The following is a 57,671-nucleotide window of genomic DNA, read 5'->3' as shown; positions in this document are numbered from 1 at the left end:
CAAGGGCATCACCTGGGGCGGATCGCAGGTTCGCACCGAGGCCACCGGCTACGGCGTCGCGTACTTCGTCGCCGAAATGCTCAAGGCGAAGGGCGAAGGCCTCGAAGGCAAGAACGTCGTGATCTCCGGATCCGGCAATGTCGCCATCTACGCCATCCAGAAGATCCACCAGCTCGGCGGCGTCGCAATCGCCTGCTCGGATTCCTCGGGATACATCGTGGACAAGAAGGGCATCGATCTCGACCTCCTCAAGGAGATCAAGGAAGTACGCCGCGGCCGCATCAGCGAGTACGCAGACGCCGTTCCGCACGCCGAGTTCATCGCCGACGGGTCCATCTGGGACGTGCCGTGCGACGTCGCACTCCCCTGCGCGACTCAGAACGAACTCGACGAAGATGCCGCAAAGACCTTGATCGCCAACGGCGTTCAGGCCGTTGCCGAAGGCGCGAACATGCCCACCACCCCCGGCGGCATCCAACTCTTCCGTGACGCGAACGTGGCCTTCGCCCCCGGCAAGGCAGCCAACGCCGGTGGCGTTGCAACCTCTGCTCTCGAAATGCAGCAGAACGCTTCGCGTGATTCCTGGAGCTTCGAGTACACCGACGAGCGCCTTGCCGGAATCATGCGCGGTATCCACAAGCGCACCATCAACACCGCTGCCGAGTACGGCAAGCCGGGCGACTATGTTCACGGCGCCAATATCGCCGGCTTCGTGAAGGTCGCCGACGCCATGATTTCGCTGGGCGTCATCTAGAGATTTCGCAACACAGACGGCAGCACAGAAAAGGGTGCCTCCACCCTGAACCGGTCCCCCTACGTTGGACTGGTCGAATCAACACCTAGGCCTCGAGGGCCCTGGGTCCGCGACAGCGTCGGACCCAGGGCCCTCGACCATGATCTGAGCAAATCGCCCGCGACGTACCCCGCAGGCGACGGCAATGATCCCAGATGGAACTGGTGGTGTCCGCCGAATCCGTTTCCGCTCTGACGTCGGAAAACATCGTAAATGGACGATTGTTTAGTTCGGCGCCGCGTGGGGCATATGGACTTATCTTCACATTTGTCCATTTCACAGTTGGACATTCGTTCATGTGGTAGAAATCACAACGCCTGGCGCAATTCGATCCGCAGATTTCAGCGACGAGTATGCCCCCGAACAAGGCCTCAGCGTGTACCCCGCTTCGTAACGCGCCGAGCCTCCGGGTGCCTGTGCCGCGCGACGCATCTGTCTAGAGGAGGCCACCCATGTCCCCAGCGCTGCTGAACAACCCGGGACCGCTCATGCTGGGAGGCAAGCCCGCCTCCACAGCGGTCAATGACGTCATCCCACTGGCAAGCGATCTCGTAGATCACTTGTCCCGCGCCAACCCGACGTTGACTTCCCTCCAAACGGAGGCAGTACGTCGGGAGTTGATCGCGGTAATCGTGCAGGGGCTTCAAGTAGGGATCCAGCTATTGGATCACCGCAAACTCCCCACCGACCAAGACCTGGACGGCATTCACACCATGACCGTCCAACAAGCACTGAAAGGCGTGCCACTCAGCGCAATTCTCAGCCTGACGAACGAGGGCATCAGCACTTTTCGCACCCTCATCCTCAGTCGAGCCGACGCCGGGGACTCCGCTAATCTCGGCGATCTCAACGAGTTCTTGTTTGCACTGGCGCAGCGGCTTCACTCGTTCATCTCGATCAGCTATCTCGCGGCTCTTCCGGCCGGTTCCCAACTCGGCGAATACTCCGCCGGCGCCCTCGTGAAAGCCATGCTGGACGGCGACGATCCCACCCAACTCGCGCTCCAGATGGGCATTGAACTCGCACCCCGCTATCTCGTCCTACGACTGATGGTGAACCTGCCGCCCACGCGAACAGGAGCCCGCAACGGCACGCATCAGCGCATACAGGCCTATCGCGATCTCACGGTGGTTCAGGCAAAGATCGCGGCCCACTTCGTCTCGGCACTGCTCGAAGCGCCTGCACCGCAACGTGGTCTGGTCCTGATCGAGGGCACACCCGACTGGAAATCGGTGTGCGAGATCATCCAAAGTGCACGTGCAACGGTCGGCGTGGAGATCACGGCCATCGGCGAGAGTGCCGCCGTCGGAGACATCGCCGCCGCCCAGGCAACAACACATGAATTGGCGCAACTCGTGCGGCGCCTGAGACTGCCGGCGCGGTCATACCGGATGGAGGACCTCGCGCTCGAGTACCAACTGACGCGGAGCGGCGCGGGCCGCGACAGCTTGATCAACCTACTCAAGCCACTCCACGGCAATCCGGAACTGTTGCAGACACTGTCCATACATCTCGCGAACGGCCAGCACCGCCAGCGCACCGCGTCGGCACTGGGCCTGCACACGAACACCGTCGACAACCGGATCAAGCGCATCGCCGCCCTGACCGGATTGGATCCGGCTCTACCCTCTGAGCTGCTCAAACTGCGCGCTGCGATGATCTCGCTTTCTTTCGCCAGCACTGATGTGGACAACCGTCCAGCGAAAGTGTGAACACTCACACCCTCGCTATTAGCTCTCCACGAATGCTGGCCTCGACCCCACTTTTCCGCACCGAGCCGGGCTATAAAAGTGTGGTGCGAATCACCGCGCAAACCAGTAACAATTAAGGGGAACCACATGATCAACGGCCAGGACAACGCTCTCCTCGGTGCCTTCTTCGACACCATCCTGCAGCTCTTCAACGCGGGCAGCACCGGCACGGGCTCGACGGATGGCGGCGGCGTCTCCTAGGACGAATCGCGGGCCCTGTGCGAGATTTCTCGCGCGGGGCCCGCTCCAAGCCGCCTGACACTGTGAGGGCGGTGACCACGGTGACCACCATGTCGCCACCGCTGAAACCAGGAGCCAGCACATGATCGCCGCACCAACAACAGGCGCTTTGGCCGTCGTCTTGAACACGGTCCTTCAGATGTTCAACGCGGGCAGCAGCTTCCTCTACACCGACAACTCTCCGATCGGCGGCGGCGGAGAAACTCCCACGACGCCTGCTCCCTGATCGACTTACCCGCTCGCACCACAAACGTCGCGGCGCAGACAGGAATCACCGTGATAAACCCGCACACCCAGGGCAGCCTGGTTATCGACTTCGGCTCACTCTCCCGGGCACTCGGCTTCGGCAACGGCTCGATCGTGTCGCTCGGCAGCACCGGAAGTGCCTGAAAAAGCCGTCCTGATTACGTCGACGATCCCGTCGCCGCTCACATTCTCACCACATCTCGAAACAGAAAGCAGGTCTCCCTGTGCCTACAATCCCGCTCACCGGCGACCCCATCGTCATCAACATCATCGTCCAGCTACTGAGCGCGGGCAGCAGCAACGCGCTCGCTTTGGGCGGGGTCGGCAGCAGCGGTCTCGGTAGCACCGGGCTCGGCAGCTTCGACTCGGCGAGTCTCGGGAGCGCTGCTTAGCATCTCCCGCTGATCGGTGGCTGATTCACCGCCATTGGTCTTCACTGCCATTGGTCGACATGCAGTCCATGAACACGACGTTGCCCTCCGCCACAAAGGACGGAGGGCAACGTCGTCGGTCATGCCGAGCGGGTACGGCGCAGTCGGATCAACGCCAGTCTTCAGGCGGATCGGCGTCGCCGTGTTCGATAGTCACGGATTCCGAATGATCGTCAGCTGCAGCCTTTTTCGCCGCTTCACGCATCTCGATGCCGTCGGATACCCAGTCACCGATCTCGCGCGTCACGTCTCGAACTGCCCCGGCGATGATCATCGCGATGGAGCCGACGTGGTTGGCTGCACTTTCCGTCAACTCCTGGACGGTGTCCTTGCGGCGTTCGAATTTCCCGACCATCAAAGTGTGCCTCTCAGGCTGCTGTTCGCTGGCGCTCGACGATAACACCGGGAGGGGTCTTCGACTTGACCAAACCGGGCGGCAGAGCGAGCTTGAAGATCTTGCCCCACACCGAACCGATCTGCTTGAAGAACCCACCGGTGTTGTACGGCAAACCGTACTTCACACACAATTCTTTCACCTGGGGAGCCAGTTCCGGATAACGATGCGCAGGCAAGTCCGGGAACAGGTGGTGCTCGATCTGGTGCGAGAGGTTGCCCGACATGATGTGGAAGAGCGGGCTTCCCTCGATATTGGCACTGCCGAGCATCTGCCGCACATACCACTGACCGCGAGTCTCGTCAGCCGTCTCGTCCTCCGTGAAGCTCTGGACGCCGGTGGGGAAATGGCCACAGAAGATGATCGAGTAGGTCCACACGTTTCGCACCAGGTTGGCGGTGACGTTCCCCGCCAGCGTGGTCACGAACAGCGGTCCCGTGAGAACCGGGAAGATCACGTAGTCCTTGAGGACCTGCTTGCCGGCCTTGTTCCACCAACCCTTGAGTAGCGGCTTCACGTCGTGCCACTTGCGTTTACCTTGGATGACGTTCTCGATCTCGAGGTCGTGCATCATCACGCCCCACTCGAACAACATCATCAACGCGAAAGCCCAGACCGGATTACCGAGGTAATAGGGGTTCCACTTCTGCGCGTCGTCGATACGCAGGATGCCGTATCCGATGTCGCGGTCTTTGCCGAGAATGTTGGTGTACGTGTGGTGCATGTAGTTGTGCGAGTGGCGCCACTGGTCGGCCGGGCACACCGTGTCCCATTCGAAGACTTCGGAATTGAGCCCGGGCTCACGCATCCAGTCGTATTGACCGTGCATGACGTTATGGCCGATCTCCATGTTGTCGAGAATCTTCGACACACTCAGTGCACCGACGGCGGCGAGCCATACCGGGGGGAGGAAGCCGAGGTACATCAAGCCGCGACCCGCGACCTCGAAACCACGCTGCGCCTTGATGATTTTGTAGATGTACTCCCGATCCTCAGCACCGAGTGAGGCGACAGTGCGATCACGCAGTGCGTCCAACTCGCGGCCGATCTCCTCGACCTGCTCGTACGTCAGGACAACAGGAGCGTCGTTCTTTGCATCGGAACCGTTGCCGAGGAAAGGGAGGGTGGGAAGTGAAAGTCCAAACATGTCGGTCTCCAGACAGTCGTGAGGAAATGGGACTTCAGATGTCGACGGTGACGTCGCCGACGGGAGCGCTGACGCACAGCTGGATCTTCTTGTCCGGCTCGTCGTCGGTCTCACCGGTGCGCACGTTGCGGGTACGACCCGCCCTCTTGACGGAGGTGCAGGAGAAGCAGATTCCCATCCGGCATCCGTATTCGGGATTGAGGCCCGCAGCTTCTGCTTGCTCGAGCAGTGTTTCGCCGGAGTTCTCGGCCGCCACTCCACTTTTCGTGAATGACACCTCGCCGCCGGCCTCACCTGGCTCGGCCACTGCAGGTGCAAACTCTTCGGTATTGAGCAAGTGCTCGACGTCGACCTCACGGAACACCTCGCGCACTCCCCGCATCAGTCCGGGAGGCCCACAGAGATAAGCCTGGGCGTCGACGGTGTCCGGATCGGCGATCCACGGTGCCACGGCGTCGAGGTGCCCACGGTCGAAGAAACCTTCGAGGTCACCTCCACCGCTTTCGGTGTACACGAGTACCAGTTTCACGTTCGAGTTCTGCTCGGCGATCGTTTTCAGGGCGCGCGTGTATGCCACGTCGGCATCGGTGTTCGCGTAGTGCACGAACACGATCTCGCCCGAATGCTCCTCGTCCACGAGCGTCCGCAGCATCGACATCACCGGGGTGATTCCACTGCCACCACTGATCAGCAACACCCGACGCGGGCGGTCGACCGGGAGGGAGAACACCCCGTCTGCCTGCGAAAGACTGACTACAAGTCCCGACACAGCGTTGGCGTACAGATACTGCGACACCAATCCACCCGGATGAGCCTTCACGGTGAGTTCGATCAACCCGTTTCGCGTGGACGCGGCCCCGGCCGGCGAGTAGCACCGGGTGTGACGAATACCGTCGATCACCACGCCCAACTGCACGAACTGGCCCGCCTGAAATCCGCGCCACTGGCGAGTAGGACGCAGCGTCAGGGTGACGGAGTCAGCGGTCGGATAGTCGACGGCAACAACCTGGGCGCGAATGTCACGAACGGTCGCCATCGGGTTTATCAGCTCGAGGTAGCGATCGATCTGATGTGGAGCGGCCATGGCTTCGATCAGTCCCACCAAGGACAGTCCGCGCCGAGATGTGGGCTTCGGTGTCGTGTTCTCAGGAGCAGATGCGATTGTCATGACCCTCCTCGTGTTTCGATTGCCGGGTAAATCGTTTGACGGGCTAACTTCCCCCGACTGCGTGAATTCAGTGTACAAATGTTCACCGAAGATAGTGTGACAGGTGCACACAAGTACATGTCAACAAGAATGTGACCCGAGTTACACGAGTTGCCGAAAGGAGCCGGGATGCCTGTACCTACACTCGACGTCGTGACGAAGGCCGGACCGGTGAACCCAGAGAACAGGGAACCCGACAACAGGGAACCGGAAAGCCGTGCCGCCAAAAAGGAGCGCACGCGCCAATCCCTCTTGGACACGGCAATGGATCTCTCGGCCGACCGAGGCTTCGCCGGAATCAGCTTGCGAGAGGTTGCCAGAGAAGCCGGGATCGTTCCGACGGCGTTCTATCGCCACTTCGCTTCGCTGGAAGACCTCGGCGTTGTCCTCGTCGAGGAAAGCATGCGCATGTTGCGTCAGATGCTTCGCGACGCCAGGCGCAATCCCAGCACGAAGGACGCCACTACGTCACTGGGTATCCTTGTGCGACAGGTGCATACACACGAACGACAGTTTCGATTCCTCTGCCGTGAACGCTACAGCGGCGTCAGCGAGGTGCGACGCGCGATAGCCACCGAAATGCGGTTGTTCGTCAGCGAATTGACCCTCGATCTGTCCAGAATTCCCGGACTCGAAAGCTGGTCGTCGGACGATCTGGAAATGGCCGCCGATCTGATCGTCTCGACGATGTTCGGTGCCGTCGTCGAACTCCTGGACGCGGGGACTGCCGGATACCGCGACGAAACCGCCGTCATCACACGAGCAGAGAAGCAACTGCGGATCATCATGCTCGGAATGGCCACCTGGAATCCACCTCGAAACTGACCTCGGGTTCACCTTTTCGACGTACGGTGAGAGCCATGTCTTCCACGAGTACATTCGAAATCCCCGTTGGCGACCTCACCTTCGACGTACTGATCTCGGGCCCGGACGACGGTATTCCGCTGGTAGCGCTGCACGGATTCCCGGAGAGCGCCGCATCCTGGGGCAAGGTCACACCACTACTCACTGCAGCGGGATACCGCGTGATCGCACCGAATCAGCGCGGATACTCCGCCGGCGCACGCCCGGAAGGTGTGGATGCCTACCGCATTGAGCACCTGGTAGCCGACGTCGTCGGATTGCTCGACGCACTCGGTCTGCCAGACGCACATCTTGTCGGCCACGACTGGGGTTCGGCGGTCGCCTGGCAGGTCGCCGGTCGCCATCCGAACCGGATCCGCAGCCTGACCGCGATCTCGGTCCCCCACCCCACAGCTTTCGGCTGGGCACTACGCGAGGACGAGGACCAGAAGCAACGCTCGTCGTACATCGGACTTCTCCGGCAGGAGGGAAAAGCCGAGGAAGTGTTGTCGGAGGACAACTTCCGCCGGCTGCGCGCCATGTTCGACGGCCAGATCGATCCTGAATTCGCCGACGAGCACATTCGTGTCCTGAGCGGGGCGGGCGCGCTGACCGGCGCCTTGAACTGGTACCGCGCGATGACGCGCGACTTCGGCGACATCGATCGCACCACGGTGCCGACCACGTACGTCTGGAGCACCGGCGACTCGGCGCTCGGCCGGGCAGGCGCAGAACGCTGCGGCGAATTCGTCGACGCGCCCTACGAGTTCGTCGTCCTCGAAGGCGGGAGTCACTGGGTCCCGGAAGAGCGAGCCGAAGAGTTGGCCGAGGCCATCCTCGCACGTGCGGGATCCTGACCGAAGCGAAGAATTCGGCTCTATGTATGTTGTCATACATAGAGCCGAATTGATACCACCACCAGGAGTTCTGCGATGTCCGAGACCGTTGCACCACCCCACCCTTTTGACGCTGCTGTCGGCTTGACGTCGCTCACCGCCGGTTTGTCGACCGGCGAAACCAATGCGGCGTACAACAACATGGTCGGACCTTTCGGCGGCGTCACCGCTGCCACGTTGCTCGAATCGGTATTGAAGCACCCCGAGCGGCTGGGCGATCCGCTGTCGTTGACCGTCAACTTTGCCGGTCCGATCACCGAGGGTGCTTTCGAGATCTCTGCCCGCCCGGTGCGCACCAACCGCTCGACCCAACACTGGTCGATCGAACTTTCGCAGGACGGAACCGTCGCCACCACCGCGACGGCAGTGTTCGGCACGAGGCGTGAGACGTGGTCGTCGACCGAGATCACGATGCCGGAGGTTCCGGCGGCCGAAGACGTTGCACTGCTGCCGTTCCCCGAGTTCATCGCCTGGGCACAGAACTACGAGATGCGGTTTGTCGAAGGTGCGATCCCCGACCTGGAGTCGGGCGAGCACCCCGACTCGACTACGACGCTCTGGGTGCGCGATCAGCCGGCACGCGCTCTCGACTACACGTCGTTGACCGCACTGTGCGATGTCTTCTTCCCACGAGTTTTCCTGCGCCGAGGCAAGATGGCACCGGCCGGAACGGTCTCGATGACCATCTACTTCCACGCCGACACTCAGGCGCTGACCGAACAGGCTGACAATTCAGTCCTGGGCACCGCGCGGACTCAGCGGTTCGGAAACGGGTACTTCGATCAGTCGGCCGAAATCTGGGGCAGTGACGGCGCATTGCTCGCTACGACACACCAGTTGGTCTACTTCAAGGATTGACAACCACCGCACTGTCGCCTTCCGGCGCCTTGACCATCGACAGGGCGGCGAGGCCGACACCGAGCACTACCAGCAGTCCGATGATGCCGGCGCGGTCGGCGCCGAAGAGCCAGGCGAACAGGCCGAACAGTGTCGGCGCAAGGAACGACACCGCTCGGCCTGTTGTCGCATACAGGCCGAACATCTGACCTTCACGCCCGGGCGGGGTGATGCGCGCCAAGAATGTTCGTGCCGACGACTGAGCAGGTCCGACGAACAGGCAGAGGGCGAGTCCGAAGATCCAGAACATCACCGGCCCTGACACCGCGATCAAGATCGCGCCGACCACGATCATCGACGCGAGCGAGACGGTGATGACCTGCTTGGGCCCGATCCGATCGTCGAAGCGTCCGGCCACCAAGGCGCCGATTGCGGAAATCACGTTGGCGGCAACACCGAACAGCAGGACGTCTGCTGCGCTGATTCCGTAGACGTTGACGGCCAGCACGGCTCCGAAGGTGAACACACCCGCGAGTCCGTCGCGGAAGAGTGCGCTCGCGATCAGGTACCAGATCGTGCGCCTGTCGACGTTCCAGAGTTCACGCAGATCGCGCCACAACACCCGATAGGAGTCGAAGAATCCGGCCTTCGATGCGCCCGGATCGACCGCGGGGCTGGGTAACTCGGGAACCTTGAAGAACACCGGGATCGCAAAAATCGCGAACCATACTGCGGCCAGCAGTGCCACCATCCGGATGTTCATGCCGCCGTCGGTGGTCAATCCGAGGAATCCCCGAGTGTCGCCGTCGCCGACGATGAATCCGAAGTAACACAGCAACAGCAGCACGATTCCGCCGAAATATCCCATGGCCCAGCCGAAGCCGGAGACTCTACCCAGATTCTCCGGTGTCGACACCTGCCGCATCATGGCGTTGTAGGGCACTCCGGCGAGCTCGAAGATCACCGAACCGATTGCGAGCAGAACCAATCCGAGCCACAGATAGCGATAGTTGTCTTCGACGAAGTAGAGGCCCGCCATCGAGAGCACGGTGACGCCGGTAAGTATCGCGAGCGAGAGTTTACGTTTGCCCGACGCGTCGAAGCGCTGTCCGGTGATCGGGGCGAGTATCGCGATGAAGAAGCCGGCAATCCCGAGAGCCCAACTGAGCCACGTGGTTGCCGAAATCGTGCCGGGCAGGTCGTCGCCGACCGCGTCGGTGAGATAGACCGAGAAGACGAACGTGAGGATCACGGCGTTGAATGCGGCCGATCCCCAATCCCACAGCCCCCACGCGAACACTTGACTCTTCGTGGCCGCACCACCGATGCCTGCGGGTGGCTCGGCCTGGGTACTCGTGGACTCGGCGCTCATACGGCGAAGCCTAACTGTGCGCAGGCGACTCGGCGCCTCTCTCCGAGGTGGACATACAGGACGTTCTATGCACCCGAGTTAGTACGCACTTAGTTGCATACGCACCTGAGTGCATAGATACTTTTTACATGGCACTCGAACATGCGTTGCTCGTCTCCCTTTCCGAACAGGATGCGTCGGGATACGACCTCACACGCCGGTTCGACAAGTCGATCGGCTTCTTCCACAGCGCGACCCACCAGCAGATCTACCGAGTCCTCAAGCGAATGGACGAGGCCGGCTGGGTGGAGGTGCAGGCCATTGCGCAGGACGGCCGCCCGGACAAGAAGATGTACCGCGTCAGCGACGCCGGCCGCGCCGAACTGACCCGATGGATCGCCGAGCCGTCCGAACCGAACCACCTGCGCAACGAGTTGGCCATCAAGATCAGGGCCGCAGCGCACGCCGATCTTCCCGCTCTACGACGCGAAGTCGCTCGCCACCGCGACGGCCACGCCGCCCGCCTCGACGTCTACCGACTCATCGAGAAGCGTGACTTCCCCAATCCAGCAGCACTTTCCGGCTCTTCGCTGCATCAGTACCTCGTACTTCGCGGCGGCATCCGCGTCGAAGAAGGTTTCACCGACTGGTGCCAAGAAGTTCTGGACGCATTGCCCACTGGCGAGCCCGCCACCGAAGCCACTGGCGAGAACGCCACGGAAGGAAATTTCCAGCCATGACGGATACACAGTTCCCCCGCCTGCTCGAACCGCTCGACCTCGGATTCACGACGCTGAAGAACCGCGTCGTCATGGGATCGATCCACACCGGCCTCGAGGATCGCGCGAAGGACACCGACCGCTTGGCCGAGTACTTCGCCGAACGCGCACGTGGCGGTGTCGGTCTGATCATCACCGGCGGCTACGCACCGAACCGCACCGGTTGGCTGTTGCCGTTCGGCGCCAAGCTGACCAACCGCGTCGAAGCGCGCCGTCACCGCCGGATCACCAAGGCGGTTCACGACGCGGGCGGGAAGATCGCTATGCAGATCCTGCACGCGGGCCGATACAGCTATCAGCCGTTCAGTGTGTCCGCGTCGTCGATCAAGGCGCCCATCAACCCGTTCCGTCCGCGCAAGCTGACCGGCCGCGGGGTGCGTTGGCAGATTCGCAACTACATTCGCTGCGCGCGCCTGGCCAAGTCCGCGGGTTACGACGGCGTCGAAATCATGGGCGGTGAGGGCTACTTCATCAACCAGTTCCTCTGCGAGCGCACGAACAAGCGCACCGACCAGTGGGGCGGCAGTTCCGAGAACCGTCGACGCCTTGCTGTCGAAATCGTGCGACGCACACGCAAGGCCGTCGGCCCGAACTTCATCATCGTGTTCCGGTTGTCCATGGCAGACCTGGTAGAGGGTGGTCAGACTTGGGATGAAATCGTCTCATTGGCAAAGGAAGTCGAAGCTGCCGGCGCCACGATCATCAACACCGACATCGGGTGGCACGAGTCACGGGTGCCGACCATCGTCACCTCGGTTCCCCGAGCAGCCTTCGTGGACATCACGGGCAAGCTCGAGAAGCACGTCGACATTCCGGTAGCGGCCTCGAACCGGATCAACATGCCTGAGACCGCCGAGGAAATCCTCAATCGCGGGGACGCACAATTGATTTCCATGGCCCGACCGATGCTCGCCGATCCCGACTGGGTCAACAAGGCCGAGCGCGGAGCGTCCGACGAGATCAACACGTGCATCGCCTGCAACCAGGCCTGCCTCGACCACGCATTTGTGCACAAGCAGGTCTCCTGCCTGCTCAACCCGCGCGCGGGCCGCGAGACCACACTGATCCTCTCCCCCACTCGGCGGACCAAGAACCTCGCCGTCGTCGGTGCCGGCCCCGCCGGGCTTTCCGCGGCACTCAATCTTGCTCAGCGTGGTCATTCGGTCACGTTGTTCGAGGCTTCGGACAAGATCGGCGGACAGTTCGGGATCGCACAACTCATTCCCGGTAAAGAAGAGTTCGCCGAAACCATTCGCTACTACACGCGCATGCTGGACGTGGCCGGAGTGACCGTCAAGCTCGAAACCCGCGTCGCACCAGCAGATCTCATCGGATCCTTCGACGAAGTGGTGGTTGCCACCGGAGTGACACCGCGCGTTCCCAAGATCCCCGGCATCGAGAACCCAAAGGTGCTGACCTACGCCGAGGTCGTCCGAGAGGGCAAGCCGGTCGGTAAGTCCGTCGCCGTCATCGGTGCCGGCGGCATCGGCGTCGACGTCAGTGAATTCCTCACCCACCCGACCTCCCCCACCCTTCACCTGAAGGAATGGAAGCAGGAATGGGGCGTCACCGAACCCGAGATGGCGCCGGGCGCGCTCACCACACCGGTACCGGAGCTCTCCGAACGTGAGGTCTACCTCCTCCAGCGCAAGCCCGGACGCATCGGTGCCGGACTCGCGAAGACAACCGGCTGGGTCCACCGGGCAGCCCTCAAGAACAAGGGCGTGCACGAACTCTCGGGCGTCAACTACGAGCGCATCGACGACGCCGGTCTGCACATCACGTTCGGTGAGAAGCACGAGAAGCCCCGGCTCCTCGAGGTCGACACCATCGTCATCTGCGCCGGGCAGGAATCGGTTCGCGACCTCGTGGACGAACTGACCGTCGCGGGTGTGGTGACCCACATCATCGGCGGCGCCGACGTGGCAGGAGAACTGGACGCCAAGCGTGCCATCGAACAGGGCACACGACTGGCCGCGAAGATCTGACCGGCTACGCTGACTGATCGTGAGCCTGCCGACACCCACAACCACAGCCCGCGCCGTCGTGACCGGCGCCTCCTCCGGCATCGGAGAGGCACTGGCCGCTGATCTGGCATCACGCGGACACTCCCTGATCCTCGTCGCCCGTCGCGGCGAGGTCATGGAGGTCCTCGCCGAGAAGCTTCGCGCCGCGCACGGCGTCGAGGTGGAAGTCCGTGCATCGGACCTCTCCGACAGCGGGGCGCGTGCCGTTCTCGTCGAGGAACTCGGTGGCCGCGACATCAGCATCCTGTGCAACAACGCCGGGATCGCCACCTTCGGCCCGATCGCCGAACTGGACCCGGCGTACGAGCGTGACCAGGTCGAGCTCAACGCCGTCGCGGTTCACGACCTCACCCTGGCCGTGCTGCCCGGCATGCTCGCCCGCAAGTCCGGAGCGATCCTGATGGTCGGGTCCGCGGCCGGCAACATGCCGATCCCCAACAACGCGACATACGCCGCCACGAAGGCGTTCGTGAACACGTTCGCGGAATCGTTGCGTGGTGAACTCAAGGGCACCGGGGTGAACGTCACCCTCCTCGCTCCGGGCCCCGTACGCACCGAAACTCCGGACCCGGCCGAAGCGTCCATCGTCGACAAGCTCGTTCCGGACTTCTTCTGGATCTCGAGCGAGTACACCGCCAAGGTCTCGCTCGACGGCCTGGCCGAGAACAAGATGCGCGTCGTACCGGGCATCTTGAGCAAGGCGATGTCCGTCGCGGGCGGTTACAGCCCGCGTGCGGTCGTTGCGCCGATCGTGGGCACGTTCTACAAGAAGCTCGGCGGCTGATTCACTCAAACTTCTCAGAGCAGGCCATAGCAGACCATATAGTCGGTTAATGGCGATGCGAAGAACACTGGCAGTCGGGGCAATCCTTCTTTTGACCGGAGGGTTGCCCTTACTGTTGCCCACGGCAGCGAATGCATGTTCGTGCGCATCATCGGCTACCCCGGAAGAAGCCGTGAGCGTCTCCAGCACCGTTTTCCTCGGGACTCCGACGAAGAAAACTTCGGACGGGTTCGAGGACACCTACCTGTTCGATGTCAGCCGGGTCTACAAAGGCGATCTGGCATCGGTGACGTCGGTGGGGACACTCGCGAACGGGAACGGTTGTGGCACAAGCTACGTGCTCGGCACCGAGCAGCTGATGTTCGTTTCTGCGCCGTACGACGTCGACGCCGAGCACGAGGGGCACAGCTGCGGGCCGGCTACCGAAACCGGGTTGGACATCCAAGCGGCGCTCGAGTCCGTGTACGGCGCCGGTTACGCCCCGCGCGCCGGCGGAGTTTCGTCCGTTGGTGTGTCCGTCGACAGATCGGCGGTGATCGGCGGGACCGTGGCGGTGGCATTACTCGCGATGCTCGGCTGGTTCGGATGGAAGCGGCGAGGGAAACAGTGAGTCGAGGCCGTCAGAGCCGCGTCAACCTCGTTCGACGGCGCGTCAAGTAAGCGTCAAAAGCCGCCCCATCGGTGATCTTCGGGAGTAGATCTGAAAGTAGCCCGCAACACGGCGGGTCACCTTCAGGAGATCGACGTGACGCTACTCGAAATCTTCCCCTCCCTACGCGGCGCAATGACACCTCGTATGGATCCTGCGTTGTGGCCCATCAGCACTCGCCACGATCAAAGCGGGCGTGTCTGCATCGGCGACGTCTCCCTCGAAGAGATCGCGGACCAGTACGGCACACCGACGTACGTTGTCGACGAGGCGGACGTGCGGCACCGCTGCCGCACGTATCGAGAGATCTTCCCCGACTCGGAGATCGTGTACGCCGGCAAGGCACTGATGATCCGTGCGATGGCCAGCTGGGTCTCCGACGAGGGACTCGGGGTGGACGTCTGTTCTGCCGGTGAACTTGCCATTGCTCTGGCCGCGGGCGTGGACCCGAAGCGAATCATCCTGCACGGCAACGCCAAATCGGTTGCCGAACTGAGAGCAGCGGTCAACGCCGGTGTCGGCCGGATCGTCCTCGACTCCCCTAGCGAAGCAGTTCGACTGGCGTCGGTGTGCTCCCGCCCGCAGAAGGTGCTGATCAGAGTCACACCCGGCGTCGACATACACGGACACAAGGCGGTGTCCACCGGCATCTTGGACCAAAAGTTCGGTTTACCAGCATTTTCCGAAGAACTGGAACGTACGGTGTCCGTCGTCGCCACCGCGACGCACCTGCAACTCATCGGCCTACATTGCCATCTCGGCTCCCAGATCACCGATCCCGAACACTTCCGCCCCGCGATCGAGACGATGATCGCGCAGATGGACGACATTCGACGCACACACCGAATCATCCTCACCGAACTCGATCTCGGCGGGGGGCACGGGATCGCGTACCTACCGGGAGATGCCCAACTGGATTTGACTCGCCTCGCTCACGTCATCGACGACAGTCTCGACGACGCCTGCACCCGAAACCGCTTCCCTCGCCCCGAAATCGTGCTCGAACCTGGCCGGGCGATCGCTGCGCGCGCCGGAGTCACGCTCTATCGCGTACAGAACATCAAGTCGATCAGCGGCGGACGGACCTTCGTTTCCGTCGACGGCGGGATGAGCGACAATCCGCGGGTGTCGTTGTACGACAGCCGTTACGACGTCGAACTGGTCAACCGACATTCGAGCGCACCGCTCCAGGAGGTCACGGTCGCCGGGCGGCACTGCGAATCGGGCGACGAAATCGTCGTTGGCGCCAGGCTTCCCGCCGACCTACACGAAGGCGACCTGCTGGCAGTGCCGTGTACGGGTGCCTATCACCACAGCATGGCGTCCACCTACAACAGCGTCGGCCGGCCACCGGTCGTCGCTGTGCTCGGCGGTATTGCGCGGCCGTTGATCAGGCGCGAATCGATCAACGACCTGTTGGCCCGCGAGGTCGGTATCTGACCTCGCGGGCGTCGAACCCTCAGCGCTTGCGGCGGCTACCGGTCCCGAAAATGTTTCTCGAAATCTCCCGTCCCGCAGCCGAAGCCGCGGAGCGCAGGAAACTCTTGACGGCCGAGTTGCCCAAGATCTGCTCGGCGATATTGGGGCCCTCCGGTTCGGCCGGCGGCGGTGGCGGCAGGTCGGGTAGCGACGGCAGATCCAGGGACTGATCCGCCGTCGGAGCACCGGCCACCTTCGCCGTCAACTTCTCGTACGCCGATTCGCGGTCGATCGTCTGGCCGTACTTCTGATTGAGGGGACTCGACGACGCAGCCGCCTTGATCGCGTCGTTGCCGATGGTGTCCATCAGCGACCTCGGAGGACGAATCTTGGTCCAGGCCACCGGCGTCGGCGCACCCTTCTCCGAGAGCACGGTCACGATGGCTTCACCGATGCCGAGTGAAGTCAGCGCCTTCTCCAAGTCGTAGTGCTCGGTCTTCGGGTAGGTGCGGACAGTCTTGTTGAGTGCCTTCTGGTCGTCGGGCGTGAACGCACGAAGAGCGTGCTGGACGCGCGCACCCAACTGCGACAGAACCGAATTGGGAATATCGGTCGGAAGCTGCGTGCAGAAGAACACGCCGACGCCCTTCGAGCGAATCAGTTTGACCGTCTGTTCCACCTGCTGCAGGAAGGCCTTCGACGCGTCCGCGAACAGAAGGTGCGCCTCGTCGAAGATGAACACCAGCTTCGGCTTGTCCAGATCTCCCTCTTCGGGCAGTGTCTGGAACAGATCCGCGAGCACCCACATCAGGAAGGTGGAGAACATCGCCGGGCGAGCCGCCTGGGCACCGAGTTCGAACAGCGTGATCACACCGGCACCGCCGACGACCCGCAGCAGATCCTCGGTTTCGAGTTCCGGTTCGCCGAAGAAGGTGTCACCGCCATCTGCTTCGAGGTTGACCAACGCGCGCAGAATCACTCCCGCCGTCGCCGAGGAAACTCCGCCGATACCCTTCAGATCCGCCTTGCCCTCAGTACTCGTCAGGTGGGCGATGACCGAACGCAGATCCTTGAGGTCCAGCAGTGCGAGGCCCTGAGTGTCGGCCCAGTGGAAGATCAGTCCGAGAGTCGATTCCTGTGTCTCGTTGAGGCCCAACACTTTACTGAGTAGGATCGGCCCGAAGCTGGTGATCGTCGCGCGCACCGGGATACCGATTCCGTCAGTACCCAACGACAAGAACTCGACCGGCATCCCTGCGGGAGTCCACGAATCGTCGCCCGTCTCGACTGCGCGAGCCTTCATCTTTTCGCTTGGTTCCCCCGCCTTCGACAGCCCCGAGAGGTCGCCCTTGACGTCGGCCATCACGACCGGCACACCCGCGGCGGACAGCTGCTCGGCGATCCCCTGCAGCGTCTTGGTCTTGCCGGTACCCGTCGCACCGGCAATCAGGCCGTGACGGTTGATCGTCGCCAACGGAATCCGCACCCGCGCGGAGGGATCTGCCACTCCGTCGATCACCACCGAGCCGAGCTCGAGTGCCCGCCCCTCGGATGAGTAGCCCGCCGCGATTTCAGCTGAAGCACCCGACGGCGCCTGAGCAGCGGGGGTGTCGGGGGTGGCTCCTGCGGATGCTTCGGCCTCAGCGGCAGCGGCTTCCTTCTCCGCTTCCTCAGCAGCGGCGGCAGCTTCAGCGGCAATCCGAGCGGCTTCGGCAGCGGCGGCCTTTGCAGCTTTCGCCTTCTCCGCCGGCGTCAGCGGCGCGGCTCCGTCCTTCGGATCCACGGTCATCGAAAGCCCTCCTCGTTGCAATGCGGCGAAGTTCTTGTCATCACCCGAGCGCAGTCCTGCACGCACCCGAGTTTCCACCGCAGACCTTATCCCGCGCCCACGCGCACTACTGTGTTCCTGGTGCAGGACAAATTGGTATGGATCGATTGTGAAATGACCGGGCTGCGACTCGAGTCCGACAAACTCATCGAGATTGCGGCTCTGGTGACCGACAGCGACTTGAACATCTTGGGCGAAGGTGTGGACATCGTCATCCACGCCGACGACGACGCGTTGGCTGCCATGCCCGACGTCGTGAAGAAGATGCATGCAAAGTCGGGACTGACCGAAGAGGTCCGAAAGTCGACGGTCACCCTCGCCGAGGCGGAGAAAGAAGTGCTCGCGTACATCCGCAAACACGTTCCCGTCGCCGGTACGGCGCCCTTGGCAGGTAATTCCATCGCCACCGACCGCGGGTTCATCTCACGCGACATGACGGCGCTGGACACCTACCTGCACTACCGGATGATCGACGTCAGCTCCATCAAGGAACTCTCCCGCCGCTGGTACCCGCGAATCTACTTCGGTCAGCCCGAAAAAGGTCTCGCCCACCGAGCGCTCGCCGACATCAAGGAATCCATCCGCGAACTCAAGTACTACCGCGGCACTGCATTTGTCGCGGCGCCCGGACCGTCGAGCGCGGAAATCGCAGCCGTCGTAGAGGGCTTGGGTCCCGCCTGACCTGCCGATTGGCATCCTGACCGACTTTCGCGCTAGTATCTCTTTCGTCAAAGCAGCCGGGTCAAACCGGTGGCCGAGGCAATGGTGGGCGTAGTTCAGTTGGTAGAGCACCAGGTTGTGATCCTGGCTGTCGCGGGTTCGAGTCCCGTCGCTCACCCAAGCGGAACCCCCGAGAATGTCGAAAGACATTTTCGGGGGTTCTTTTGGTTTGTACCCCATCCCCAATCTTCCCCTCCACAGCCGGGTGAACGTATCGCTCCCCTTTTCTGACAGGGGCAGCGATACGTTCACCGAAGTGGGTGGGGTGGCGACCGCGACAAATCGCGCGCACCCGAGCAACCCGTGCCCGGGCAGAGCGAACGTACCTCTCAGCGCCTCAGATAGACCGAGAGGCACTTTCGCTCGCAAAAGGCGTGCAGATGCAGAATGCCCCCAACCGGACGGTCGGGGGCATTCTGACGTTCAGCGCTTCAGCGGCGCGCTCAGACGTCCGCGTTGCCGGTCTTCCAGACGCTCCACGGGATGTTCCAGTCGCCGAGGCCGTCGGTGCCGGAGAGCGTGCCGCCGACGGTGTTCTTGACCACGACAATGTCTCCGCGCTTGGTGTTGTCGTAGACCCACTTGGCGTTGGACGGGCTCAGGTTGAGGCAGCCATGACTGGTGTTGGAGTAGCCCTGCTGCCCGACCGACCACGGTGCCGAGTGGAAGAAGATGCCGCTGTAGGACATTCGGGTCGCCCAGTCGACGGGAGTCTTGTAGCCCTGAGCGGAGGTGACCGGGACGCCGTACGTGGACGAGTCCATGATCATGTTCGCGAAGCGGTCGCCGATGATGTAGACGCCGTTGTCGGTGGGAGTGCTGTCCTTGCCCATGGAGGTGGGCATGGTCATGACGGTTTCGCCGTTGACCTGGAAAGTGACCTGCTTGGTGTTGTCGTCCGCCGTGGCGATGACGGCGTCACCGATAGTGAAGGAACTCTTCGCGTCTTCCTGCCCGAAGACTCCCTTTCCGAGATTGCGTCCGTACACGTTGACGTTCACGTCGACCTTGGTGCCCGGTGCCCAGTAGTTCTCCGGACGCCAGCGGACCTCACGATTGTTGACCCAGTAGAACGCACCTTCGACGGCCGGAGTCGTGGTGACGGTGATCGCCGCCTCGGCAGCCTTGCGATCGGGGATGTTCTCGTCGAACTGCACGGCGATGGGCTGACCGATGCCGACAACGTCGCCCTCGTTCGGCAGGACGTACGGCTTGGTGACGTTGCCGGGCGCGCTGGTGGTGAAGGATGTGACCGTCGTACTGGCGCCGCCCAACCCGTAGGCGCGGGCTTCGATCTTGTACTTGCGGTTGTATCCGAGCGGCTCGGTGGTCGTCCACGACGCACCGTCTGCGGTGATAGCGCCGGCAACTGCCTTGCCGTCCTGATTGACCATCGTCACGTCGGACAGGGCACCGTCGGCGACGTTGATCTTGACCGGGTCACCCGGCGAGAAGCCGACAGCCCCGTCGGCGGCGGTCGAGGTGAGCTTCGGCTTGATGAGTTCGGTGAGCGGATTGGAATCGATCGGCGCCGATCCCTCGGTACTGACATCCTTGCCACCCGACGTGCACGCGGTCATCAGAACGAGCGCACCCAGTGACACCGCGATCATCGCCGCGCCCTTCGACGCTCGACCGTTCCCCCCGCGCACGGACAGACCCCACCTTTGACGACTCATCGTTCGACTCCGCTTCACAATTTCTCCGACTAACTTCCGCGTCACATGCGAATCCCACTTACCGGAAGGCAAGTGGGACTTACGGTATGACTGCGCTGCACCAATGATGCCAGGCGCGCTCGTTACCAATGGTCATGAAGGGCCACGCCGTCAGTAACGTTCAAGTATCAATCGCTCCGAACCGTCCGTTTTGTTACCGCTCGAGGCGGATTTCCTCCGATCGGACTACGGCAGTGAACCTGCTACCTGGCGATTTGCTCCCGAACCGGCGATTCGGCTAATGTTCTGTCTCGCAAGAGCGAGCGCCTATAGCTCAGTTGGTAGAGCAAGTGACTCTTAATCACTGGGTCCGGGGTTCGAGTCCCTGTGGGCGCACTTGCAAAGGTCCCCACCTTCTTCGGAAGGTGGGGATTTTTCGTTGTGTCGTGGTGAACAGGTCGTGGTGAACAGGTTGTGGTGAATAGACTTCACAGTTACCGGAACCACGGCCTGGAGGATTGATGACCGAGCGCGAGACCACACCGGGCAGCGAGCCGGCATTTGCCGGGGTGGCGGGTCAGGCCGCTCTGATCCGGTCCGGCGAATTGTCCGCCCGCGAGCTCACCGAGAACACACTTCGCCGTATCGAACGCCTCGATTCGACGCTCAATGCTTTCGTGCGAGTTCTCGCAGACGAAGCGCTCGACGAGGCGGCACGGCTCGATCAGCGCCAGGCCAACGGCCTCAGCCTGGGCCCACTGCACGGAGTCCCGATCGCGATCAAAGACGAGAACGACGTCGCCGGAACGCCCACGACTTACGGCGGTGCGGCAGCAACTCGCATCGCCTCCGCTGACTCGGAGGTCGTGCGCCGTTTGCGCGAGGCCGGCGCGGTGATCATCGGCAAGACGACGATGCCCGAGTTCGGCATCTGGCCCTTCACCGAGACCGCCGCAAACGGCTACACCAGAAACCCTTGGGACACTGGCGTATCCACCGGCGGATCGAGCGGAGGATCTGCGTCGGCCGTCGCCTCGGGAATGGTCGCGGCGGCGATAGGCGGCGACGGCGGCGGTTCCATTCGATTGCCTTCGGCTTTCTGCGGCCTGTTCGGACTGAAAGCGCAGCGTGGCCGGGTAAGTACCGCGCCGAACCGAAACCTCTGGCGCGGACTCGGCACGCTCGGCCCTCTCACTCGTTCCGTGGAGGACAGCGCACTCGTGTACGACGCGATCACCGGCACCACCGGGACCGACGACTACACAGCCGAAACGCTCGGCACCAGCTTTGCCGAGTCGGCCGCGTCGGCTCCCGGGCCGCTTCGCATCGCGGTGTCCACCCGGAGTCCGGTCCGGGGAGTCCGCCCGTCACCGGAGGTTATTGCCGCGGTGCACTCGATCGCAGAGATGTTGAGCGCGTTGGGACATCACGTCGAAGAACACGACCCCGAGTACCCGGATGCAACAGCGGCATTTCTCCCCCAGGTGCTCGGCGGCGTCCGCGACGAGGCACTGCGCGTCGATCATCCGGCGCTCCTCGAGAAGCGCACGCGCGCACTCGCAACCATCGGCCGGATTGCCGCCCCCGAGCGCGTCGGGAAATTCGCGTACCGCAAAGGTGAGCGAATTGCAGCGACGGTCAACCAGGTCTTCGACACCTTCGACCTGGTCCTGATGCCGACGACGCCCGCCTTGCCGCGCCCGATCGGACAGCTCGAAGGAACAGGCCTTCTGTCCGCAGTCCGTAAGGCGTTGCCGATCGCCGCCTATTGTTCGATCTGGAATGTCTGCGGCAATCCGGCGGCCGCCGTACCCGCCGGCTTCTCCGCACGCGGGCTCCCCCTGAGCGTTCAACTGGTTGCGCGCAGCGGTGGTGAACCGACGATTCTCGCCGTCGCACAGCAGTTGGAAAGCACCGTCCGCTGGCCGCATTCGCGCCCGCCACACTCGTGAATTGCAGAGGCTATGTAACCATCGTCACCACGATGAACACGCGTTTTGCAAACTCCTGAGCCTGTCGGCTAGTGTTCTGTCTCGCAAGAGCGAGCGCCTATAGCTCAGTTGGTAGAGCAAGTGACTCTTAATCACTGGGTCCGGGGTTCGAGTCCCTGTGGGCGCACTTGCAAGAAGGCCCCCACCTCACGAGGTGGGGGCCTTCTTCATGTTCTGTCTTCGACAACTCGGGTCAGCGAATGATCTTCCGGACCACGAGTAGTCCCACCACTGAACCGACTGCGATCAGCGCGTACTTCACTGCCGGCTCGTTGAGCTTGGCGAGCACCGTCTTCTTGGTGTTCTCGACGAGCCGCTTCGGGTTGGTGCGGACCGTCAGTTCGTCGAGTGTGCTCGCGAGCTGGTTACGCGCCTTCTCGATCTCGCGTTCGATGCTCTCGGTGTCCCTGGGCACGTGTCCTCCAACTTGTCTGTGTTCTGCTGCTCTGTGTGCGGGTCTGCTGTGCGGACGCAGCGCGCCGACACTTCGCTCTACCGTAGAGGAGCAGAATGCCCTCGCGCCCACCTGCCGCGCAATTTGTCGACTAACCTCGATTCCCGTGACCGAGAACAGTAGATTGTCCGCCGGCGACGTCGCGCCGGATTTCACGCTCCCCGACGCCGACGGCAACGAGGTTTCGCTTCACGATTACCGCGGCCGCAAGGTCATCGTGTACTTCTACCCCGCGGCCAGCACCCCAGGGTGTACCAAGCAGGCCTGCGACTTCCGTGACAGCCTCGCCGAACTCAACGGCGCCGGCCTCGAAGTCATCGGAATCTCACCGGACAAGCCCGCCAAACTCGCGAAGTTCCGCGATACCGAAGAGCTGACCTTCCCGCTTCTCTCCGATCCCGAGAAGGCGACGCTCGAAGCCTGGGGCGCGTTCGGTGAGAAGAAGATGTACGGCAAGACGGTCCAGGGCGTCATCCGCTCGACGTTCCTCGTCGACGAGGAAGGCAAGATCGAGGTGGCCCAGTACAACGTCCGGGCCACCGGCCACGTCGCCAAGCTACGACGCGATCTGTCGGTCTAACTCCCGTACCGGCTCAAGAACAGCGCTTCCGCGAAAGCGAGATTCTCGATCTCCGACGGGTCGACGCTTTCGTCAGGTGCATGAATGCGGCACTGCGGTTCCTCGACGCCGATCAATGCGATCTCCGCGTCGGGGAACTGCTCGGCCAGTGCACTGCACAGCGGTATCGATCCCCCTTGTCCGGCAAATCCCACTTCGCGGCCGTAGGCATCGGTGAGCGCGGACTTCAGCTGCGCGAAACCTGACCCCTCCGTCGAGGACGAGAACGGCGATCCCGTCGATTCCGGTACGACCTCGATGTGGACGCCCCACGGCGCCGCTGCCAGGAGGTGGTCGGTCAACAACTCCTGTGCCTGCGCCGGATCCGTGCCGGGCGGGACGCGAAGATTCAGGCGTGCGGACGCGCGTGGCGTGATCGCCGCCGCCGAGCCCACGACCGGCGGGCAGTCGATACCCAGAATGGTCAATGCCGGACGAGCCCACACCTGCTCGGCGACCGAACCGGAACCCGTCAGCTGCACACCGTCGAGTACTCCCGCATCGGAGCGGAACTGATCGTCGTCGTAGCCGACCCCGGCCCATTCTTGGTCGTTGGTCAAGCCTTCGACGGTGGTGTTTCCGGCACTGTCGTGCAACGTCGACAGAATCTGCACCAGCGCGCTGATCGCATCGGGCGCCGGCCCACCGAAGACACCGGAGTGAATCTCACCCTCGAGCGTCGACACGTGGACCACCACGTTGGCGATCCCGCGTAGTGACGTCGTGATCGTCGGCTCCCCAACTTCAGTGTTGCCGGTATCGGCGATCAGGATCATGTCTGCCGCGAAGAGTTCCGGCCGCTCGCGCACCAGATCCTCGAGACCGCCGGTCCCCATCTCCTCCGAACCTTCGGCGACGATCGTCAGATGCGCGCTCGGATCCACACCGGCAGCGGCAAGCGCTCGCAGCGCCGTCAAATGCATGACGACGTTGCCCTTGCAGTCGGAAGCACCGCGTCCGTACCACCGTCCGTCGCGCTCCGTGAGCGTGAAAGGCGGCGAGCCCCAGAGCTCTTCGTTTCCGGGCGGCTGAACGTCGTAGTGGCAGTACAGCAGAACGGTCGGGGCACCGGCCGGGCCTGGTCTACGCCCGACGACCGCGGCCGAACCGTCGGAGGTCTCGATCGCCTCGATATCGGCGAAACCCTGATCACGGAATGCCTCCAGCACCCAATGTGCCGCGGCTGCGCATTCTTCCGGCGGGTACTGCCGTGCATCGGCGACGGACTTCATCGCCACAAGTGCACTCAGATCTTCACGGGCGCGCGCCATGAGTTCGCGTACCGCGGTTCGCAGTTCTTCCGTCATCATCTCCCTCTCCTCGGCATCGAATCTCGGTGTGCCCGAAGAATCTCAGTCTGCCCGAATCAGACGAACGGAGTCGGCAGGATCGCCGCTGCGCCACACCGCGCAGCAACCTCTTCGGCTACTGGACAGGTGGTCACCTAGTATCGAGGTGTGGCAACAGCATCGGGACTCGTGTGCGCGCACCTGCGCGGTGCGTTTCGACCGATCACGACCGCCGAAGTAGGTGGCCGATGACACCGGATAACGCACAAGTCCCAAATTCGACAGAAAACACCGATAGCCTGGAAGACGTGCAGCCCACGACTCGTCACCGCGCGCGGCGGCGAGTCGACCCTGCACTGGAGAATCCCCAAAGCCTCGAAGAACCGCAGGAACTGCTGCCGCGCAAGCGTCCGACGCAAGAACGCAGCCAGCGTAAATTCGACGCCCTCCTGGCGGCGTCACGTGAACTCCTCACCGATGTCGGATTCGAATCGTTCACCTGTGAAGAAGTCGCGGCACGTGCTGACGTCCCGATTGGGACGCTCTACCAGTTCTTCGCGAACAAATACGTCATCGTCTGTGAATTGAACCGCCAGGACCTCGTCGGCGTCCAGCACGAGCTTGCCCAGTTCGGCGGCGAAGTGCCCTCGCTCGACTGGCTGCGGTTCCTGAACAGTTTCGTCGATCACATGGCCGGGCTGTGGACATCTGATCCGTCGCGCCGCGAGGTCTGGCTGGCGATGCAGTCGACACCGTCCACGCGGGCCACCGGCGTCATTCACGAGAAGCAGTTCGCCGAGACGGTCGCGAAAATGTTGGGCCCGTTGACGCCGCGAACGCGGCGAGATCGTCGCCTGATGATGGCGGAAGTCCTTGTCCACGTAGTGTATTCGATGCTCAATTTCTCGGTTCAGGACGGTCAGTCACATGCCGACGCGGTCGCCGAACTGAAGAGGCTCATGATCGCGTATCTCCTTGTTGCCGAGAAGGAATCGCGCACGAAGGACTAGTCGAACGGCAAAGAGCCGGTCTCCCTTTGGGAGACCGGCTCTTTCGCGTCCGGTGGTGTTACCCAGGTTCGGATTCGATGACTGCGAAGGCGCCGGCCATGTCTCCGTCGTGAGTGAGTGAGATGTGGATCTTCACTCCGGTGAGGTGTTTGGCCACGTCACCGCGAAGCCGGATGCCGGGGCGACCCCAGGCGTCCGAGACGACTTCGATCTGATTGTGGATCATCTCCCCCAGCACCGGCGGGCTGGCGAAGAGAGCCGTCGACCAAGCCTTGATCACTGCTTCCTTCGCTGCCCACCGCGCCGCGAAGTGTCGTGCCGGTTCGGAGCTCCGGGTAGCGGCGTCTCGACGCTCGCCCGGTGTGAAGTTGTCGAGCATTGCCGTTCCCGGCCTGTTCAATTGCTCGGCGAACTCCGACACCGTCACGAGGTCGAAGCCGATACCCAGAACTCCCATACCGTGATTATTACTTGCAGCCGGGCAGATTCGAGCGGTACACCTGATCTGCGCCGAGTCGTGCGTCCTCGCTCAGCAGCATGTCCGCTTCGAGCTGACGCGACGCCTTGGCCGGCGTTCCGTCGGCGCCGAGGCGACGATCCGCCGGACGCTCGTAGAGGCTGTCGCCGCCGCACATCGCCTTGGTGAGGCGACGCTGACCGTCGATCGTCCGCTGTTGCGCCGCCGCAACATAGTCCGCGCGCTTGTCGGCCGGAACCGACTCGACGAATGCCTGCGGGTGCACGACTGCGATCAGTCCGGAAACGTGACCGAAGCCCAGGCTGGTCAGCAGGCCGGCACGCAGCGGAAGCTGCTCACCGAACTTGAGCGGCTGACGCGCCCACACGAGGTGCTCGAACTCGGCCATCTTGTCGTCGACACAGTCGAGGCTGCGGTTCGGCGGGACGATGCCCTGGCTCAGTACCTGGCAGAGTCCGATCAGCTGGAAGGCTGCAGCTCCACCCTTGGCGTGACCGGTCAGGCTCTTCTGCGAGACCACGAACATCGGCGCGCCTTCACTGCGTCCCAATGCCCCGGCGAGGCGCTCGTGCAGCTCTGCCTCGTTGGGATCGTTGGCGGCAGTGGAGGTGTCGTGCTTGGAGATCACGGCGATGTCGTCGGCGCTCACTCCGAGAGCGTTGAGCGAGAGTGCGAGCTGTGAATCCGCTCCCCCACGTCCGGCGCCCAGTGCTCCGAGTCCCGGTGCCGGGATCGAGGTGTGGACACCGTCGGCGAACGATCCGGCCCAGGCGACCACACCGAGGACGGGCAGACCCATCTCGAGTGCCAGGTCACCGCGAGCGAGCAGAATCGTTCCGCCACCGGCCGACTCGACGAATCCGCCGCGGCGACGATCGTTTGCACGCGAGAAGCGGCGATCTTCGATGCCCTTGGCGTGCATGTCCTCGGTCTTCGCAGTGGCCGACATGTCACCGAAGCCGATGATGCCTTCCGTGCTCAGATCGTCGAACCCGCCGGCAACAACCAACTGTGCCTTGCCGAGTCGAATCTTGTCGACGCCTTCTTCGACGGATACCGCTGCCGTGGCGCAGGCGGCGACGGGGTGAACCATCGCGCCGTAGCCGCCGACGTACGACTGAACGACGTGCGCGGCAATGACGTTCGGCAGCGCTTCCTGCAGGATGTCGTTCGGGCGGTTCTCGCCGAGCAGCGTGTCGATGTACAGGCTCCTCATGGAGGTCATGCCGCCCATGCCGGTGCCCTGCGTGTTGGCAACCAGGCTCGGGTGTACCCAACGGAGCAGTTCGCTCGGGGTGAAGCCGCCCGTGAGGAAGGCGTCCACCGTTGCGACGATGTTCCAGAGACCGACGCGGTCGACCGAATCTGCCATGTCCGCGGGGATGCCCCACTTGGTGACGTCGAAGTTGGTCGGGATCTGGCCGCCGACGCTACGAGTCAGCTTCATCTTGCGCGGGACGCGGATCTCGGTGCCTGCGCGGCGGGTGACCGTCCAGTCTCCGGACTCGGCGGAAACCGTCGCCGTCGTGTTCTCCGGATCGGATTCGACGAAGGCCTGAGCCTCGGCCTCACTGCCGACCACGAAGCTCAGATCCTTGTCCAGGAACACGGAGGTGAGCAGCGGAGCGGTGTTGTCGATCATCGCGCCCTCGTCGACGTAGCGACGGATGCCGCAACGCTCGACAACTGCGTCGTGGTACTTGTCGGCGATTTCCGCCTCGGGTACCAGGTCACCGGATTCGACGTCGTACCAACCCGGCTTGGGGTCGTTCTCCCAGACGATGAGTCCGGTGTTCCACGCCAATTCGAGAACGCCTGCGGCAGAGAGCTGCTCGTCGACCTCCATCTCGAAGCGGGTACGCGAGGAACCGTAGGGTCCGAGCTCTCCGGCACCCACGATGACCACGAGGTCCGCGGGGGTGACGTCCAGTTCGGGCCAGCTCGGAGCCTTGACCGAGTCGTCGATGCGAGCCGGCGCAGGCAATGCCAGGATGCTGGACTCGTCCACTGCCTCGTCGACAGCTTCGGCGATCTCGGCAACCTCGGCAGCTTCCTTGGCCAAAGCACCCAGATCCAGGTTGGCCTCGGACAGTCCGCCGGTCAGGTCGACCTCGAGCGGAGCCTCTGCAGCAGCGCGACGCGACTCACGCGTTGCCGTCTTCAGCAGTTGGGTCGCCATCTCCTGGGTGGACCAGGTGCGGACGCCCGCTGCTTCGACAGCGTCGACGATCGGATCGTTGTGCCCCATGAGTCCGGTTCCGCGAACCCAACCGATGACGGCGTGTGCCAACGTGACCCGCTCGGCCCAGTTGCGCTCGGCCTTCCAACGGTTCACCACGGCGATCAGCGAAGCCTTGGCCTCACCGTAAGCACCGTCGCCACCGAATGTTCCGCGGTTCGGCGAACCTGGCAGCACCACGTGCAGGTGCGTGTCGACGTCGCTGTCGTAACCGATCTTCGACAGACCGCCGATGAGGCGCTCCACCGACCAGAGCAACACGCGCATTTCCATTTCGGCGCGAGCGCCGGCGTCGGAAAGTTCACCGCCGACACGGGGAGCTGCGAACGGGAAGAGCATCGTCGGCGTCATGGCCGGCTTGATGAGCTTCTTTGCGCCGCCTGCGTTCTCGGTGGCCTCGTTGCCGATCCAGTCGATCAGTGCGTCGACGTCGGTGTACGACGCCATGTTCGCGGGAACCACCCAGAGGGCGGCACCGGCGCGAGCGTTCTCGCGGTACAGGTCGCGGTAGAAGCCGAGACGCTGACCGTCCAGTCGCGAGGTGGTCACGAATACCGTTGCGCCACCGGCAAGGAGCTTGCCTGTGACCGCTGCCGCGATGGAGCCCTTGCTGGCGCCGGTCACGACTGCGACCTCGCCTGCCCATTCGGGTGCGTCGGATTCTGCCGCCGTAGCCGCATCAGCGATGCGGGTGTAGACCTCGGCGAGCGCCGTGCGGCCCTCGTCGGTTGCACGGGCAGCCCACCACTTCGCCTGGGCGGCAACGGTGTTACCGGCTCCAATGAAGTTCTCGACCGAGAGGGTCTCACTGCCCAGCCAGATACGCGCAAGATCCTCACGCGCACTTGCCCAGCGGTCGTCGAGCAGCACAGCCTTCTGCGCGTCGAATGCCGGAGCAACCAAACGCGGCCAGTCGGAGCCGAGTTCAGCCGAGACCAGGTCGACCAGTTCGGTGTCCTCGACCGTCGCGACTGCTGTTTCTTCGTTCAGTCCGAGCTGCTCGAGCACCAGGCGTGCGGCCGAGGCCAGAACGCCGTTGCGACCGGTGATGTTCTCGGTGAACTCACCCAGAGCGGCTGCGTCGACGGTTCCGCCGCTTCCGCCGCCGGTAGCCGGCAACGAGACGCTGACTCCGCGAGCAGACCCGACCGAGGCAACTGCGCTGTCGATGACTGCGTCCACTGCTACAGCGTCGGCCAGTGCGCCGGAGCTCAGGCCACCGAGGTCGCCGCCGCGGATGCTGGCGCCGTCACGGGTACCGAGAGCCACTGCTGCGGTGACGTGGTGTGCCCAGCCGTCGCCCAGTTCCCAGACCTTCTTGACGCGGTCGGCGATGTAGCCGGGGCGCTTGCCCGAGGGGCCGAAGACCTTGCGCAAGTGATCGTTGATCGAATCGGAGAGCACCGGTCCGAACGGCTTGTACGTGCGGGCGAGCTTGTCGACGGTTGCTCCCAAGGAGCCCATGTCGGCGTCTGCGGCACCGTCGATGGCGCCGAGAGACAGCTCGGAGCCGAGGTCGACCAAGAGCTGGTTACGACGCGAGGAGACGCCGTCGCAGAGTGCTTCGATCGTGTCGGCGGGGCCGACCTGATCGGGACGGAGCTTGGTCCACAGGCTGATCAGGACCTTCGTGGCGTCGGGCGCCTTGAAGGTGAGGTCGTCCGGACGCGGTCCGCCCGAAGGTGCAGCGGGAGCAGCAGCGACCGGAGCGGCAGCTGCGGCAACCGGAGCAGCCTGCGCGGCAGGGGCTTCGATCTCGTCGTCGTCATCGACGGCCGGATCGACGTCGGTGCCGTAGACGATCGCAGCTTCACGCTCGACGTTGAGAACCTCGACCGGGTAGCCGAAGCGGCCCGGCAGCTTGAGGGTCTGCGACGCCAGGTTCGCGACGGTCGGGGCAGCGCCGAGACCGATCTCGACGAAGCGCTCGACCCCGAGTCCACCTTCGGACTCGTCGCCGAACAGCAGGTCCTGCGTCTCGATCCAGCGAACCGGGCTGGCGAACTGCCACGCCAGTAACTCGATCAGGATGATGCGGGACAACTCGTGAGTGCGCGTTGCGTAGCGCTCGAAGTCTGCGAGGACTTCCTGCAGCGGCTCGGACGGCACCAAGTCGGCGATTTCCTGAACGAAGTCACGACGCAGCGAGAACGGCTTCGGAACCAGGTTCGGGATGTAGCGGCCGATCAGGATGTCCGGGTCGATGTCGTGCGGGAGCAAGTCCTGCAGGCATACGCGGAAGTCCGCGACGCCGCCGCGAAGCACGGTGGAGTGGAACGGAACGTCGATGCCGGGGACCTGGATGTATGCCCGCTTGCCACCGAATTCTGCGCGGCGACGGTCGATTTCGATCTCGAGTGCGTCGAGACCGGCTACCGAACCGGCGATGGCGTACTGGCTGCCACGCAGGTTCAGGTTGACGATTTCGAGGAACTCACCGGAAGCCTCGGCGACACCGACAACGAAGCCCTGCACGTCGTCGTCGGAAACACCGATCTGCGACGGGCGAATAGCGGCCATGCGGTAGTCGGAGCGTCCGGCTTCGTCACGGGGAACGAGCTGGTGCATCGCAGAGCCACGCTGGAAGACGACCTCGAGAAGTGCTTCGAGCGGGAAGACCTCGGCAACAGCGGCGAGTGCGTTGTACTCACCGACCGAGTGACCGGCCAGAAGCGAATCCTCGATGAAGGTTCCGGACTCGCGCAGCTCGGCAACCTGAGCAACACCGAGAACGGCCATGGCCACCTGGGTGAACTGCGTCAGGTGAAGGACGCCGTCGGGATGCTTGTGCTCGACACCGCGCGCCTTGACGGTCACCGGGTTGTCGCGCACGACAGCGAGGATCGAGAATCCGAGTGCCTTGCGGGTGTGCTTGTCGGCACGCTCCCAGACGTCGCGCGCGGCCTTGGAGCGGGCGCGGGCGTCGAGGCCCATGCCCGGGCGCTGGATGCCCTGGCCGGGGAAGGCGTAGACGGTCTTGGGTGCGGCGGTGCGACCGGTGGCGACCATGACCAGTTCGCCGTCGATGCGGCAGCCTACCTCGACGATTTCAGCGCCCTGGTCGATACCGACACGGTCGACGCGGACGTCGATCTCGGCACCGGGGCGAACCATCCCGAGGAAGCGGGCGGTCCAGGCGGTCAGGCGGCGCGGCGGAACGCGGGTCTCGGCCGGGTCGACTGCGGTGACAACCTGCTGCGCTGCGGCGGAGAGCCACATGCCGTGCACGATCGGGGTTCCGAGTCCGGCCAGCAGAGCGGCGTTGTCGGAGGTGTGAATCGGGTTGTGGTCACCGGAAACCTGAGCGAAGGCGCCCATGCTGACCGGCGCGAGGATCTTCGCGTCACGGCGACGACGACGTGAGGTGTCGACAGCCGCATCGCTGATCGATCCACCGGCGCGAGCCGGGTCGGCGAGTTCTCCGGCACCGGTGCGGCCGCGGATCGCGAAACGCTCGGTCATGGTGACGACTGCGGGGGCGTCGAGGCCCTCGCCGAGCATGGCACCGACCTCGACCTTGACCTCGACGACGCGACCGAGGTCGGTGTCGAGAACCGAGGCGACCTCGGCGTTGACGACGAGAATGCTTGTCTCGGAGGGAAGCTCACCGACGAAGTCGACGGTGTGGTCGAGGTGGACCAGGTCGAGCATGCCTTCGATGACGGAAAGACTGTCGAGCTTGGCTGCGCCGAGGACGGCGAAGACCGCGGGCCAGCATGCTCCGACGACGACGTCCGGAACAGCCTTGCCGCTGACACTGAGCGTGGCGGGCAGGCCGGAACCGGTGACACCGGCGTGATCGGCGATGCGATCGGGAACCCACGCGACGTTGAGTCGGGCCTTGCCGTTCTTGACTGTCGGAAGTTCCTGTCCGGCAGCAACTGCCAGCAGCGCGGACATCGCACCTTCGGCGTCTGCCTCGGTGACAACCGGAGCGCCGCCGTCGATCACGGACTCGGGGATGGTGATCGTGATGTCGACGGACTTGTCCGCCACCAACGGAACCGAGAGCAGCACGTGCGAGGAATCGACGACGGTCAGGCTGGACCCGGTGGTGCCGTGTACTGCCTTGTCGGCAGACTCCGCACTCCACTCCTCGAGGTCGCCGAGACGACGGACGGGGTTCTGGGTCAGGCGGCCGGCCCACTGGAGGTCAGGAGCCGAGAGGACGGCGTCGAGAAGTCCGGGTGCGGAATCCTGGTGGCGACGGCTCGCAAGTGCAACCGGAGTGGTTCCGGCAGCAACCAATTCGTCGTAGGTGGCCTTCTCGAAACGATCGAGCAGGTCGCCGACCGGCTCGTCGACACGGGTGATGCCGGCGACGGCAACGGTGCCGGGGATGACGCAAACCTGATCGGCGGTGTAGCGGGGATCGTGTGCCTGCCACAGGGAGTCGCTGCGCCACCAGCGACGCACGTCACCGTCGACAACGGGAACGAAGTTGACCGGCTTGCCCGGTGTCTTGCAGAGCGAGATGAAGAACGAGACGTCTGCGGGATGCAGAACGGTCGTCGAGTAGTCCGGGTACGACGCCTGCAGTGCGCAGATCGCAGCCTCGGGACGCTCGAGGGTCTCGGCATCGCCGAACAGTGTGGGGATGGGACCGCGGTCGACCGGGTGCAGTCGCGCCTCGGCGCGCTGGAGCATCTCGCCGAAGCGAGCACGCCAGGTGATGTCGAGCCACGGGCTCGAGGTCGCCTCGACGATGGCGTCCTGAATATCTGCGCCGCAGTCGAATTCCTTGGCGGCGTCGATCCCGACGGTCAGCTCGAGGTAACGACGCAGCCACTGGGCGTACGTCATGGTCTCGACGTCGCCGAAGTACGGCTTGGCGGTGACGTCGAGGGCGGCGATGATCTCGTCGCGGCGCTCGGCCACTGCCTCGGAATCGCCGGCAACCTCGTCGAGGAGGCGTCCGGTACGCGAAGCCGCGTTGTCGATCTCGTGGATGTCGGCACCGAGCTGGCTACGGCCAGAGGCCATTCCGCCTTCGGCAGTACCGGCACCGACCCAGTCCGGCGTACCGGGTGTGTCGACGAGAAGCTGCTTGACCTCGGGAGAGGTGGTGGCCTCGAGAGTCGCCATGGCTGCAGTGCCGACCAGGATGCCGTCGACGGGCATGGCCGGGAAACCGGCTGCGGCAGACCAGCGTCCGGTCAGGTAATCGGCTGCGCGCTCGGGTGTTCCGATGCCGCCGCCGACGCAGATGACCAGGTTCGGACGCGTGCGCAGTTCGGCGTACGTGTCGAGGAGCAGGTCGTCGAGGTCTTCCCACGAGTGGTGTCCGCCGGCGCGGCCGCCTTCGATGTGGACGATGACCGGGAAGTTCGGAACCTCGTTGGCAATGCGGATCACGGAGCGGATCTGCGCCACGGTGCCGGGCTTGAACGCGATGTTGGTGATGCCGATCTCGGACAGCTCGTCGATGAGGGCAACAGCCTCTTCGAGTTCCGGGATACCGGCGGTCACGATGACGCCGTCGATGGGAGCACCGGCAGTACGGGCACGCTGCACGAGGCGCTTGCCACCGAGCTGCAGCTTCCACAGGTACGGGTCGAGGAACAGGGAGTTGAACTGGACCGCGCGGCCCGGCTCGAGCAGCATCTTCAGTTCTGCGACACGGTCTTCGAAGATCTCTTCGGTGACCTGTCCGCCACCGGCGAGCTCGGCCCAGTGACCGGCATTGGCTGCCGCGGCAACGATCTTGGCGTCGACCGTCGTCGGCGTCATGCCTGCGAGCAGGATCGGCGAACGACCGGTGAGCTTCGTGAACGCGGTCTCGACGCCGATGCGGCCGCCGGGGAGCGCAACGGGCTTCGGCGCGAATTCGGACCACGAACGTGAGACCTCAGGCGCAGCACCGGGAGTGAGCAGATTGCGGTGTCCACCGCGGGTGGCTGCGGCGATGATGCCGACGCCCTGTCCACGAAGCGAGGAGGACGTCATGCGGGTCAGCTGATCGCTGGGTCCGAGATCGAGAATCCACTTGGCGCCGGCGGAAATTGCACCGTCGACAGCCTCGACCCAGTCGACCGGATCGACGAGGACACCCTGCGCGAGTTCGCGCGCACGGTCCGCGTCGAGACCGCAACGTGTTGCCCAGCTGCCGACCAGTTCGACGGCCTCGGCCAACGCGGGGTGATGGAAGCCGATTTCGGTGTCGAGCGGATCGAAGGACGGAGCGAAGACGGAACCGCCGCGCTTCTTGCCCTCACGCTCGCGGGCTTCTTCGGCTTCGATCTGCTCGCAGCGCTCTTGCACACGTGCCAACTGAGCGGGCGGTCCGGCAAGGACGACACGGCGACGGCCGTTGCGGATGGCGAGAACAGCTGCACGCTCGGGCGCAACACCCTCGGCAAGCTCGGCGACGATGGCAGCGAGACGCTCGGGATCGACACCCGAGACCGCAACCATCGGTTTCGCGGACGCGCCGGCGATGACGCCGCGGCGACGGCCGACCAAGCTGGCAGCAGCACCGACGAGTTGTGCGACGGCGAGGAGCTCACCGTCGTCGTTGCCCTGGGCGGCTACGGCAGCCGTGGCAAGAAGGCCCTGCGAGTGGCCGATGACAGCAGCAGGCGGGTTGCCGGCCACATCCAAACCCTGAGCGGAGAGGGCACGCAACGCCGCAAGCTGCGTGAGGAAGACACCGGGGAGCGACACCGGAGCTGCGGTGAGCGCTGCAGCGGAAGGTCCCGCCGACTTCTCACCTTCTTCTTCGTCGACGATCTCGGCTTCGAGCATCCACGCGATCGGATCGAATCCGACCGGGCGAACCACGAGGAGATCCTGTGCGACGGGTGCAAGGCGTGCGGCTGCATCATTGACCAGATCGGTCAGAACGGGTTCCAGGCCGTTGTCACGGCTGAGCTCCTCGAGCGAGGTGAGCCAGGGAGCGCCCTGTCCACCGAAAGCGATTGCGTAGGAAACGCCGTTGTTCAGCGAATCGACGAGGGCACCTTTGCTGGTCGTGCGGGACTGTCCCCCATCGACGCCGAAACGGCGTCCACCCTTCGAGTCGCGTCCGTTTCCTGTAGGTGTCGTGTCATCGATCGTCACGCGTACGTCCTCTCCTGGTCACCTCTGCGGCGAGGTGGGATTTGCGGTGTGCCGCCCGGCTGAAGTGCTCGCGAATTCGTCGAGAGAATCGACGGAGTCAGGGCGTTCGTGCAAGACAAGGTTTACACAGAATCATGAGGATTTCCTCACGTTTGTCGACGCCCTCGAAATCTGGACTTTCAGGGCCGTGATCTTCCTCACGAGAGTTCGAGAAAGTGACTCGCGAGTAGGTCGCGAACGCCCTGCCTGGGACTGTTACCGGGATTTTCAGAAACCTGAGGAACCCCTCATATTTATTGTTACCAATTCGTGACCTCCTTGACGGACGGTCGATCCCGTGCGTTTGCGGCCACAATCTGTCGGACCCCCTCGCTACGTTCAGCGCGTCCACACAGGACAACTTCTCGGGGGGGGAGAAATCATGGAAGACACAGACATAGTCAGAGCCGTCGAATTCATCGGCGCCGAACTGCCGCGCGAGGCGTGGCCGCACTGGAATCAAGGCTGGCCGCTCGAGTCCGAAGCGGCCCTTCTCGACGCGATCTTCTCGTCACGCGCCGCGTACGGAACGCCGAAGACCGGAGTCCGCGCTGTCGTCGACCGTTGGCGCACGCACCGGTCGGTGGAGGCCGGCGAACATCTCGACAACTTGTCCGCTCTCGCCGCCTTCACCGACCGTGGCGACGAACTCGCAACGGTTCTCGGCAATCGCCAGCGCGTGCCCGGCAACTACTCCACCAAGGCCGAAGGTGTAGCTCGCGCAGCCAAGGCGCTCGTCGACGCCGGTTGCCGGTCCAGTGCCGACGTCGAGGACACCGAAATCCTCCGCTCGGCAGTCATCTCCGTTCCGGGTCTCGGCCCGAGGACCTTCGAGACGCTGGTGTTCCTGTCCGGGAAGTTGACGGCAACCTCGTTAGACCTGCTTGCGCGGTTCGCCACCGAGGCGAGCAGCAGCGAGGAATTGTTGTCGAGCACCGACGCAGCCGAATTGCTTGTTGCGGTGTCGGAACACCTCGACGTCGATGTTCGGACACTCACCCACGCTGCGTGGCGGTATCAACGCACGGCCGAGCAACCGCGCCGGTCGAAGAAAACCACCACCCCGCCGGCAGCGGATCCGCTCGCCGAATCGGCCTGAGAGCAGGCGGGCGCATCCCGACCAGGGTGGTGTTCCCGCGAGCGATTCCACTCGCGTATCCTTTGAATTCCGCGCGCGAGTGGCGGAATTGGCAGACGCGCTGGATTTAGGTTCCAGTGTCTCAGGACGTGGGGGTTCAAGTCCCCCCTCGCGCACAACGAAGCGCCCCGCCGGATCTGATCCGGCGGGGCCTTTCCAGTTCTCACCGCTTTCGATCCTTGTCCGGTGGAGTCATGTACGTCGTCCGACTAGGCGTCAGCCCCAGACGGACCGAGCTCTCCAACCACGTGATCGCCGCTGCCGTCGGATCCACCACCGGAACATGAATCCCCTTGCCATGCAGCTTGTCTCGGACCGCGCCGGTAACACCGAGCATGCCGGTGCAACCGAGAACGACGGAGTCGGCCTCGCCGTTCTCCACTGCTGCAGACGCCTGATCGGCCAGTCGATCGATCAGCACCTCGCGATCGGTTAGTCCGAGCACCGGCATGTCCACTACTCGAATACTGCCCAGCCGATTGTCCAGTCCGTACCGCCGAGTGAGCGATCGGAGCATCGGCACGACGTTCGGCAAGATGGTCACGACACCGACCCGATCGCCCAGACTCATCGCTGTCAGAAATGACGGCTCGAAGCCGCCGACCACCGGTGCGTCGATGATCTCGCGGGCGGCATGCACTCCGGGATCGGCGAAACATGTGATGAACACGCCGTCCACGCCGTCGACTGCCGCTTCTTCGACCCTCTGCACGATCCCGGGACCGGCAAGGGCCTCGTCGTACTCACTCTCGATGCTCGCCGTACCGGAGCGCAGCGAAACGACGTCGACCGTCGTACCGGGCGCTGCCCAGTGCTCGACCTCGGCTGTCACAGCAGGCGTGAGTGTGGTGTCGATGACCGGACGAATCACTCTGATGTGCATGAACACTCCCCTGTTGTCGGATATGCCCGAGGTTATCGATTCAGTACGGCTGGGAGAATGTGGTCAGTGCCTGGCGTCGCGGGTGAGGATGGGCACAGCGCACATGCTGCTTCCGCGACACGCCGTGGCACGGCTCCTACGACACGCCGTGGCACGGCTCCTACGACACGCCGTGGCACGGCTTCTACGACACCGTGTCGGAGATCGCAGGGCGAGGCACTATAGCTCTCAGGTACCGTCTTAGTGTGTCCAAGAACGCTACTAAACGCCGACCTGCGCTGATTCTGCTGGTCATCGTGTCAGCTGCCGGCTGCCTCGCGCTCGGCTGGTGGCAGTGGGAGCGCTTCGAAGCCGTCGGAGGCTCGGGACAGAATCTCGGGTACGCGTTCCAGTGGCCGCTGTTCGCGGCGTTTGTGGTGTACGCGTATCGCAAGTTCGTTCAGCTCGAAGACGTGGACCCCGAAGAGGCCGAAGCCGAGGAAGCCGCCGCGGAGCCGCGTGAGATTCCCGCCGACCTCTTGCCGCAACGCCCGCAGGCCGAGTTCGACGATGTGAACCTCGACGTCGACGATCCCGAAGCCCGCCAAATGCTCGAATACAACGACTACCTTGCGCAGCTCGCCGCTCGCGAGTCCGATAGGAGCACGACGTGAGTACCGGTTCGGAAGCGAGCATCGCTACCCCCGCAGTCAACGCAGAAAAGCAGAAGAAGGTTGCGTCGGCGCTCGTCCGATACCGCGTTCTCGCCTGGATCACCGGTCTGTGGCTGCTGTTCCTGACCGGTGAGATGGTCTACAAGTACCTGATTCTGGACAATTCTGCGGATGCACCGTCGTGGTTGTTCTACATCGGCCAGATCCACGGCCTGTTCTACATGCTCTACCTGGTCTTCACGATCGACCTCGCGATCAAGGCCCGGTGGAAGCCCGGTACTACGGTTGCCACCGCGCTCGCCGGCACGATCCCGTTCCTGTCGTTCGTGTTCGAGCACAAGCGAACTGCCCAGGTGAAGCAGGCTTACCAGCTCTGAGAGTTTCGACAAAGTACAGCCCTGAACGCAGATGCGTTCAGGGCTGTACTTTTCGGATTCGGGTCAGCCGGCAAGTGCGGCCAACGCCGGAACGAGCTGCACGAGCGCTCTCCCCCGATGTGACGCCGCGTCCTTCTCGGCCGGGGTGAGTTCTGCGGCAGAGCGGGTGTCACCGTCCGGACGGAAGATGGGGTCGTATCCGAAACCGCCGTCTCCGGCCGGTTCGCGGCCGATCACCCCACGCCATTCGCCGCGCACGACGGTCTCGTCGCCGCCAGGGATCACCAGTGCACAGGCGGAGACGAAGGCCGCACCGCGCCGCTCGTCCGGCACGTCTCCCAGCTGAGCCAGCACCAGAGCGGTGTTCGCGCCGTCGTTTCCGTGAGTGCCCGACCACCGCGCGGACAGCACACCCGGCATACCGTTCAGCGCATCGATCTCGACACCGGAATCGTCTGCAATGCACGGCATTCCGGTTGCCGCAGCGCCGTCACGCGCCTTGGCGAGCGCATTCTCCTCGAATGTCGCGCCGGTCTCGGGAGCCTCGGGGAACGGCGAAACCTCGTCGAGCCCGACCAGCTCGATTCCGTTCACTCCGGCGGCATCGAGAACTCGGTGAAGTTCCTTCAGCTTCTTGGCGTTTCGGCTTGCAACCAATACTCGTACGCTCACAGCTCAGGCACCGAACTTCTTCTTGGGTTCAGGATTCTTCGGTTCGGGGAGCACCCCGGGATACGGCTCGGCCAACGCCTGACGCTGGATCTCGAAAAGTTGCTCACAACCAGCGAGCGCGGAGTCGAGCAGCTTGTCCAGCGTCGAGCGTGGGAACGTGGCGCCCTCACCGGTTCCCTGGATTTCCACCAGAGTGCCGGTATCGGTGGCCACGACGTTCATGTCGACCTCGGCACGCGAATCCTCTTCGTACGGAAGATCGAGACGCACTCGTCCGTCCACGACGCCGACGCTGACGGCCGCTATGCCACACGAGATGGGCTGCGGGTCGGAGAGCAGGTCGGCAGCGCGCAGGTACGTCACGGCGTCGACCAGGGCCACGTACGCCCCCGTCACTGCCGCGGTGCGGGTGCCACCGTCGGCTTGAAGGACATCGCAGTCGAGGGCGATGGTGTTCTCGCCGATTGCCGCGAGGTCGATGCACGCTCGAAGTGATCGGCCGATGAGTCGACTGATCTCCTGAGTGCGGCCGCCGACCTTGCCCTTGACCGATTCGCGGCCACTACGTGTGTGCGTGGCGGCGGGAAGCATCGCGTATTCGGCTGTCAGCCAACCCAAACCGGAACCCTTGCGCCAGCGGGGAACACCCTCTTCGACGCTGGCCGTGCACATGACGCGCGTGTTCCCGAACTCGACCAGAACGGATCCGGCCGGATGACTGGTGAACCCGCGGGTGATCTTGACCGTGCGGAGCTCGTCGTCCGCCCTACCGTCTTCTCGTGTAGTCACCTTCGTGAGCCTAGCGGTCGCCCGCTCGGCGCTGCATCGAATGTGAGGGGAATCAGATGTCGTAGACGCTTCCGGCGGAGACTGCATGGACCGGTCCGGAGAATTCGGATTTCGCTTCGGCGATCACGTCTTCACGGGATGTCCACGGCGGGATGTGCGTGAGGAGAAGCTCCTTGACGCCGGCGAGCGCGGCCACTCGGCCGGCTTCCTTGCCGGAGAGATGAACCCCCTCGGGGCGATCGGGACTGTCGGTCCACGACGCTTCGGAGAGCAACACGTCCGCATCGCGCGCGAGTTCGACGACGTTGTCACACATGCCGGTGTCGCCGGTATAGACGAGCACGCGGCCGTCGGCGCCGGTGATCCGGAAACCGTAAGCCTCGGGCGGGTGATTCATCCGACGCGCGACGACGCTCAGTTCTCCGAACGTCACCGGCTCGTTCTCGGCCCAGAGTCGGACGTCGATGGTGTCGGAGATGTCGTCCATCTCGCCGGCACACTCGGCGGAGGACACTCCGATGCGGCAGGCGGTGTCGGTGGGGCCGTAGACCAGAGCGCGGCCAACCGGCGGGTTGGGGTGATAGCGACGCCAGACGAGCAGGCCGGGCATGTCGAGACAGTGGTCCGCATGAAGGTGCGAGAGCAGGATCGTCACTTCGCCCGGATCGGCGTATCGCTGCAACGCTCCCAGAACGCCCGGGCCGAAGTCGATCACGAGCGGCGGAGTTCCCGGTGCCGTGAGCAGGTATCCCGAAGCCGGTGAATCCGGACCCGTGACGCTGCCGGAACACCCCAGGACGGTCATGCGCATACCGGTCATGCTGCCACGTCTACCCGTCTGGGAAAAAGCTCTTGGTCGTTTTGGCGCGTCGAAGTCACACCGCAGTGTGGGTGTGACCCACGTCCGTTCAGAAACTGGGTGGTCGAACGGCCGGTGCCGAACCTGAGCGCTTGGCCCTCTCCCCCGACGTCAGTGCCCAGGCGGCCACCACGCCGCCGATCGCTCCGAACAGATGTCCCTGCCAGGAAACTCGAGGATCGCTCGGCAGAACGCCCCACAGCACTCCGCCGTACACGACGAAGACAGCAACACCGATCAGGATCTGCGTGAAACTTCGCGTGAAGAATCCGCGCACCAACAGGTAGGTCACCCAGCCGAAGATCAGCACGGACGCACCGACGTGATTCGAGTTCGAACCGGCAAACAACCAGGTTCCGACACCGCCGATCACCCAGATGATGCCGGTAGCCGCGAGTCCGCGCGCGATTCCCGACACCAGCACGAGGTAACCGAGGATCAGCACCGGAATGGTGTTGGCGATCAGGTGACCCCAGTCGTCGTGAAGCACCGGGGCGAACAGGATTCCCCACAGCCCGTCGAGCGTGCGCGGGGTGACGCCGGCATTCTGGACGTTCTGACCGGAGATGACATCCACGATCTCGATCACGTAGAGCATGATCGCGAAGCCGCCCACCAACACGGCCGACTGTTTCCACACCGAAGGCGGACCGGATTTCGGTGCCGGCGTTCGGGTGCCGAAATCCGGACTGTTGAAATCCATCGTCATCGTGTGCGTCCTCCACCGTCGATCCGGTTTTCTGATCGGTCACTTGCAACCAGGCTCAATTCGAGGTTACCGCCGATTCCAGGAGCGATGCCTAGAGAAATGCGGACGGAAAGAGTTCGCGATAACTCGGGATTCCGGCAACCGACGTGGCGTCGAGAATGGCCTTCACGATCGCCCGTTCGACCACCTGCGCCGAAGCCGCGCACACCGCGTCGAGTATCGGCAGATCGTTCGGGAAAGCGGCCGGAACCGCGATCTCCGAATTCGGAGTGTGATCACCGGTGGCGAGCGCGAAGATCGTGTCGCCGTCGAGCGGTGAATGCGCGGGCCGAATCGCACGGGCTAGACCGTCGTGACCGGCGACAGCGACGCGTCGGCACCCGGCTTTGGTCAGGGCGGCGTCGGTGGCGACGACGCCGATCGTGGTGTTGAGGACGGTGCCCTTGGCTGCGACGGCATTGGCCGCCGCAAGTTCGGACGCGTCGGGAACCCTGAGGCCGAACGACTCCGCCCCGTCCGAGCCGACGCCCCACGGCAAACCTGTTCGAGGGTCGAAGACCGAACCCACCGGGTTCGCCACGATCAAAGCGGAGACCGTCGTGCCCTCGGCGGGGCCGTCGGCGATCACGACGCTCGCCGTTCCCACCCCACCCTTGAGCGCTCCGGCTCTCGCGCCTACTCCGGCACCGACCGTGCCCGTGGCGAATTCGCGCGAAGCGGTGTCGGCAGCGAGGAATCCGAAGTCTCCGGTCGGACGAACGGTCCAGTCCCCCACCGGCAGATCGAAGATCACAGCGCCGGGGACGATCGGTACCACCTGACCGGGAGCCCCCATCGCGATCCCGTGATCGTGTTCCTCGAGCCAGCGCATCACGCCGTCGGCCGCGGCCAATCCGTACGCGCTACCGCCGGTCAACAGCACCGCGTTGACCTGCTGAACCGAATGGCTCGGGTCGAGAAGGTCGGTCTCTCGGGTACCAGGCCCACCGCCCCGGACGTCGACTCCGGCAACCACACCGGCCGACGCGAGGACGACTGTGCAGCCGGTGGCTGCGCCGCTTCCGAGGGTGACGCCATCGTCGAGCTTGTGGTGATGGCCGACTGCGAGGCCGGCGACATCTGTCAGTGAATCAGTGGGCCCGGTCCGCGTCGTGGTCATGGCATGAGCGCCTGGACGAGGGAGTCCTGCATCCACGTCAACCAGTGATAGACGTCGAGATGCGGGGCTCGCGGGTCGTCGGGTTCGAGGCTCTCCGGTGTGTCGGCGTCGATGCCGAGATTGGTTCCGAGCGCGAGACGGACGTCGTTGAGCGAGGACAGCCAGGCGTCGGCCTGTTCCTGCGTGAGAACGACCTTGCCGCCGGCCTCGGGAAGCGAAGCCAACAACGTACGGGCGGACTCGCGTTTGGCGTCGATGATCTCGGGCTCGTGCAAACTGCGCAGCGCACCATTGACATTGGCCCCCGCGTCGTCGAGATCGTCACTGTTCGGGGTGACCTTGTCCGGGTCGGTGCGCTGGAAGTCGGGAAGCAGCCGCGCCAACACCGGATTGTCGGGTGTCTCGGAATTGCCGGTCCGAAGGCCGGTCAGCGCGGCGAGCTCGTCTTGCGGCGCCGAAGACGCACGCTCGTCGAGAAGCCCGGTCACCGACTCCACGAGGGAGCGTAGAACCGCCGCTTCGTGACCGTCCATCTCGGACTTGAACTTCACTCCGCCGAGTGAACTCTTCCTACTCCACGTCCGCACGCGTCGGACTCCCGTCTACGAGTTGGGCGAACAATTCGGTCGAAATAATGGTTCTCAGGTGTCGTCGCGTTGCATGGTGGCCCAGAGACCGGCCGCGTGGAGGCGACGCACATCGGCTTCCATCTTGTCTCGCGAACCGCTCGAGACGACGGCCTTGCCCTCCGAATGAACCTGCATCATCAGATCGGTGGCCTTGGCTTTGCTGTAGCCGAACAGCTTCTGGAACACGTAAGTCACGTAGTGCATGAGATTGACCGGGTCGTCCCAGACGATGGTCACCCAGGGCCGATCGGCGGCTTCGATGGTCGCAACAGCCTCCGACTGCTCGGGCGTGGCTTGAGGAGAAGAAGCCGTAGCGCCTCTCATCGTTACGTTCGCCGAGTAAGTGTCGGACACGGTCGCGCCGCCGAAAACCATGTATCCAGGGTACGGCGCGACGAGAGGCGACAACACCCACCCACGTCGTCTCGCGCATAGAGTTGTGTGCGTGCCTACGCAAATTTCCGACATCCGCGACGCCGGTGCCAGCACCGCACTGCTCACCGATCAGTACGAACTGACCATGCTCTCGGCGGCTCTCGCCGACGGATCTGCCTTCCGCAACTGCAGTTTCGAGGTCTTCGCACGGCGGCTGCCAGACGGTCGTCGCTACGGCGTCGTCGCCGGTACCGAGCGCTTACTCGACGCGCTCGAGCAGTTCCGATTCGGTGAACCGGAACTGGCGATCGTTGCGAAATTCCTCGACGACACGACCGTCGAGTGGCTGCGCAACTACCGATTCTCCGGCGACATCGACGGTTACCGTGAGGGCGACTTCTACTTCCCCGGATCACCGATCCTCTCGGTCCGCGGAACGTTCGCCGAGTGCGTCATCCTCGAAACCTTGATTCTCTCGATCCTCAACCACGACAGCGCGATCGCTTCGGCCGCAGCCCGGATGGTGAGCGCAGCGGGCGGTCGACGAATGATCGAGATGGGCTCGCGTCGTACACACGAACAGGCAGCGGTTGCCGCTTCACGTGCCGCGTATATTGCCGGTTTCGACGCCACCTCCAACCTCGAAGCCGCGCGGCGTCACGACGTGCCCAGCGCGGGAACGAGTGCACACGCTTTCACCCTGCTGCACACCACCGAAGACGGTCCGGACGAGGCAGCGGCATTCCGCGGTCAGGTCGCCGCTCTCGGCGTGTCCACCACGTTGTTGGTCGACACCTACGACATCACCGAGGGTGTGAAAACGGCTGTCGCCGTTGCCGGTCCCGAACTGGGCGGAGTGCGCATCGATTCCGGTGACCTCGGCGTGCTTGCTCGCCAGGTACGCCAACAACTCGACGACCTCGGGGCCACCAAGACGCGCATCGTCGTCTCCGGCGACCTGGACGAGTACGCCATCGCAGCCCTGCGCGCCGAACCCGTCGACTCGTACGGCGTCGGCACTTCCCTGGTCACCGGATCAGGAGCCCCCACCGCCGGCATGGTCTACAAACTTGTCGAGGTCGACGGGATTGCCGTCGAGAAGAGAAGTACCAACAAGGCATCTCGCGGCGGCGCCAAGAAGGCACTGCGCGTAGTGCGCCCGACCGGAACGATCGTCGAAGAAGTCATCTACCCCGCCGGCTCACCGTCACCGGTTTCCGAAGCGGACGGCGCGACCGAACTGTTGATCCCGTTGGTTCGGGAAGGCAAGGTCGTCGAGAATGCACCGACGCTCGAAGAGAGCCGTGCAGTTCTGAAAGCCGGGCTCGTGAGCCTGCCGTGGGAAGGGCTCAAGCTTTCACGCGGAGACTCGGCTGTGCCCGTTCGATTCTCCGGAGGTGAGCACCGGTGAGTGCTAAAGCGCTGATCGTCGTCGACGTTCAGAACGATTTCTGTGAAGGTGGCGCTCTCGCAGTCGACGGCGGTGCTGCGGTTGCGGGAGCCGTCAACGATTTCGTGAACTCACACGAGTACGACGCTGTAATCGCGACCCGCGATTTCCACATCGACCCTGGGGCACATTTCTCCGAGACTCCCGACTTCGTCGACAGTTGGCCGGTTCACTGCGTCGTCGGGACGGCCGGCGCCGAGTTCCATCCGGCATTCGACGCCTCCGTCGCCGGTTCGGCGATCTTTTCCAAGGGCGCCTACAGCGCGGCCTACTCCGGTTTCGAAGGAGCAGCCGAGGACGGCACAACGCTCGAGGACTGGCTCCGCGCCCACCAGATCACCGACGTCGACGTGATCGGCATTGCCACCGATCACTGCGTCAAGGCCACAGCCATCGATGCGGCGCGCGCAGGATTCGGCACGACAGTCCTTCTCCCCTTCACCGCTGGTGTGTCGACCGCCACGATCGAGTCGGCATTGGTGCAGATGCGGGAGGCGGGAGTGCAGCTGATCGGGCGAGACGAGGCCGCGTCGGAAGAAGACTCGATTGCCGGGGAACTACCCCGGGAATCATCCGTGGACGTTTCTGACGTAGGGATCCATTAACCTTCGTGGGTGGCCGATCAACTCCCGAACGTTCCCGAACTGCTCCAGACAGCGGTGCGGTCGCTCGGCGGTGCCGAACGAACCAGCCAGCTGACGATGGCGTCGGCCGTGGCGCACTCGATCGACACGGGCGAGCATCTGGCCGTTCAGGCCGGCACCGGTACCGGTAAGTCACTCGCCTACCTCGTTCCGAGCCTGCGCCACGCGGTCGAATCGGGGCGTACCGTCGTCGTGTCCACGGCCACCATCGCGCTTCAGCGTCAGCTCGTCGATCGAGACCTGCCACGGCTCGCCGACGCCCTGAAGAAACCACTCGGCCGACGCGCAGAGTTCGCAATCCTCAAGGGCCGCAACAACTACCTGTGCATGAACAAGATTCACACGGGTGCGTCCGAGCAGCCACCCGAGGACGAGTTGTTCGATCCGTTCACGGTCTCGCGTCTCGGCCGGGAGGTTGTCCGCCTCACCGAGTGGTCCTCCGACACCGAAACCGGTGATCGTGACGAATTGGTGCCAGGTGTGTCCGATCAGGCGTGGCGGCAGGTCAGCGTCACCTCGCGCGAGTGCATCGGCAAGAACCAGTGCCCCGTCGGTGAGGACTGCTTCGCCGAGCGCGCCCGCGTCGAGGCGTCGAAGGCCGACGTCGTCGTCACCAACCACGCACTGCTCGCCATCGACGCCATCACCGGCATTCAGATTCTGCCCGACCATGACGTCGTGGTGATCGACGAAGCCCACGAGTTGGTCGACCGCGTCACCGGCGTGGCGACGGCGGATCTCACGGCCTCTTCGATCAGTGCCGCGGCCAGGCGTTGCGGCAAGATCGCCGAAGAACAGGACGCCGACCGACTCGAAGCTGCCGGCGAGGGTTGGGCGGGACTCCTCGAGGAATTGCGTCCAGGTCGATGGGAAGGCCTCCCGGACGGGGCGGCGCCCGCACTGGCCGCAATCCGCGACGCGGCCTGGTCGCTGCGCACCGCTATCGGCCCGGCCAAACCTGGCATGGCAGCAGCAGACCCCGAAGCTGCGGCCGCCCGCAACGCCGCGCTCTCGTCCGTCGACGACGTCCACGACAGCGCAGTACGCATCCTCACAGCTTTCGACGAACCCGACCCAGCCAAACGGAAGGACGTCGTCTGGCTGTCCTCGGACGAATTCCGCGGATCGGTGCGGCGCTCGGTCCGGATGGCTCCGCTCTCGGTCGGCGGTCTGCTGCGCTCGAGACTGTTCGCCGAATCCACCGTCGTTCTCACCTCCGCGACACTGACCGTCGGCGGATCGTTCGACGGGCTCGCCGTCAACTGGGGTTTGCCCGCGGAATCGTCGGTGCGCCCCGACTCGGGTACCGCCATCGGCACCGAAGCTCCTTCTGACGCTTCGGCTTTCCGCTGGAACTCACTCGACGTCGGGTCGCCGTTCGACCACGCCAAGGCCGGCATCATCTACATTGCCCGGCACCTGCCCACCCCCGGCCGCGACGGCCTCTCTCCGGTCTATCTCGACGAGATCGCCGAACTTGTCGAGGCTGCGGGCGGACGCACTCTCGGCTTGTTCTCGTCGATGCGTGCCGCAAAAGCGGCGTCGGAGGCGATGCGGGAACGCCTCGACACCCCGATCCTGTGCCAGGGCGACGACGCCACCGGCACCCTCGTCAAGGCATTTGCCAAGGACGAACCCACGTCTCTGTTCGGCACACTGTCCCTGTGGCAGGGCGTCGACGTCCCGGGGCCCTCGCTGAGCTTGGTCATCTTGGACCGTATTCCGTTCCCGCGCCCGGACGATCCACTGTTGATGGCTCGTCAGCAAGCTATCGAATCCCATGGCGGTAACGGCTTTCTCAGCGTCTCGGCCAATCACGCGGCGCTGCTCCTCGCACAGGGCGTTGGCCGTCTGCTTCGCAGCACCGACGACAAGGGAGTAGTGGCCGTGCTCGATCCGCGTCTGGCGACGGCGAGATACGCGGGTTACCTTCGCGCATCACTGCCTCCGTTCTGGGAGACGACCAACCCCGAAGTCGTCCGTAAAGCGCTCACCCGCATCCGCGACTCACGCCCCTGACCCGGTTTTCACCCGGGCACAGTTCTGCCCCGGTACCGACCGAACGGACCGGGGCAGAATGTATTACGTCAGGCGTTTGGAGTGGTCACCAATCCGAGTTCGGACGCATTGACCAACAACCGGTGATGCGGCAGCACCCGCACGGTGTAGCCCACGGAACCGGAAACCGGAAGCGCAACCTCGGCCTCGAAGATCTCGGTTCCGTCCTCGGCGCCGAAGTGCGTCATCGGGAACGTCACCACGTCGGTAAGTTCCTCGCCCGGGCTCACGCGCCCGAGGACCGCCTCGACCTCGACATCCGAGACCGACAAGCCGCCGAGGCGAACCTTCGCCTTCAACGAGATGGTCGCACCGATCTCCGGGGTGTCCGGCAAACCGGAACCGTCCACCTGCTCGACCGCAACCGACGGCCACTGCGATTCGATACGGCGACGGAACTCGGCGACCTCACGGGCGCCGGCAAAATCGTCGGCCACCACAGCGCGAGCAGATTCCGCCGAAGGCGCGTAGTAGTCGACCGCGTAGTCACGAACCATGCGTGATGCCAACACCTTCGGGCCCAGATTCTCGAGGGTATGGCGAACCCTCTCGACCCAGCGCGTCGGCAGATCGGCAGCATCACGGTCGTAGAACGTCGGCAGTACCGCATGCTCGAGAAGTTCGTAGAGCGCGCTGGCTTCCAGATCGTCACGCCGAACGTCGTCGAGGACACCGTCGGCCGTCGGAATGGCCCACCCGTTCTCGCCGTCGAACATCTCGTCCCACCATCCGTCGCGAATGGAGAGGTTGAGGCCGCCGTTGAGCGCGGACTTCATGCCGGAAGTACCGCACGCCTCGAGCGGTCGAAGCGGGTTGTTGAGCCACACGTCGCAGCCCCAGTAGAGGTAGCGCGCCATCGACATGTCGTAGTCGGGCAGGAAGACGATGCGATGACGCACATCCGCTTCGTCGGCGAATCGCACGACCTGCTGGATGAGCGCCTTGCCACCGTCGTCGGCGGGGTGCGACTTACCGGCCACCACCAACTGCACCGGACGCTTCTCGTCGAGCAACATCGCACGCAGACGCTCGGGATCACGCAGCATCAGCGTCAACCGCTTGTACGTCGGAACGCGTCTGGCGAAGCCGACGGTCAAGACGTTCGGATCGAATACTCCAGCGGTCCAGCCGAGTTCGGCTTCGGTGGCGCCCCGCTCGAGCCACGACGCGCGGACACGACGACGCACCTCGTCGACCAACTTGCCGCGCAACGCATTACGGGTTTCCCACAGTTCGGTGGCCGACAACTCGTGCAGGCGCTCCCACCCGCGTGCTTCTTCGAGTTGCTCCTGACCGACGATCCGCCTGGCCACGTCCATCCACTCCGGCGCCGCCCACGTCGGCGCGTGAACACCGTTGGTGACCGAACCGATCGGCACCTCGTCGGCGTCGAAGCCCGGCCAGAGTCCGTTGAACATGTCGCGGCTGACGATGCCGTGCAACTTCGAGACGCCATTGGCGCGCTGACCCAGGCGAAGGCCCATGTGCGCCATGTTGAAGATCGACGGATCGGATTCGCGCCCCATCCCGACGATGCGGTCGACGGTCAGACCGGGAAGCAGGGTCGACTCGTTCTCGCCGTTCGCGCCACCGAAGTAGTGACGGACCAGATCCGCCGGGAAGCGGTCGATTCCGGCGGGAACGGGCGTGTGCGTCGTGAAGACGGTTCCGGCGCGAACCGCGGCCAGAGCCGAATCGAAGTCCAGACCCCTGGTGGTGACAAGTTCCCGAATCCGTTCGATGCCGAGGAATCCGGCGTGCCCCTCGTTCATGTGGAACACCTCGGGATCGGGCAATCCGTAGGCCGCGGTGTAGGCACGCACCGCGCGGACGCCGCCGATACCCGCAAGGATCTCCTGCTTGATGCGGTGATCCTGGTCCCCGCCGTAGAGACGGTCCGTGACGCCGCGCAGGTCCGCGTCGTTCTCGGCGATGTCGGAATCGAGCAGCAGCAACGGCACTCGTCCGACCTGAGCGATCCACACTCGCGCACGCAGCACTCGTCCACCGGGCATCGCGACGTGAATGACGACCGGCGATCCGTCGTCGGAAGCCGGACCTGCGTCCGTCAGCAAACGAAGAGGCAACCCTTGAGGATCATGGGGCGGGTAGTGCTCGGCCTGCCAACCGTCGGCAGTCAGGGACTGGCGGAAGTAACCGGATCGGTAGAGCAATCCGACGCCGATGAGCGGCAGACCCAGGTCGGACGCGGCCTTGAGATGATCGCCGGCAAGGATGCCCAATCCGCCCGAGTAGTTGGGCAGAACTTCACTTACGCCGAACTCCATGGAGAAGTACGCAATCCCGCCGGCCAGCGACGTGCCCTTGGCCTGCTGGGACTGATACCAGCGCGGCGTGCTCAGGTAGGCGTCGAGATCGGCTGCTGCAGTGTCGAGGTCACCGAGGAATGCCTCGTCACTGCTGAGTTCGTCGAGCCGGGCGGGGTCGACTTCCCCGAGCATGCGGACCGGATCGAACTGGACTGCTTGCCAGAGTTCGGGGTCGAGTCGCGAGAACAAATCCTGTGTCTCGGGATGCCACGACCACCGAAGGTTGGTGGACAGGGGGCCGAGCGCGGCAAGGCGCTCCGGAATGTGGGCTCGGACAGTGAACCGACGCAAGGCTTTCACCCCGCGAACCCTAGTCGAGTTCGTCGGACTCTGTCTGGTGGAACTTGATGCCCGACCCGACCTGACCACCGACAGACCCGAATTCGTCGTTATCAGCACTCCGGCGCCACACCCACTACGGTTGAACGCGGCGAAAGAAAGTTTTACCGCGATCCATCATCAGAAATGGAGCTTCCCGTGTCAGGACGCCTCGGTATCGACGACGTGGTACCCGAGATCTCGGGTAACTATCCGGCAAAGGCCGTGGTCGGTGAAGTCTTCCCGGTGCACGCCACCGTGTGGAGAGAAGGCCACGACGCCATTTCCGCCACTCTTGTCGTGCGTGGTCCGCGCGGTACCAAGCCGCTGCGCATTCCGATGGATCCCGGCACCGAACCGGACACCGTCGATGCAGTCTTCACTCCGTCCGCCGAAGGCATGTGGTCGTTCCGGATCGAGGCGTGGAGCGATCCCATCGCCACCTGGAAGCACGCGGTGGAAGCAAAGCTGGCTGTCGGGCAAGGCGCCGCCGAGTTGGCCAACGACCTGGAAATCGGTGCGCGCCTGTTCGAACAGGCCGCGCACGAGGTGCCGCGGGGCAACCGGTCCAGGCTCGAAGCCGTCACCGCTTCGCTGCGCAGCGATCAGGCGCTGACTGCACGCGTCGCTCCGGCCTTCGCCTCCGACGTGGCCGAACTGCTCCGCGCCACACCGCTCCGTGAACTGGTCACCAAGGGCGAGTCGCACCCCGTCGTTGTCGATCGCAGCCGCGCGCTGTTCGGATCCTGGTACGAGTTCTTCCCCCGCTCGACCGGTGGATGGGACGAGAACGGGGTGCCGCAACACGGGACGTTCCGCACGTCGGCCGAGGATCTGCCTCGCATCGCCGCAATGGGTTTCGACGTCGTCTACCTTCCGCCGATCCATCCCATCGGCGAGATCAACCGCAAGGGACGCAACAACACCCTCACCCCCGAACCCGGTGACGTCGGTTCGCCGTGGGCCATCGGCTCGGTCGACGGCGGGCACGACGCAGTCCATCCTCAACTCGGCACGCTCAAGGATTTCAAGGCCTTCGTCGCCACGGCCCGCAAGCTCGATCTCGAAGTGGCACTGGATCTCGCGCTGCAGTGCGCCCCAGATCATCCGTGGGCCAAGAAGCATCCGGAGTGGTTCAACGTCCTTCCCGACGGCACCATCGCCTATGCCGAGAACCCACCCAAGAAGTATCAGGACATCTACCCGATCAACTTCGACACCGATCCTCGCGGCCTGGACAAGGAAATTCTCCGAGTCGTCCGACACTGGATCAGCGCCGGTGTCAAGATCTTTCGGGTCGACAACCCGCACACCAAGCCGCCCAACTTCTGGGAGACGCTCATCTCGGAGGTCAAGAAGACCGACCCCGACGTTCTGTTCCTCGCTGAGGCATTCACTCGTCCGGCGCGCATGTACGGCCTGGCGCGACGCGGATTCACCCAGTCGTACACGTACTTCACCTGGCGAGTGGCGAAGTGGGAACTCACCGAATTCGGTAACGAGCTGGCGGCAAAGGCCGACGAAGCCCGACCGAACCTCTTCGTGAACACACCGGACATCCTGCACGAGTCCCTCCAGCACGGTGGGCCCGGAATGTTCGCGCTACGAGCAGCTCTCGCCGCCACCCTGGCGCCGACCTGGGGCGTTTACTCCGGTTACGAACTCTACGAGCATCAAGCGGTCCGCCCCGGCAGCGAGGAGTACCTCGACTCCGAGAAGTACGAACTTCGTCCGCGCCGCTTCGCCGAAGCCGCAGCGCGAGGCGAATCTCTCGAGCCGTGGATCACCGCGCTCAACCGCATCCGGCGTGCGCATCCTGCTCTGCAGCAGTTGCGGAACCTGCACTTTCACCACATCGACAACGACGCTTTGATCGCCTACTCGAAGTTCGACGCCGCGACCGGCGACGCCGTCTTGACGGTGATCAACCTCAACCCGTTCGCGGCAGAAGAGGGCACAGTCTGGTTGGACATGCCGGCACTCGGACGCGAATGGCACGATCACATGACCGTGCTCGACGAAGTGACGGGCGAGCAGTTCGATTGGGGCCAAGCCAATTTCGTCCGCCTCGAGCCCTGGCGTTCGGTGGCGCACATCCTCGCACTCCCGCCCGTTCCATATCCGGCCCGGATTTCTCTGGCCTACCAAGCACGCAATGCGCACCGCGCGAGTGGAGGCAAGTGATGCCAACAGACAAGTCACCGTCGGGTATTGCCCCGGACAGTCACGATCTGGAGCTGTTGGCGCGCGGTGAACATCACGATCCGCACAGCGTCCTCGGTGCCCACCCCCACGCCGACGGCACCGTCCTGCGCGCGTTGCGTCCTCACGCCGAGTCCGTCAACGCTGTCATCGGCGGCAAAACCTTTCCTCTCGAACATGTTTCGAACGGAATCTTCGCGGCTCTGGTCCCCTACCCCGACCTGATCGACTATCGCTATTCCGTGACGTACCCGGGTGGACATACCGTTCTCACGGCGGATCCCTACCGATTCCTGCCGACTCTCGGTGAACTCGACCTTCACTTGTTCGGCGAGGGGCGTCACGAACGACTGTGGGACATCCTCGGTGCACATCCGCGTTCTTACGAGACGCCGGACGGACCCGTCGACGGCACCTCGTTCGCCGTCTGGGCTCCGGCCGCCCGTGGCGTCACCGTCGTCGGCGACTTCGACGGGTGGGGAGGCCAATTCGCTCCCATGCGTGTCCTCGGTTCCACCGGAGTCTGGGAAATCTTCTTGCCCGACATCGCAGTCGGTTCGCTGTACAAGTTCCGGGTCCACGGCCACGACGGCTCGGTGCGCGACAAGGCCGATCCGATGGCGTTCGGTACCGAGGTCCCGCCGGCGACGGCATCGCGAGTGACCATCAGTTCGCATGAGTGGAACGACGCGGCCTGGCTGGAAACCCGCGCGGGTGTCGACCCTTCGCAGTCACCGATGAGCGTCTACGAGGTGCATCTCGGATCGTGGCGTCCCGGACTCGACTACCGGCAGATGGCCGAGCAACTCGCCGAGTACGTCACCACAACCGGCTTCACCCACGTCGAACTGCTGCCCGTCTCCGAGCACCCGTTCGGTGGCTCTTGGGGATACCAGGTCACGTCGTACTACGCACCGACATCCCGCTTCGGAACACCGGACGATTTCCGTTGGTTCGTGGACCACCTGCATGCCGCAGGAATAGGCGTCATCGTCGACTGGGTGCCCGCGCATTTCCCCAAGGACGAGTGGGCGCTTGCCCGTTTCGACGGAACTCCCCTCTACGAGCACGCCGATCCGCGTCGCGGCGAGCAGTTGGACTGGGGCACATATGTATTCGACTTCGGCCGCCGCGAGGTCCGGAACTTCCTCGTCGCCAACGCCTTGTTCTGGCTCGAGGAGTTCCATATCGACGGACTGCGCGTCGACGCCGTCGCATCCATGCTGTACCTGGACTACTCACGTCCGGAAGGTGGATGGACTCCCAACATTCACGGTGGCCGCGAGAATCTCGAAGCCGTTGCGTTCCTGCAGGAGATGAACGCCACCGTTCACAAGAATCATCGAGGAGTCGTCACCGTCGCCGAGGAGTCGACGGCGTGGCCCGGAGTCACACGGGCGACCAATGTCGGTGGCCTCGGGTTCAACATGAAGTGGAACATGGGGTGGATGCACGACACTCTCGGGTTCCTCGGTCACGACCCGGTGCACCGGACTTACCACCATCACGAGATCACTTTCTCGCTGATGTATGCGTGGAGCGAGAATTACCTGCTACCGATCAGCCACGACGAGGTGGTGCACGGCAAGGGAACTCTGTGGACGCGGATGCCCGGCAACGACTTCGCCAAGGCGGCCGGCCTGCGCTCACTGCTCGCGTACATGTGGGCGCATCCTGGCAAGCAACTGCTGTTCATGGGACAGGAGTTCGGCCAGAGCGCGGAATGGTCCGAAGAACGCGGTCTCGACTGGTGGCAGCTCGACGATCAGTACACAGGCACTCTCCATCGCGGCGTCCAGCGACTGGTCGGCGATCTCAACTCCGCGTACCGACGCCATCCGGCCATGTGGACCCTCGACACCTCCCCCGGCGGATACTCCTGGATCGACGCCAACGACACCGAGAACAACGTCCTCAGTTTTCTGCGTTACGGTACTGACGGTTCGATTGTCGCCTGCCTGTTCAACTTCTCGGGCAGCGAACACTCGAGCTACCGCGTCGGGCTACCAGAGCCCGGCCGATGGGTGGAAATTCTCAACACCGATGCCGAGGTGTACGGCGGCTCCGGAGTCGGGAACCTCGGAGCGGTCACGGCAACGTCGCGTTCGTGGCACGGTCGGCCAGCCTCCGCACAGGTGGCGCTGCCAGCTGCTGGAGCGATTTGGATAAGTCTGGAGCGTTGATGGTCGGCCGGCGAGTAGTCATTGTCACGTCGTCACTGTTGGCAGTGGCCGCACTGCTCGCCGGTTGTGCCCAGGGAACGAGTGGCCACGCCGTCTCGATTTATCACGATCCCTTCCGCGTCGCCGGACTCGACGCAACGGCAGGACCGAGTGGGTTGCGCCCAGGAGCCCCCAACGCCGACCGAGCAATCACCGGCACCGACGGCGGGGACATCGACGCCCTGGCGGCCAACGCCATCACAGACATCGAAACCTACTGGTCCGCCGAGTACCCGGCTCTGTTCGACAAGCCCTTCGAACCGGTGGACGAGCTGATCTCGTGGGACCCCACCGAATCGAACGGCCCGGACTTCTGTGAGGAGACCACCGCAGAACTCATCAACGCTGGGTATTGCAGCATCGATCACACCATCGGTTGGGATCGCGAACTGCTGCTGCCCGAGGTACGCGAGAAGTTCGGTGAAGTGGCCGTTGCCTTCATCTTCGCGCACGAGTACGGCCATGCCGTTCAGCGCAAAGCCGGGATCGTCGGCGGTAAACGAGATGCCGCCCTGGTGCGCGAACAACAAGCCGACTGTTTCGGTGGGGCGTTCTTGCGGCACGTCGCCGAGGACAAGGCCGCACACTTCACGATGAACACCTCCGACGGCCTCAACAAGGTATTGGCCTCGGCCGTCGCCATCCGTGACGAAGACCCCAATGATCCTGAGAGCCACCATGGTTCGGCTTTCGAGCGCGTCACCGCCACTCAGATCGGATTCACCGACGGCGCCGGCGCCTGCGCGAAGATGGACGCCGACGAGATCGAGTCACGACGCGCAGACCTACCGCAGCAGTTCGCCGAAGGCAACGATTCCGGAGAACTGCCGGTCACCGAGGCAACCCTCGACGAGTTCGTGAAGACCTTCCAAGCGATCTTCGATCTCCCCGAGCCGCCGAAGGTCGTGTTCTCCGGCGCAGACACCGGGTGCAGCGACGCTGTTGCGACCGAACCTGTCTCGTACTGCCCGTCGACGAACACCATCGGAATCAGCGTCGACGAACTTGCCGAGCGCGGCACGCCTGGCCGCGTCGGACGACGCGAGTTGATCCAGACCAACATCACCGGCGACTACAACGCCTACGTCCTGCTCGCGTCGCGATACACCCTCGCGATGCAGAAGGAGAACGGCCAATCACTCGACACCCCGCAGACTGCCTTGCGCGCCGCGTGCCTGTCCGGCGTCATCACCGCAGCGCTCAGCCCCACCAACGCCGCGGCGTCCGGAGCTCAGGTCACGCTCTCCCCTGGCGACCTCGACGAAGCCGTATCAGGACTGCTGACCGACGGCCTCGCCGCCAGTGACGTCAACGGCGAGACGGTTCCGAGCGGGTTTGCGCGGGTCGACGCGTTCCGGACCGGCGTACTCGGTGGCCGGGAAGTGTGCGACAGCCGCTACACGGAGTAGCGGCTGCCGGTTCACACGTCAGTAGAGAGCGGAAGCCAACTTACGGCGGGCCGCGATGACGATCGGTTCTGCCGGGTCGAACAGTTCGAACAGTTCGAGCAGGTGCGTGCGAGCTGCGGCCTTGTCATCGCCGGCAGTTCGCGAGACCACCGAGATCAAGCGGGCGAACGACGCCTCGGGTTGCTGCGCGAACATTTCCAGATCGGCCGCTGCGAACTGCAGTTCGAGATTGGACGGATCAGCATCCGCGGCCGCAATCGACTCGGGATCGACGCCCTGAACCCGAGCCATGAACTTCACCTGGCGGACAGCGCTTTTGGCCTCCGCATTGTTGGGTTCGGCGTCGAGAATCACCTGGTACGCGGCGATGGCACCGTCGAGATCACCCTCGTCGAGCGCGGTTTCAGCGGCCACGAATCGAGGATCTTCGACCTCCTCCACCGGTTCGTCACCCTCGGGGACAGGACCACTCAACTTGCCCTCGACAGCTTGGAGCACTGCGTCGAACCACTGGCTCAGCTGCGCCTCCGGCTGAGCGCCCTGGAAATCGGCCAACGGCTGACCGGCCGCGACGGCAACAACCGTCGGCACCGACTGGACGCCGAAAGCCTGCGCGATGCGAGGACTCACGTCGACGTCGACGTTGGCAAGAATCCACTTGCCGCCGGCACGCGCTGCAAACGATTCGAGAACTTCGGTGAAGACAACCGAGGGCTCGTACGCGCGGCCACCGATGTTGACGATGACCGGGACCTGGCTCGACTTGAGCAGGACTTCGCTTTCGAAGTTCTCCTCGGTCACCTCGATCACTGCCCCGGAGACAGCAGAAACGGCCCCGTCGCCGCTGGTGTTACGCGGCGGTGGTGGGGCCGTGGCCCGCTCTTTGAAGGCGGACAAGTCGACTGCGCCGCTCATGGCGGCAGCAACTGCGGACGAACGCGCGGGGGGCCTGGAACCTGGTCGAGTCACGACTCCCAGTTTGTCACGAGTTGCGCGAAGCTACGTAGAGGGATGCAGCACTCAGACGAGCGCCGCGTTGCCCTTGGCAGACTCGAACTCCGTGGACAGCTCACCGAGCTTGCCGTTTCGCACTGCCCAGCGTTCGAAGATGACGGTGCCGAACGGCGGAACGCTCGAGATCAGAGCAAGGATCGTGGTCTTGATGTCCCACTTGAGCGACCATGCGGTCAGCAGCGCAACAACGATGAACACCATGAAGCCTGCGATGCCGTGGACCATTCCGGGGATGCGAATCGCTTCTTCGTGTCCGAGAACCCACTTGAAGAACATGGCAACCAGCAAGGCCGCCCAGGTCACAGCTTCCCACCACGCCACCAGACGGAAGCGTTTCGCGGGAGTGGATACGTCAAAGATGTTCGCCATGAGGTCATTGTGCCCGAACAACTACGACGCCCCGTAGTTGTGTGAGGAAAACCACGGGGCGTCGCAGAGCGAGAGCGTTCGTTCGGGTGTATTTAGGGTGACGCTTGTGCCGGGGGGCCTATGCCTTGGGGACGCGGACGATGAGTGCGTCGCCTTGTCCGCCGCCGCCGCAGAGTGCGGCTGCGCCGATGCCGCCGCCGCGGCGTTGCAGTTCGAGGGCGAGGTGCAGGGCGA

Annotated in this window: 47 protein-coding genes and 4 tRNA genes (1 of these 51 running past the window's edge); 29 read left to right on the top strand and 22 right to left on the bottom strand. The window is 63.9% G+C overall.

The features are described 5' to 3' along the window. The 4 genes from gdhA to ACWF6P_RS28455 all read left to right on the top strand — a co-directional run. Nucleotides 1–754: the 3' portion of an NADP-specific glutamate dehydrogenase gene (gene gdhA / locus ACWF6P_RS28470; RefSeq protein WP_317556274.1), read on the top strand. The gene continues 590 nt to the left of window position 1, outside the view; only the last 754 of its 1,344 coding nucleotides appear in the window; its start codon lies beyond the left edge, outside the window; it ends in the stop codon at nucleotides 752–754. 491 nt (nucleotides 755–1,245) lie between these two features. Then, the gene (locus tag ACWF6P_RS28465) at nucleotides 1,246–2,505 is read left to right on the top strand and encodes a PucR family transcriptional regulator (protein ID WP_452623275.1); all 1,260 of its coding nucleotides are present in this window, start codon (nucleotides 1,246–1,248) and stop codon (nucleotides 2,503–2,505) included. A gap of 361 nt (nucleotides 2,506–2,866) precedes the next feature. Continuing rightward, nucleotides 2,867–3,010 carry a hypothetical protein gene (locus ACWF6P_RS28460; protein ID WP_003945326.1) on the top strand — a complete coding sequence of 48 codons (144 nt, stop codon included), beginning with the start codon at nucleotides 2,867–2,869 and terminating at the stop codon, nucleotides 3,008–3,010. A gap of 244 nt (nucleotides 3,011–3,254) precedes the next feature. Then, on the top strand, nucleotides 3,255–3,422 hold the full coding sequence (locus ACWF6P_RS28455; protein WP_003945367.1) for a hypothetical protein: 168 nt from the start codon (nucleotides 3,255–3,257) through the stop codon (nucleotides 3,420–3,422). Nucleotides 3,423–3,570: 148 nt separating this feature from the next. On the opposite strand, the gene ACWF6P_RS28450 is transcribed toward ACWF6P_RS28455, so the two are convergent. The 3 genes from ACWF6P_RS28450 to ACWF6P_RS28440 are packed head-to-tail and all read right to left on the bottom strand — an operon-like array spanning nucleotide 3,571 to nucleotide 6,170. Then, the gene (locus tag ACWF6P_RS28450; protein ID WP_452623274.1) at nucleotides 3,571–3,816 is read right to left on the bottom strand and encodes a hypothetical protein; all 246 of its coding nucleotides are present in this window, start codon (nucleotides 3,814–3,816) and stop codon (nucleotides 3,571–3,573) included. Between the two features lie 13 nt (nucleotides 3,817–3,829). Further along, a complete protein-coding gene (locus tag ACWF6P_RS28445) occupies nucleotides 3,830–5,002 on the bottom strand; it encodes a fatty acid desaturase family protein (RefSeq protein ID WP_452623273.1) in 1,173 nt (390 codons plus the stop codon). Between the two features lie 34 nt (nucleotides 5,003–5,036). Further along, a complete protein-coding gene (locus tag ACWF6P_RS28440; protein ID WP_452623272.1) occupies nucleotides 5,037–6,170 on the bottom strand; it encodes a ferredoxin reductase in 1,134 nt (377 codons plus the stop codon). 168 nt (nucleotides 6,171–6,338) lie between these two features. Here ACWF6P_RS28440 and ACWF6P_RS28435 point away from each other — a divergent pair, with 168 nt between their 5' ends. From ACWF6P_RS28435 to ACWF6P_RS28425, 3 genes are all read left to right on the top strand, one after another. After that, nucleotides 6,339–7,034 (top strand): TetR family transcriptional regulator, encoded by a 696-nt coding sequence (locus tag ACWF6P_RS28435; RefSeq protein ID WP_452623271.1) that lies wholly within the window; start codon nucleotides 6,339–6,341, stop codon nucleotides 7,032–7,034. A 35-nt stretch (nucleotides 7,035–7,069) separates the two neighbouring features. Then, nucleotides 7,070–7,909, top strand: a complete 840-nt coding sequence (locus ACWF6P_RS28430) for an alpha/beta fold hydrolase (RefSeq protein ID WP_452623270.1) — start codon at nucleotides 7,070–7,072, stop codon at nucleotides 7,907–7,909. Nucleotides 7,910–7,984: 75 nt separating this feature from the next. Beyond that, nucleotides 7,985–8,806: an acyl-CoA thioesterase gene (locus ACWF6P_RS28425; protein ID WP_452623269.1), complete on the top strand. Its 822-nt coding sequence runs from the start codon at nucleotides 7,985–7,987 to the stop codon at nucleotides 8,804–8,806. Here the strand turns inward: ACWF6P_RS28425 and ACWF6P_RS28420 are convergent. After that, the gene (locus ACWF6P_RS28420) at nucleotides 8,796–10,157 is read right to left on the bottom strand and encodes an MFS transporter (protein WP_452623268.1); all 1,362 of its coding nucleotides are present in this window, start codon (nucleotides 10,155–10,157) and stop codon (nucleotides 8,796–8,798) included. The two genes, ACWF6P_RS28425 and ACWF6P_RS28420, sit on opposite strands and share 11 nt — an antisense overlap. Nucleotides 10,158–10,285: 128 nt before the next feature. Here ACWF6P_RS28420 and ACWF6P_RS28415 point away from each other — a divergent pair, with 128 nt between their 5' ends. The 5 genes from ACWF6P_RS28415 to lysA all read left to right on the top strand — a co-directional run bounded on the left by ACWF6P_RS28415 (nucleotide 10,286) and on the right by lysA (nucleotide 15,815). Beyond that, on the top strand, nucleotides 10,286–10,876 hold the full coding sequence (locus tag ACWF6P_RS28415; RefSeq protein ID WP_452623267.1) for a PadR family transcriptional regulator: 591 nt from the start codon (nucleotides 10,286–10,288) through the stop codon (nucleotides 10,874–10,876). Then, a complete protein-coding gene (locus tag ACWF6P_RS28410; RefSeq protein ID WP_452623266.1) occupies nucleotides 10,873–12,903 on the top strand; it encodes an FAD-dependent oxidoreductase in 2,031 nt (676 codons plus the stop codon). The genes ACWF6P_RS28415 and ACWF6P_RS28410 overlap by 4 nt, the downstream gene beginning before the upstream one ends. 19 nt (nucleotides 12,904–12,922) lie before the next feature. After that, complete coding sequence (cmrA, locus tag ACWF6P_RS28405) at nucleotides 12,923–13,726, top strand: mycolate reductase (RefSeq protein WP_452623265.1); 804 nt, start codon at nucleotides 12,923–12,925, stop codon at nucleotides 13,724–13,726. A 172-nt stretch (nucleotides 13,727–13,898) separates the two neighbouring features. Continuing rightward, nucleotides 13,899–14,336, top strand: a complete 438-nt coding sequence (locus ACWF6P_RS28400) for a hypothetical protein (protein ID WP_452623264.1) — start codon at nucleotides 13,899–13,901, stop codon at nucleotides 14,334–14,336. 135 nt (nucleotides 14,337–14,471) lie between these two features. Further along, the gene (gene lysA, locus ACWF6P_RS28395; RefSeq protein WP_452623263.1) at nucleotides 14,472–15,815 is read left to right on the top strand and encodes a diaminopimelate decarboxylase; all 1,344 of its coding nucleotides are present in this window, start codon (nucleotides 14,472–14,474) and stop codon (nucleotides 15,813–15,815) included. A 19-nt stretch (nucleotides 15,816–15,834) separates the two neighbouring features. On the opposite strand, the gene ACWF6P_RS28390 is transcribed toward lysA, so the two are convergent. Continuing rightward, nucleotides 15,835–17,583, bottom strand: coding sequence for a helicase HerA-like domain-containing protein (locus tag ACWF6P_RS28390; RefSeq protein WP_452623262.1), 1,749 nt, complete (start codon nucleotides 17,581–17,583; stop codon nucleotides 15,835–15,837). Nucleotides 17,584–17,703: 120 nt separating this feature from the next. Here ACWF6P_RS28390 and orn point away from each other — a divergent pair, with 120 nt between their 5' ends. Both orn and ACWF6P_RS28380 read left to right on the top strand, forming a co-directional pair. After that, nucleotides 17,704–18,303 (top strand): oligoribonuclease, encoded by a 600-nt coding sequence (orn, locus tag ACWF6P_RS28385; RefSeq protein ID WP_024487359.1) that lies wholly within the window; start codon nucleotides 17,704–17,706, stop codon nucleotides 18,301–18,303. Between the two features lie 84 nt (nucleotides 18,304–18,387). Further along, a tRNA-His gene (locus ACWF6P_RS28380) sits at nucleotides 18,388–18,460 on the top strand. Nucleotides 18,461–18,785: 325 nt separating this feature from the next. Here ACWF6P_RS28380 and ACWF6P_RS28375 read toward each other — a convergent pair. Further along, nucleotides 18,786–19,955, bottom strand: coding sequence for a L,D-transpeptidase (locus ACWF6P_RS28375; RefSeq protein ID WP_378637685.1), 1,170 nt, complete (start codon nucleotides 19,953–19,955; stop codon nucleotides 18,786–18,788). A gap of 368 nt (nucleotides 19,956–20,323) precedes the next feature. Here ACWF6P_RS28375 and ACWF6P_RS28370 point away from each other — a divergent pair. The 3 genes from ACWF6P_RS28370 to ACWF6P_RS28360 all read left to right on the top strand — a co-directional run bounded on the left by ACWF6P_RS28370 (nucleotide 20,324) and on the right by ACWF6P_RS28360 (nucleotide 22,118). Further along, a tRNA-Lys gene (locus tag ACWF6P_RS28370) sits at nucleotides 20,324–20,396 on the top strand. A gap of 125 nt (nucleotides 20,397–20,521) precedes the next feature. Then, a complete protein-coding gene (locus ACWF6P_RS28365) occupies nucleotides 20,522–21,952 on the top strand; it encodes an amidase (protein ID WP_452623261.1) in 1,431 nt (476 codons plus the stop codon). Nucleotides 21,953–22,045: 93 nt separating this feature from the next. Further along, a tRNA-Lys gene (locus ACWF6P_RS28360) sits at nucleotides 22,046–22,118 on the top strand. Between the two features lie 66 nt (nucleotides 22,119–22,184). Here the strand turns inward: ACWF6P_RS28360 and ACWF6P_RS28355 are convergent. Next, entirely contained in the window at nucleotides 22,185–22,406 is a 222-nt protein-coding gene (locus tag ACWF6P_RS28355) for a DUF3618 domain-containing protein (RefSeq protein ID WP_003945299.1), read from the bottom strand. A gap of 145 nt (nucleotides 22,407–22,551) precedes the next feature. On the opposite strand from ACWF6P_RS28355, the gene bcp reads away from it, so the two are divergent. Beyond that, nucleotides 22,552–23,025, top strand: coding sequence for a thioredoxin-dependent thiol peroxidase (gene bcp, locus ACWF6P_RS28350; protein WP_007733290.1), 474 nt, complete (start codon nucleotides 22,552–22,554; stop codon nucleotides 23,023–23,025). Here the strand turns inward: bcp and ACWF6P_RS28345 are convergent. Then, nucleotides 23,022–24,371: a M20/M25/M40 family metallo-hydrolase gene (locus ACWF6P_RS28345; protein ID WP_452623303.1), complete on the bottom strand. Its 1,350-nt coding sequence runs from the start codon at nucleotides 24,369–24,371 to the stop codon at nucleotides 23,022–23,024. The genes bcp and ACWF6P_RS28345 overlap by 4 nt on opposite strands. A 290-nt stretch (nucleotides 24,372–24,661) precedes the next feature. Here ACWF6P_RS28345 and ACWF6P_RS28340 point away from each other — a divergent pair, with 290 nt between their 5' ends. After that, nucleotides 24,662–25,363 carry a TetR family transcriptional regulator gene (locus tag ACWF6P_RS28340; RefSeq protein WP_003945379.1) on the top strand — a complete coding sequence of 234 codons (702 nt, stop codon included), beginning with the start codon at nucleotides 24,662–24,664 and terminating at the stop codon, nucleotides 25,361–25,363. A 58-nt stretch (nucleotides 25,364–25,421) separates the two neighbouring features. Here ACWF6P_RS28340 and acpS read toward each other — a convergent pair whose 3' ends face one another. Together acpS and ACWF6P_RS28330 are read right to left on the bottom strand one after the other, a co-directional pair. Then, complete coding sequence (acpS, locus tag ACWF6P_RS28335) at nucleotides 25,422–25,820, bottom strand: holo-ACP synthase AcpS (protein ID WP_378647990.1); 399 nt, start codon at nucleotides 25,818–25,820, stop codon at nucleotides 25,422–25,424. Between the two features lie 10 nt (nucleotides 25,821–25,830). After that, nucleotides 25,831–35,139: a fatty acid synthase subunit beta domain-containing protein gene (locus ACWF6P_RS28330; RefSeq protein ID WP_452623260.1), complete on the bottom strand. Its 9,309-nt coding sequence runs from the start codon at nucleotides 35,137–35,139 to the stop codon at nucleotides 25,831–25,833. A 421-nt stretch (nucleotides 35,140–35,560) separates the two neighbouring features. On the opposite strand from ACWF6P_RS28330, the gene ACWF6P_RS28325 reads away from it, so the two are divergent. Beyond that, a complete protein-coding gene (locus tag ACWF6P_RS28325) occupies nucleotides 35,561–36,277 on the top strand; it encodes a hypothetical protein (RefSeq protein WP_452623259.1) in 717 nt (238 codons plus the stop codon). 73 nt (nucleotides 36,278–36,350) lie between these two features. Further along, nucleotides 36,351–36,432: transfer RNA gene (locus ACWF6P_RS28320), tRNA-Leu, on the top strand. Nucleotides 36,433–36,479: 47 nt separating this feature from the next. Here the strand turns inward: ACWF6P_RS28320 and ACWF6P_RS28315 are convergent. Next, entirely contained in the window at nucleotides 36,480–37,199 is a 720-nt protein-coding gene (locus ACWF6P_RS28315; protein ID WP_452623258.1) for an aspartate/glutamate racemase family protein, read from the bottom strand. Between the two features lie 245 nt (nucleotides 37,200–37,444). Between ACWF6P_RS28315 and ACWF6P_RS28310 the strand changes: the two genes are divergently transcribed. Together ACWF6P_RS28310 and ACWF6P_RS28305 are read left to right on the top strand one after the other, a co-directional pair. Further along, a complete protein-coding gene (locus ACWF6P_RS28310; protein WP_021333455.1) occupies nucleotides 37,445–37,852 on the top strand; it encodes a hypothetical protein in 408 nt (135 codons plus the stop codon). Further along, on the top strand, nucleotides 37,849–38,229 hold the full coding sequence (locus tag ACWF6P_RS28305) for a DUF3817 domain-containing protein (RefSeq protein WP_003945334.1): 381 nt from the start codon (nucleotides 37,849–37,851) through the stop codon (nucleotides 38,227–38,229). Before ACWF6P_RS28310 ends, ACWF6P_RS28305 begins: the two co-directional genes overlap by 4 nt. Before the next feature lie 63 nt (nucleotides 38,230–38,292). On the opposite strand, the gene rdgB is transcribed toward ACWF6P_RS28305, so the two are convergent. The 7 genes from rdgB to clpS form a co-directional block, all read right to left on the bottom strand. Beyond that, nucleotides 38,293–38,901, bottom strand: a complete 609-nt coding sequence (gene rdgB / locus ACWF6P_RS28300) for an RdgB/HAM1 family non-canonical purine NTP pyrophosphatase (protein ID WP_211921308.1) — start codon at nucleotides 38,899–38,901, stop codon at nucleotides 38,293–38,295. Between the two features lie 3 nt (nucleotides 38,902–38,904). Further along, a complete protein-coding gene (rph, locus tag ACWF6P_RS28295) occupies nucleotides 38,905–39,690 on the bottom strand; it encodes a ribonuclease PH (protein WP_003945332.1) in 786 nt (261 codons plus the stop codon). Between the two features lie 52 nt (nucleotides 39,691–39,742). Next, nucleotides 39,743–40,501 carry a cyclic nucleotide-degrading phosphodiesterase gene (locus ACWF6P_RS28290; RefSeq protein WP_047270275.1) on the bottom strand — a complete coding sequence of 253 codons (759 nt, stop codon included), beginning with the start codon at nucleotides 40,499–40,501 and terminating at the stop codon, nucleotides 39,743–39,745. A 97-nt stretch (nucleotides 40,502–40,598) separates the two neighbouring features. Further along, nucleotides 40,599–41,258 (bottom strand): rhomboid family intramembrane serine protease, encoded by a 660-nt coding sequence (locus ACWF6P_RS28285; protein ID WP_452623257.1) that lies wholly within the window; start codon nucleotides 41,256–41,258, stop codon nucleotides 40,599–40,601. 91 nt (nucleotides 41,259–41,349) lie between these two features. Further along, nucleotides 41,350–42,417, bottom strand: a complete 1,068-nt coding sequence (locus tag ACWF6P_RS28280) for a P1 family peptidase (RefSeq protein ID WP_452623256.1) — start codon at nucleotides 42,415–42,417, stop codon at nucleotides 41,350–41,352. Further along, a complete protein-coding gene (aosR, locus tag ACWF6P_RS28275; RefSeq protein WP_214886774.1) occupies nucleotides 42,414–43,004 on the bottom strand; it encodes an oxidative stress transcriptional regulator AosR in 591 nt (196 codons plus the stop codon). Before aosR ends, ACWF6P_RS28280 begins: the two co-directional genes overlap by 4 nt. Nucleotides 43,005–43,058: 54 nt before the next feature. Next, complete coding sequence (clpS, locus tag ACWF6P_RS28270; RefSeq protein WP_029255695.1) at nucleotides 43,059–43,370, bottom strand: ATP-dependent Clp protease adapter ClpS; 312 nt, start codon at nucleotides 43,368–43,370, stop codon at nucleotides 43,059–43,061. Nucleotides 43,371–43,491: 121 nt separating this feature from the next. Here clpS and ACWF6P_RS28265 point away from each other — a divergent pair, with 121 nt between their 5' ends. From ACWF6P_RS28265 to ACWF6P_RS28255, 3 genes are read left to right on the top strand one after another with little or no spacing between them, the layout of a single operon-like run. After that, complete coding sequence (locus ACWF6P_RS28265) at nucleotides 43,492–44,832, top strand: nicotinate phosphoribosyltransferase (RefSeq protein WP_452623255.1); 1,341 nt, start codon at nucleotides 43,492–43,494, stop codon at nucleotides 44,830–44,832. Next, nucleotides 44,829–45,476 carry a nicotinamidase gene (locus ACWF6P_RS28260; RefSeq protein ID WP_452623254.1) on the top strand — a complete coding sequence of 216 codons (648 nt, stop codon included), beginning with the start codon at nucleotides 44,829–44,831 and terminating at the stop codon, nucleotides 45,474–45,476. Before ACWF6P_RS28265 ends, ACWF6P_RS28260 begins: the two co-directional genes overlap by 4 nt. A gap of 9 nt (nucleotides 45,477–45,485) precedes the next feature. Then, nucleotides 45,486–47,534, top strand: coding sequence for an ATP-dependent DNA helicase (locus ACWF6P_RS28255; RefSeq protein WP_019749155.1), 2,049 nt, complete (start codon nucleotides 45,486–45,488; stop codon nucleotides 47,532–47,534). A gap of 68 nt (nucleotides 47,535–47,602) precedes the next feature. Here the strand turns inward: ACWF6P_RS28255 and glgP are convergent, their stop codons facing one another. Beyond that, on the bottom strand, nucleotides 47,603–50,203 hold the full coding sequence (gene glgP, locus ACWF6P_RS28250; protein ID WP_452623253.1) for an alpha-glucan family phosphorylase: 2,601 nt from the start codon (nucleotides 50,201–50,203) through the stop codon (nucleotides 47,603–47,605). Nucleotides 50,204–50,380: 177 nt separating this feature from the next. Between glgP and ACWF6P_RS28245 the strand changes: the two genes are divergently transcribed. The 3 genes from ACWF6P_RS28245 to ACWF6P_RS28235 are packed head-to-tail and all read left to right on the top strand — an operon-like array spanning nucleotide 50,381 to nucleotide 56,054. Beyond that, the gene (locus ACWF6P_RS28245; RefSeq protein ID WP_452623252.1) at nucleotides 50,381–52,405 is read left to right on the top strand and encodes an alpha-1,4-glucan--maltose-1-phosphate maltosyltransferase; all 2,025 of its coding nucleotides are present in this window, start codon (nucleotides 50,381–50,383) and stop codon (nucleotides 52,403–52,405) included. Beyond that, complete coding sequence (gene glgB, locus ACWF6P_RS28240; protein ID WP_452623251.1) at nucleotides 52,405–54,606, top strand: 1,4-alpha-glucan branching protein GlgB; 2,202 nt, start codon at nucleotides 52,405–52,407, stop codon at nucleotides 54,604–54,606. The genes ACWF6P_RS28245 and glgB overlap by 1 nt, the downstream gene beginning before the upstream one ends. After that, nucleotides 54,606–56,054, top strand: coding sequence for a neutral zinc metallopeptidase (locus ACWF6P_RS28235; RefSeq protein ID WP_452623302.1), 1,449 nt, complete (start codon nucleotides 54,606–54,608; stop codon nucleotides 56,052–56,054). Before glgB ends, ACWF6P_RS28235 begins: the two co-directional genes overlap by 1 nt. A gap of 18 nt (nucleotides 56,055–56,072) precedes the next feature. On the opposite strand, the gene ACWF6P_RS28230 is transcribed toward ACWF6P_RS28235, so the two are convergent. The 3 genes from ACWF6P_RS28230 to ACWF6P_RS28220 form a co-directional block, all read right to left on the bottom strand. Beyond that, on the bottom strand, nucleotides 56,073–56,969 hold the full coding sequence (locus ACWF6P_RS28230; RefSeq protein WP_452623301.1) for a co-chaperone YbbN: 897 nt from the start codon (nucleotides 56,967–56,969) through the stop codon (nucleotides 56,073–56,075). A gap of 105 nt (nucleotides 56,970–57,074) precedes the next feature. Then, the gene (locus ACWF6P_RS28225; protein ID WP_452623250.1) at nucleotides 57,075–57,437 is read right to left on the bottom strand and encodes a DUF3817 domain-containing protein; all 363 of its coding nucleotides are present in this window, start codon (nucleotides 57,435–57,437) and stop codon (nucleotides 57,075–57,077) included. Nucleotides 57,438–57,555: 118 nt separating this feature from the next. Then, nucleotides 57,556–57,671: hypothetical protein (locus tag ACWF6P_RS28220; RefSeq protein WP_192712935.1), on the bottom strand; the 116-nt coding region annotated here is incomplete at its 5' end.

The organism is Rhodococcus sp. NPDC055024, assembly GCF_053608585.1.
The sequence above is the reverse complement of the archived record's forward strand: the minus strand, read 5'-3'. Positions and strand labels throughout refer to the sequence as shown.

Coding starts and splice junctions, on each gene's coding strand:
- ACWF6P_RS28465 (WP_452623275.1), top strand. CDS start 1,246: ATGTCCCCAGCGCTGCTGAACAACCCGGGACCGCTCATGCTGGGAGGC.
- ACWF6P_RS28460 (WP_003945326.1), top strand. CDS start 2,867: ATGATCGCCGCACCAACAACAGGCGCTTTGGCCGTCGTCTTGAACACG.
- ACWF6P_RS28450 (WP_452623274.1), bottom strand. CDS start 3,816: ATGGTCGGGAAATTCGAACGCCGCAAGGACACCGTCCAGGAGTTGACG.
- ACWF6P_RS28445 (WP_452623273.1), bottom strand. CDS start 5,002: ATGTTTGGACTTTCACTTCCCACCCTCCCTTTCCTCGGCAACGGTTCC.
- ACWF6P_RS28440 (WP_452623272.1), bottom strand. CDS start 6,170: ATGACAATCGCATCTGCTCCTGAGAACACGACACCGAAGCCCACATCT.
- ACWF6P_RS28435 (WP_452623271.1), top strand. CDS start 6,339: ATGCCTGTACCTACACTCGACGTCGTGACGAAGGCCGGACCGGTGAAC.
- ACWF6P_RS28430 (WP_452623270.1), top strand. CDS start 7,070: ATGTCTTCCACGAGTACATTCGAAATCCCCGTTGGCGACCTCACCTTC.
- ACWF6P_RS28425 (WP_452623269.1), top strand. CDS start 7,985: ATGTCCGAGACCGTTGCACCACCCCACCCTTTTGACGCTGCTGTCGGC.
- ACWF6P_RS28420 (WP_452623268.1), bottom strand. CDS start 10,157: ATGAGCGCCGAGTCCACGAGTACCCAGGCCGAGCCACCCGCAGGCATC.
- ACWF6P_RS28415 (WP_452623267.1), top strand. CDS start 10,286: ATGGCACTCGAACATGCGTTGCTCGTCTCCCTTTCCGAACAGGATGCG.
- ACWF6P_RS28410 (WP_452623266.1), top strand. CDS start 10,873: ATGACGGATACACAGTTCCCCCGCCTGCTCGAACCGCTCGACCTCGGA.
- ACWF6P_RS28390 (WP_452623262.1), bottom strand. CDS start 17,583: ATGACCGTGGATCCGAAGGACGGAGCCGCGCCGCTGACGCCGGCGGAG.
- ACWF6P_RS28375 (WP_378637685.1), bottom strand. CDS start 19,955: ATGATCGCGGTGTCACTGGGTGCGCTCGTTCTGATGACCGCGTGCACG.
- ACWF6P_RS28365 (WP_452623261.1), top strand. CDS start 20,522: ATGACCGAGCGCGAGACCACACCGGGCAGCGAGCCGGCATTTGCCGGG.
- ACWF6P_RS28345 (WP_452623303.1), bottom strand. CDS start 24,371: ATGACGGAAGAACTGCGAACCGCGGTACGCGAACTCATGGCGCGCGCC.
- acpS (WP_378647990.1), bottom strand. CDS start 25,820: ATGGGAGTTCTGGGTATCGGCTTCGACCTCGTGACGGTGTCGGAGTTC.
- ACWF6P_RS28325 (WP_452623259.1), top strand. CDS start 35,561: ATGGAAGACACAGACATAGTCAGAGCCGTCGAATTCATCGGCGCCGAA.
- ACWF6P_RS28315 (WP_452623258.1), bottom strand. CDS start 37,199: ATGCACATCAGAGTGATTCGTCCGGTCATCGACACCACACTCACGCCT.
- ACWF6P_RS28290 (WP_047270275.1), bottom strand. CDS start 40,501: ATGCGCATGACCGTCCTGGGGTGTTCCGGCAGCGTCACGGGTCCGGAT.
- ACWF6P_RS28285 (WP_452623257.1), bottom strand. CDS start 41,258: ATGACGATGGATTTCAACAGTCCGGATTTCGGCACCCGAACGCCGGCA.
- ACWF6P_RS28280 (WP_452623256.1), bottom strand. CDS start 42,417: ATGACCACGACGCGGACCGGGCCCACTGATTCACTGACAGATGTCGCC.
- clpS (WP_029255695.1), bottom strand. CDS start 43,370: ATGAGAGGCGCTACGGCTTCTTCTCCTCAAGCCACGCCCGAGCAGTCG.
- glgB (WP_452623251.1), top strand. CDS start 52,405: ATGCCAACAGACAAGTCACCGTCGGGTATTGCCCCGGACAGTCACGAT.
- ACWF6P_RS28235 (WP_452623302.1), top strand. CDS start 54,606: ATGGTCGGCCGGCGAGTAGTCATTGTCACGTCGTCACTGTTGGCAGTG.
- ACWF6P_RS28230 (WP_452623301.1), bottom strand. CDS start 56,969: ATGAGCGGCGCAGTCGACTTGTCCGCCTTCAAAGAGCGGGCCACGGCC.
- ACWF6P_RS28225 (WP_452623250.1), bottom strand. CDS start 57,437: ATGGCGAACATCTTTGACGTATCCACTCCCGCGAAACGCTTCCGTCTG.